Source organism: Fibrella aestuarina BUZ 2 (assembly GCF_000331105.1).
GTDB lineage: Bacteria > Bacteroidota > Bacteroidia > Cytophagales > Spirosomataceae > Fibrella > Fibrella aestuarina.
In genome coordinates, this window is sequence record NC_020054.1 from 3,327,372 (window position 1) to 3,385,042 (window position 57,671).

46 protein-coding genes (2 of these 46 cut by a window edge) are annotated in these 57,671 nt (G+C 56.4%); 26 read left to right on the top strand and 20 right to left on the bottom strand.

Annotated features, from left to right (window positions below; translation table 11 throughout):
* Positions 1-617, top strand: the 3' end of a protein-coding gene (locus tag FAES_RS13555; protein WP_015331790.1) for an SdrD B-like domain-containing protein. Its footprint begins 3,616 nt before the window's first position; the window shows 617 of its 4,233 coding nt (coding positions 3,617-4,233); its start codon lies beyond the left edge, outside the window; the stop codon is at positions 615-617.
* 13 nt (positions 618-630) lie between these two features.
* On the opposite strand, the gene FAES_RS13560 is transcribed toward FAES_RS13555, so the two are convergent.
* Positions 631-1,404, bottom strand: coding sequence for a 5'-methylthioadenosine/adenosylhomocysteine nucleosidase (locus tag FAES_RS13560; protein ID WP_015331791.1), 774 nt, complete (start codon positions 1,402-1,404; stop codon positions 631-633).
* Positions 1,405-1,487: 83 nt separating this feature from the next.
* Here FAES_RS13560 and FAES_RS13565 point away from each other — a divergent pair, with 83 nt between their 5' ends.
* Complete coding sequence (locus FAES_RS13565; protein ID WP_148289359.1) at positions 1,488-3,053, top strand: sensor histidine kinase; 1,566 nt, start codon at positions 1,488-1,490, stop codon at positions 3,051-3,053.
* Here FAES_RS13565 and FAES_RS13570 read toward each other — a convergent pair.
* The 3 genes from FAES_RS13570 to FAES_RS13580 form a co-directional block, all read right to left on the bottom strand.
* Entirely contained in the window at positions 3,050-3,775 is a 726-nt protein-coding gene (locus FAES_RS13570) for a glucosamine-6-phosphate deaminase (RefSeq protein WP_015331793.1), read from the bottom strand. The genes FAES_RS13565 and FAES_RS13570 overlap by 4 nt on opposite strands.
* Positions 3,776-3,926: 151 nt before the next feature.
* Complete coding sequence (locus tag FAES_RS13575; protein ID WP_015331794.1) at positions 3,927-6,191, bottom strand: aconitate hydratase; 2,265 nt, start codon at positions 6,189-6,191, stop codon at positions 3,927-3,929.
* 216 nt (positions 6,192-6,407) lie between these two features.
* Positions 6,408-7,727: an amidohydrolase gene (locus tag FAES_RS13580; RefSeq protein ID WP_015331795.1), complete on the bottom strand. Its 1,320-nt coding sequence runs from the start codon at positions 7,725-7,727 to the stop codon at positions 6,408-6,410.
* A gap of 383 nt (positions 7,728-8,110) precedes the next feature.
* On the opposite strand from FAES_RS13580, the gene FAES_RS13585 reads away from it, so the two are divergent.
* The 8 genes from FAES_RS13585 to FAES_RS13615 all read left to right on the top strand — a co-directional run bounded on the left by FAES_RS13585 (position 8,111) and on the right by FAES_RS13615 (position 23,822).
* Positions 8,111-11,212 carry a SusC/RagA family TonB-linked outer membrane protein gene (locus FAES_RS13585; protein ID WP_015331796.1) on the top strand — a complete coding sequence of 1,034 codons (3,102 nt, stop codon included), beginning with the start codon at positions 8,111-8,113 and terminating at the stop codon, positions 11,210-11,212.
* Positions 11,213-11,239: 27 nt separating this feature from the next.
* Entirely contained in the window at positions 11,240-12,715 is a 1,476-nt protein-coding gene (locus FAES_RS13590; protein ID WP_015331797.1) for a RagB/SusD family nutrient uptake outer membrane protein, read from the top strand.
* Between the two features lie 57 nt (positions 12,716-12,772).
* Positions 12,773-13,264, top strand: coding sequence for a hypothetical protein (locus tag FAES_RS30055; protein ID WP_148289360.1), 492 nt, complete (start codon positions 12,773-12,775; stop codon positions 13,262-13,264).
* Between the two features lie 213 nt (positions 13,265-13,477).
* Positions 13,478-16,642 carry a SusC/RagA family TonB-linked outer membrane protein gene (locus tag FAES_RS13595; RefSeq protein WP_015331798.1) on the top strand — a complete coding sequence of 1,055 codons (3,165 nt, stop codon included), beginning with the start codon at positions 13,478-13,480 and terminating at the stop codon, positions 16,640-16,642.
* A gap of 24 nt (positions 16,643-16,666) precedes the next feature.
* Positions 16,667-18,145, top strand: coding sequence for a SusD/RagB family nutrient-binding outer membrane lipoprotein (locus FAES_RS13600; protein WP_015331799.1), 1,479 nt, complete (start codon positions 16,667-16,669; stop codon positions 18,143-18,145).
* A 30-nt stretch (positions 18,146-18,175) separates the two neighbouring features.
* A complete protein-coding gene (locus FAES_RS13605) occupies positions 18,176-18,688 on the top strand; it encodes a hypothetical protein (RefSeq protein WP_041257862.1) in 513 nt (170 codons plus the stop codon).
* Positions 18,689-19,142: 454 nt separating this feature from the next.
* The gene (locus FAES_RS13610; RefSeq protein ID WP_015331801.1) at positions 19,143-22,328 is read left to right on the top strand and encodes a SusC/RagA family TonB-linked outer membrane protein; all 3,186 of its coding nucleotides are present in this window, start codon (positions 19,143-19,145) and stop codon (positions 22,326-22,328) included.
* A gap of 15 nt (positions 22,329-22,343) precedes the next feature.
* Positions 22,344-23,822, top strand: a complete 1,479-nt coding sequence (locus FAES_RS13615; RefSeq protein ID WP_015331802.1) for a RagB/SusD family nutrient uptake outer membrane protein — start codon at positions 22,344-22,346, stop codon at positions 23,820-23,822.
* Between the two features lie 101 nt (positions 23,823-23,923).
* Here the strand turns inward: FAES_RS13615 and ung are convergent, their stop codons facing one another.
* The gene (ung, locus tag FAES_RS13620; protein ID WP_015331803.1) at positions 23,924-24,589 is read right to left on the bottom strand and encodes a uracil-DNA glycosylase; all 666 of its coding nucleotides are present in this window, start codon (positions 24,587-24,589) and stop codon (positions 23,924-23,926) included.
* A 112-nt stretch (positions 24,590-24,701) separates the two neighbouring features.
* Here ung and apaG point away from each other — a divergent pair, with 112 nt between their 5' ends.
* The 5 genes from apaG (at position 24,702) to FAES_RS13645 (ending at position 29,860) form a co-directional block, all read left to right on the top strand.
* Entirely contained in the window at positions 24,702-25,088 is a 387-nt protein-coding gene (gene apaG, locus FAES_RS13625; protein WP_015331804.1) for a Co2+/Mg2+ efflux facilitator ApaG/CorD, read from the top strand.
* Between the two features lie 3 nt (positions 25,089-25,091).
* Positions 25,092-25,868, top strand: a complete 777-nt coding sequence (locus FAES_RS13630) for an O-methyltransferase (RefSeq protein ID WP_015331805.1) — start codon at positions 25,092-25,094, stop codon at positions 25,866-25,868.
* A gap of 42 nt (positions 25,869-25,910) precedes the next feature.
* Entirely contained in the window at positions 25,911-27,275 is a 1,365-nt protein-coding gene (locus FAES_RS13635; RefSeq protein ID WP_015331806.1) for a monooxygenase, read from the top strand.
* A 108-nt stretch (positions 27,276-27,383) separates the two neighbouring features.
* The gene (locus tag FAES_RS13640) at positions 27,384-28,313 is read left to right on the top strand and encodes a M23 family metallopeptidase (RefSeq protein ID WP_015331807.1); all 930 of its coding nucleotides are present in this window, start codon (positions 27,384-27,386) and stop codon (positions 28,311-28,313) included.
* A 35-nt stretch (positions 28,314-28,348) separates the two neighbouring features.
* Positions 28,349-29,860: a serine hydrolase domain-containing protein gene (locus FAES_RS13645; RefSeq protein WP_015331808.1), complete on the top strand. Its 1,512-nt coding sequence runs from the start codon at positions 28,349-28,351 to the stop codon at positions 29,858-29,860.
* Positions 29,861-29,960: 100 nt separating this feature from the next.
* Here the strand turns inward: FAES_RS13645 and FAES_RS13650 are convergent, their stop codons facing one another.
* From FAES_RS13650 to FAES_RS13660, 3 genes are all read right to left on the bottom strand, one after another.
* Positions 29,961-31,937: a DEAD/DEAH box helicase gene (locus tag FAES_RS13650; protein ID WP_015331809.1), complete on the bottom strand. Its 1,977-nt coding sequence runs from the start codon at positions 31,935-31,937 to the stop codon at positions 29,961-29,963.
* A gap of 625 nt (positions 31,938-32,562) precedes the next feature.
* On the bottom strand, positions 32,563-33,858 hold the full coding sequence (locus FAES_RS13655) for an anthranilate synthase component I family protein (protein ID WP_015331811.1): 1,296 nt from the start codon (positions 33,856-33,858) through the stop codon (positions 32,563-32,565).
* A gap of 51 nt (positions 33,859-33,909) precedes the next feature.
* Positions 33,910-34,944: an NYN domain-containing protein gene (locus FAES_RS13660; RefSeq protein ID WP_015331812.1), complete on the bottom strand. Its 1,035-nt coding sequence runs from the start codon at positions 34,942-34,944 to the stop codon at positions 33,910-33,912.
* Positions 34,945-35,401: 457 nt separating this feature from the next.
* Between FAES_RS13660 and hisB the strand changes: the two genes are divergently transcribed.
* A complete protein-coding gene (gene hisB, locus FAES_RS13665) occupies positions 35,402-36,562 on the top strand; it encodes a bifunctional histidinol-phosphatase/imidazoleglycerol-phosphate dehydratase HisB (protein WP_015331813.1) in 1,161 nt (386 codons plus the stop codon).
* A gap of 65 nt (positions 36,563-36,627) precedes the next feature.
* Here the strand turns inward: hisB and FAES_RS13670 are convergent, their stop codons facing one another.
* Positions 36,628-37,107, bottom strand: a complete 480-nt coding sequence (locus tag FAES_RS13670; protein WP_015331814.1) for a CHRD domain-containing protein — start codon at positions 37,105-37,107, stop codon at positions 36,628-36,630.
* 378 nt (positions 37,108-37,485) lie between these two features.
* Entirely contained in the window at positions 37,486-38,040 is a 555-nt protein-coding gene (locus FAES_RS13675; RefSeq protein ID WP_015331815.1) for an RNA polymerase sigma factor, read from the bottom strand.
* A gap of 452 nt (positions 38,041-38,492) precedes the next feature.
* Here FAES_RS13675 and coaE point away from each other — a divergent pair, with 452 nt between their 5' ends.
* On the top strand, positions 38,493-39,095 hold the full coding sequence (gene coaE / locus FAES_RS13680) for a dephospho-CoA kinase (protein ID WP_015331816.1): 603 nt from the start codon (positions 38,493-38,495) through the stop codon (positions 39,093-39,095).
* Positions 39,096-39,122: 27 nt separating this feature from the next.
* Here the strand turns inward: coaE and FAES_RS13685 are convergent, their stop codons facing one another.
* Both FAES_RS13685 and lgt read right to left on the bottom strand, forming a co-directional pair.
* Positions 39,123-39,746: a hypothetical protein gene (locus FAES_RS13685; protein ID WP_015331817.1), complete on the bottom strand. Its 624-nt coding sequence runs from the start codon at positions 39,744-39,746 to the stop codon at positions 39,123-39,125.
* A gap of 181 nt (positions 39,747-39,927) precedes the next feature.
* Positions 39,928-40,776 (bottom strand): prolipoprotein diacylglyceryl transferase, encoded by an 849-nt coding sequence (lgt, locus tag FAES_RS13690; RefSeq protein WP_015331818.1) that lies wholly within the window; start codon positions 40,774-40,776, stop codon positions 39,928-39,930.
* A gap of 179 nt (positions 40,777-40,955) precedes the next feature.
* On the opposite strand from lgt, the gene yidD reads away from it, so the two are divergent.
* Complete coding sequence (gene yidD / locus FAES_RS13695) at positions 40,956-41,165, top strand: membrane protein insertion efficiency factor YidD (RefSeq protein WP_041258943.1); 210 nt, start codon at positions 40,956-40,958, stop codon at positions 41,163-41,165.
* A 65-nt stretch (positions 41,166-41,230) separates the two neighbouring features.
* Here yidD and FAES_RS13700 read toward each other — a convergent pair whose 3' ends face one another.
* From FAES_RS13700 to FAES_RS13720, 5 genes are all read right to left on the bottom strand, one after another.
* Positions 41,231-42,055 (bottom strand): metallophosphoesterase family protein, encoded by an 825-nt coding sequence (locus tag FAES_RS13700; RefSeq protein WP_229364481.1) that lies wholly within the window; start codon positions 42,053-42,055, stop codon positions 41,231-41,233.
* A 105-nt stretch (positions 42,056-42,160) separates the two neighbouring features.
* Complete coding sequence (locus tag FAES_RS13705; RefSeq protein ID WP_148289362.1) at positions 42,161-42,958, bottom strand: hypothetical protein; 798 nt, start codon at positions 42,956-42,958, stop codon at positions 42,161-42,163.
* Position 42,959: 1 nt separating this feature from the next.
* Entirely contained in the window at positions 42,960-44,252 is a 1,293-nt protein-coding gene (locus FAES_RS13710) for a glycerophosphodiester phosphodiesterase (protein ID WP_015331822.1), read from the bottom strand.
* Between the two features lie 74 nt (positions 44,253-44,326).
* Positions 44,327-45,127: a hypothetical protein gene (locus FAES_RS13715; RefSeq protein ID WP_051054139.1), complete on the bottom strand. Its 801-nt coding sequence runs from the start codon at positions 45,125-45,127 to the stop codon at positions 44,327-44,329.
* A 191-nt stretch (positions 45,128-45,318) separates the two neighbouring features.
* Positions 45,319-46,806, bottom strand: coding sequence for a sodium:solute symporter (locus FAES_RS13720; RefSeq protein WP_015331824.1), 1,488 nt, complete (start codon positions 46,804-46,806; stop codon positions 45,319-45,321).
* 105 nt (positions 46,807-46,911) lie between these two features.
* On the opposite strand from FAES_RS13720, the gene FAES_RS13725 reads away from it, so the two are divergent.
* From FAES_RS13725 to FAES_RS13750, 6 genes are all read left to right on the top strand, one after another.
* Positions 46,912-47,190: an ATP-dependent Clp protease adaptor ClpS gene (locus tag FAES_RS13725; protein ID WP_015331825.1), complete on the top strand. Its 279-nt coding sequence runs from the start codon at positions 46,912-46,914 to the stop codon at positions 47,188-47,190.
* A 112-nt stretch (positions 47,191-47,302) separates the two neighbouring features.
* Positions 47,303-47,920, top strand: a complete 618-nt coding sequence (recR, locus tag FAES_RS13730) for a recombination mediator RecR (RefSeq protein ID WP_015331826.1) — start codon at positions 47,303-47,305, stop codon at positions 47,918-47,920.
* A gap of 157 nt (positions 47,921-48,077) precedes the next feature.
* The gene (locus FAES_RS13735) at positions 48,078-49,757 is read left to right on the top strand and encodes a ribulokinase (protein WP_015331827.1); all 1,680 of its coding nucleotides are present in this window, start codon (positions 48,078-48,080) and stop codon (positions 49,755-49,757) included.
* A 113-nt stretch (positions 49,758-49,870) separates the two neighbouring features.
* A complete protein-coding gene (locus FAES_RS13740) occupies positions 49,871-50,563 on the top strand; it encodes an L-ribulose-5-phosphate 4-epimerase (protein WP_041257863.1) in 693 nt (230 codons plus the stop codon).
* A 92-nt stretch (positions 50,564-50,655) separates the two neighbouring features.
* Positions 50,656-52,134 (top strand): L-arabinose isomerase, encoded by a 1,479-nt coding sequence (gene araA / locus FAES_RS13745; RefSeq protein ID WP_015331829.1) that lies wholly within the window; start codon positions 50,656-50,658, stop codon positions 52,132-52,134.
* Between the two features lie 29 nt (positions 52,135-52,163).
* Positions 52,164-53,372 carry an alpha/beta hydrolase family protein gene (locus FAES_RS13750; protein WP_015331830.1) on the top strand — a complete coding sequence of 403 codons (1,209 nt, stop codon included), beginning with the start codon at positions 52,164-52,166 and terminating at the stop codon, positions 53,370-53,372.
* Positions 53,373-53,433: 61 nt separating this feature from the next.
* Here FAES_RS13750 and FAES_RS13755 read toward each other — a convergent pair whose 3' ends face one another.
* The 3 genes from FAES_RS13755 to FAES_RS13765 form a co-directional block, all read right to left on the bottom strand.
* Positions 53,434-54,741 carry an acetylxylan esterase gene (locus tag FAES_RS13755; RefSeq protein ID WP_015331831.1) on the bottom strand — a complete coding sequence of 436 codons (1,308 nt, stop codon included), beginning with the start codon at positions 54,739-54,741 and terminating at the stop codon, positions 53,434-53,436.
* Between the two features lie 66 nt (positions 54,742-54,807).
* Positions 54,808-56,034, bottom strand: a complete 1,227-nt coding sequence (locus FAES_RS13760; protein ID WP_015331832.1) for an acyl-CoA dehydrogenase family protein — start codon at positions 56,032-56,034, stop codon at positions 54,808-54,810.
* Positions 56,035-56,133: 99 nt separating this feature from the next.
* Positions 56,134-56,490: a winged helix-turn-helix transcriptional regulator gene (locus FAES_RS13765; protein ID WP_015331833.1), complete on the bottom strand. Its 357-nt coding sequence runs from the start codon at positions 56,488-56,490 to the stop codon at positions 56,134-56,136.
* Positions 56,491-56,624: 134 nt separating this feature from the next.
* Between FAES_RS13765 and FAES_RS13770 the strand changes: the two genes are divergently transcribed.
* Both FAES_RS13770 and FAES_RS13775 read left to right on the top strand, forming a co-directional pair.
* Positions 56,625-57,395 carry a type 1 glutamine amidotransferase domain-containing protein gene (locus tag FAES_RS13770; RefSeq protein ID WP_015331834.1) on the top strand — a complete coding sequence of 257 codons (771 nt, stop codon included), beginning with the start codon at positions 56,625-56,627 and terminating at the stop codon, positions 57,393-57,395.
* Positions 57,396-57,413: 18 nt separating this feature from the next.
* A protein-coding gene (locus tag FAES_RS13775; protein WP_015331835.1) for a DUF481 domain-containing protein crosses the window boundary here: on the top strand, positions 57,414-57,671 show its beginning. Its footprint extends 522 nt past the window's final position; only the first 258 of its 780 coding nucleotides appear in the window; its start codon is at positions 57,414-57,416; its stop codon lies beyond the right edge, outside the window.

Consider the following 57,671-nt stretch of genomic DNA (forward strand, 5'->3'; position numbering starts at 1 on the left):
GAGGTAGCCTGACGGTTACGAATCCCGGTGGCGCCACGGTGATCATTACCGACACGGATGGCATGCGTAGCGTCAGTCTGGTGGTCATTCCTACCCAGGCGACAACGCCCTATGCGCTGACGGGATTGATCAGTAACGGGGTGTCGCACACCGTCACGGCCACGTACGGCCCCGCCTATTGTGTGCCTACCAGCCAGACCTACGTGGCGCCCGTGTCGTGCTCCTGCGTGGTGTCGGCGGCAATCACGTCGGCTGCCTGCCAGCCGAACGGCACCTACACCAACCTGACGGACGATTACATTCAGCCCGTTGTGCTGGCCAATAGCACACAGCCGGGGGCTGCGGGGCGCTTTGCGGTAATCCTCAATGCCAATGCTGACGGAACGGGCGGCACCGTGCTAAACGTGGGCGGCACGCCCTACGGACAGGCTGTTTCTGTGGGCACCCCCGGTCAATTTCCAGCCGATAACGTGTCGATGTATCGATTGACCATTCGGGATGTGTCGACCCCTGCCTGCCTGACTACGGTGCTGACGCCCACGGTACCCGCCTGTTCAAGCTGTGCGCCGCCCGCCTGCGTGGTGCCTAAACTGGAGCGCCAGGCGGTTCGGCCGTGAGTTAATCAATGAGTCAGAGTGCTTCGACTACCGCCCGCACGACCTTCGCCGAGTTGCTGGCGGCGGTGCTCAGAAAAGCCAGCAGATCGATAACTGCGTGGCTGTCGGCCCGGTCGCTGAGGCTACGAATCACTAGACAGGGAATGCCCTGCTGATAGCAGACCTGCGCCACGGCGGCGCCTTCCATCTCGATGGCGTCGGCCTCGTATTCGGCCCGAATGGCTTCCGCCCGTGGGGCTGAGTGAATGAATTCGTCGCCGGTCAGAATGCGCCCCACGATGGCTTTGGGTGGTCGTTCACTGCCGGGGATCATGGCCAGGTCGAGCGATTGAGTGGCCTGCTCGGCCAGGCTGAGTAGGGTAGGGTCGGCGGGGAAGTAGAGTGGGTTCAGCGTAAACGATACCGGGTGCATGCTCTGCCGCGTCGGCTCCATCGTCAGCGTGACCGACCGAACGTCGTGGTAGCCCACCTCGCCGCCAATCACAATATCGCCGGGTTGCAGATCGTGCCGAACGCCACCCGCGATGCCCGTGAAAATGACCTGCCTGGGTTGAAAGTGCGCCATCACCAGCGCCGTTGTCAGGGCAGCGTTGGTCTTGCCAATGCCCGTCAGGGTGACCACCACGCGCTGTTGCCCCAACTGCCCCGTTACAAACCGATGTCCGTTCAGTGTTTGTGCGGTCGCCCCGTCGAGCGAGGCTTCGATGAGTTTAACTTCCTCGCCAAAGGCCCCTAATAAGGCAATATAAGGCTGTAGCGATGATTGTGGTAGAGTCTGTGCTTGCATGGCGCGAAGTTACGTTGGCAACTTTTAGCTACCTTGCAAAAGGCGCATGCCTACCTTCCTCAGTGTAACCGAACAACATTTTTGTGCCTTCTTCACCGTCAACCAATCCCCTAAAAACACCGTCAACCGCCGCTCCCCTTCCTCCTGATGCCGCCCCACCCTGGTTGCCAGACCTGATTCGGCTCGTTCCGATGGGTGTGGTCGTCACCACAAGCGTGCGTAATGAGTCGGGAGAAATCGTCGATTTTGAAGTGATCTGGTTCAACCAGAAAGCGGTCGAGATCGGCACGTCCAACAGCCCGGTCTATCAGTTGGGGGCTCGGATCATGACCCTGGTGCCTGCCTTGCGGCAGTCGCACCTGCCCCGCCTTCGTGCCTTGGTGGAGAACCAAGAGGCATTTACGGAAGCCTACGAATCAACGGCACATCGCCACTTCCGGAATACCTATGTGCCCTTCAACGATGGGTATGTCCTGTATTTCGACGAAAACACCGCCCTGACGACGGCCACCCTGCTCCAGCGTATCCTGGATAGCACCCCGGCCGCCATCATGTTTTTCAAAGCCATCCGGGAGGGCGGCACCATCGTCGATTTTGAGTGGATAACCGTCAACCGCCGGGCCGTGGAGATAACCGGTCTGTCGGCCGATCAACTGTTGCATCGCCGGCTGCTGGACGTACATCCGCACAACCGGGCATTGGGCTTATTCGACGCCTACGTGACGGTGGTCGAAACGGGCGAACCCTACCAGACCGAAACGAACTACGCACGGGATGGGGTGAATGGCTGGTTTACCGTAGCGGCGATCCGCCACGACGACGGCATCATCCTGCACACGCTCGATATCACCACCCGTAAGCAGTCGGAACTGGCCGTTGAGGAGCAATCAAAAAGGCTCCAGCAGATGAACCGCGAATTGCGGCAGATGAACGAAAACCTGCAGCAGTTTGCCTATTCGTCGAGCCACGATTTGCAGGAGCCGCTGCGCAAGATCCAGACCTTTGCCGATCTGTTGCGGACCAACTACGCCCCGCAGTTAGGCGAGGGCGCCGATCTCGTCAACCGCATGCATAGCTCCGCCGAGCGGATATCGGTACTGATTCGGGATTTGCTGATGTTTTCGCGGCTGGGGGTGTTGTCCAACGATTTCAGAGCCGTCGATCTGAATACGACTGTGCAGGAGGTGATCAGCCTTCGGCAGCAGCAGATCGATCAGGCCGGGGCCATTCTCTGCGTCGCGCCGCTGCCGACCATCCACGGCAACAAGGTACAACTAGTGCAGTTGATCGATTGCTTGCTGTCCAATGCGCTCAAATACCAGCCCGAAGGGCAGCGCCCGCAGATCGACATTACGTCGCAACCGGCTGGGTACATAAGCCCGGCGATAGACGATTCGCCCGCACCCCGGCGGGCCTACTGCCAGCTCACGGTAACCGACAACGGCATCGGTTTCGACCCCAAACATACCGAGCGCATCTTCCAGATGTTTCAGCGCCTGCACAGCCGCAACAGCCCGTACGGTGGCACGGGTATCGGGCTGGCCGTAGCGCGTCGGATCGTGGAAAATCATGGCGGCTTCATCACGGCTCAGGTCCGGACCGATGCGCCGGGTTCCGTCTTTACTGTCTACCTGCCCGTGGTTGATTAAGCCGCCGGTTTGGCTGCTGCCTCATCGAGCCATACCCGCGCGTTGGGGTGCGTCTGTATGATGCTGGCAGGCACCTGCTCGGTAACGGGGCCGTGGAGTGCTGCCTGCATGATCGTAGCCTTGCGCGGTCCGCTGGCCATCAGCATCACTTCGCGAGCGTCGGTGAGGTGTCGCAGGCCGAGCGTAATGCCCTGCGTGAGTGGCGTTGCCTGCGTAAAGTATTTCTGCCCCACGCTGATCGTGCTTTCGGCCAGTTGGGAGACATGGCAGCGGAGCGTAAACGACGTACCTGGCTCGTTGAGGGCAATATGCCCGTTGACGCCAATCCCCACCAGCAGGAAATCGAGCCCCCCCGCGTCGGCAATGATACGGTCGATCCGGTGGCACTCGGCCTGCAAATCGTCGGCTTTGGCATCGAAATAGGCAATCTGTTCGGGCCGAATCCGGGCGGGCGTAAACAAGTCTTTGTAGAGGTAATAGGCACAACTGCCCACGTCGGCGGGACCAAAACCAACCCATTCGTCGAGCCCGACAAACAGGCAGTGGTTCAGATCGAGCTCGCCAGCCTGTGCCATCGCGTTCAACTGCTGAAAGGTGCCAATCGGCGTGTCGCCGGAGGCCAGGCAAAGCACGGCATTGGGTTTCTGCCGGATGAGGTGGGCAATGTGGTGGGCAGCCTGTTGCGACAGCGCTGCATAATCGGGGAAAACGCGTACGTCCATACGTACCCAAAGCAATCGCTACTTACTTTTTCCTGATGGACCTAAACGCAACGTACCCAGTAACCGATGACGACCGTCATCGGTTACTGGGTACGTTGCGTGGTAATAGACCTTATAGGTTTCAAAAACCTATAAGGTCTAAAATGGACGATTACTGAACCTGTTGTTTGATCAGGTTCAGGGCCGAGCCGGCTTTGAACCACTCGATTTGCCCCTGGTTGTAGGTATGGTTCACGGGGAACTCATCGCTCGTACCATCGGCATGGTGCAACACCACCGTCAGCGGCTGGCCGGGCGCGAAGGTCGTCAGCCCCTTGATGTCGATGCTGTCGTCTTCCTGCACTTTCTCGTAATCGGCCGGATTCACAAACGTCAGCGCCAGCATACCCTGCTTCTTGAGGTTCGTTTCGTGGATACGGGCAAATGACCGCACCAGAATCGCCCGAACGCCCAGGAAACGGGGCTCCATCGCCGCGTGTTCGCGGGATGAGCCTTCACCGTAGTTTTCGTCGCCAACCACTACCGAACCGATGCCGGCGGCTTTGTAGGCGCGCTGTACCGCCGGTACTTCGCCATATTCACCGGTGAGTTGGTTCTTCACCGAGTTGGTTTTCTCGTTGTAGAAGTTCACCGCCCCAATGAGCATGTTGTTCGAAATGTTGTCGAGGTGACCACGGTATTTCAGCCACGGCCCCGCCATCGAAATGTGGTCGGTCGTACACTTGCCTTTCGCTTTGATCAGCAGTTTCAGACCGCTCAGGTCGGTGCCTTCCCAGGCCGGGAACGACTCCAGCAGTTGCAGCCGATCCGAGGTGGGCGATACCAATACCTGAACTCCCGACCCGTCGGCGGCAGGCGCCTGATAACCCGCGTCTTCAACGGCATAGCCCTTGATGGGTTGCTCGATGCCTTCCGGCTCGTCGAGTTTTACCTGCTCACCGGCTTCGTTGGTCAGCGTGTCGGTCATGGGGTTGAACGTCAGGCTACCGGCAATGGCGAAGGCCGTCACGATTTCGGGCGAGGCCACGAAGGCGTGCGTGCTGGCGTTGCCGTCGTTCCGCTTCGCGAAGTTCCGGTTAAACGACGTGATGATTGAGTTCTGACGGGTGGGGTCGTCCATGTGCCGCGCCCACTGCCCGATGCAGGGACCGCAGGCGTTGGCCAGTACCACGCCGCCCATGTTTTCGAACGTACCCAGCAGGCCATCGCGCTCGGCCGTGTACCGCACCAGTTCCGAACCGGGCGTTACGGTGAATTCCGACTGCACTTTCAGGTTTTTGCTAACCGCCTGCTCGGCTATCGACGCTGAGCGGGTAAGGTCTTCGTAGCTTGAGTTGGTGCACGAGCCGATCAGACCCACGTCGAGCTTCTCGGGCCAGTTGTTTTCCTTCACCGCTTTGGCGAAGTTCGACAGCGGCCAGGCCAGATCGGGCGTAAACGGACCGTTGATGTGTGGTTCCAGCGTGTCCAGGTCGATCTCGATCAGTTGATCGTAATACGTAGCCGGGTCGGCGTACACCTCGTCATCAGAGCGCAGGTCTTGCTTCACGGCTTCGGCCGCGTCGGCAATATCGGCGCGGTTGGTGGCGCGGAGGTAGTTGGCCATCTTCTCATCATAGGCGAAAATCGACGTGGTCGCGCCAATTTCTGCCCCCATGTTGCAGATCGTGCCTTTGCCTGTTGCCGAGAGGCTTTCGGCGCCGTCGCCAAAATACTCAACGATGCAGCCCGTACCGCCTTTAACGGTCAGGATGCCCGCCACGCGCAGAATTACGTCTTTGGCCGATGCCCAGCCGCTCAGTTTGCCCGTCAGCTTCACGCCGATCAGTTTGGGCATTTTCAGCTCCCAGGGCAGGCCTGCCATCACGTCGCAGGCGTCGGCACCACCCACCCCGATGGCGATCATGCCAAGGCCACCCGCGTTGGGCGTGTGTGAGTCAGTCCCGATCATCATGCCGCCGGGGAAGGCGTAGTTTTCGATCACCACCTGGTGGATGATCCCGGCACCCGGCTTCCAGAAACCGATGCCATATTTATTGGAGATCGACGCCAGAAAGTCGTAGACCTCTTTGTTTTTGTCGTTGGCGGTAGCCAAATCCTGATCGGCCCCAACTTTAGCCTGGATAAGGTGATCGCAGTGTACGGTTGAGGGTACGGCTACCTGCGGGCGACCCGCCTGCATGAATTGCAGCAGGGCCATCTGAGCGGTAGCATCCTGCATGGCTACCCGGTCGGGGGCGAAATCGACATAGGCCTTGCCCCGCTCAAACGCCTGTGACGCAGCGCCGGCAGAAAGGTGGGCATATAAAATTTTCTCCGACAATGTCAGCGGGCGACCAACGACCTGCCGGGCGGCCTCAACGCGCTCGCCCAAGCCGGCATATACGCGCTGAATCATGTCTACATCAAAAGCCATAAAGAGCAAAAGATAAACGGGTGAATGAAAGAGACTCTGTTATAAAAACAACCGCCGAGTAGCGGGGCTGGTTCACGGGCGTAAAATTAGGGGAAATAAGGAGACGGTAGAAAATACGAAAGGAGGCGGAGGCAAGGAGATCGGAATTTCGCGGGCAACGTACCTGCGCCAAGTTCCTGATTCCTGGCTTCCGCCTCCTGTTCTGCCGGTCTGCCGTTACTTCTTCTTTTCCATATAATCGACCGTGAGGTAGCAGAGCGAACGTACCCCAAGGTTAAAACAGCTTTCGTCGATCTGGAAATCAGGGGTGTGGTGCGGGGCGGCGTCTTCCACCCGCTTGCCTTTGGTCATGCCGCCCAGGAAATAAAAGAAGCCGGGCACTTTCTGCTGGTAAAACGAGAAATCTTCGGCACCGGTCTGAGCAGGGGTCAGTTTGATGTTGTCTTTCCCCGCCAGTCCTTCCAGCGTCGGCACCATCCGGTCGGTGAGGGCCGGGTCGTTGTAGGTGACCGGGTACATAATATCGATCTTCACGTCGGCTTTGGCTCCGGCACTCTCGGCAATGTTGGTTGCTATTTCGTTGATGCGGCGGTGAACCAGCTGCTGCGCCTCGGGGCTAAACGTGCGGATGGTGCCGATCATGCTGGCGTCTTCGGGGATGATGTTCTGCCGAATACCGCCGTGCAGCGCGCCCACCGTCACGACGGCGGCGTTGTCGGTCAGCACCACGTTCCGGCTGACGATCGTTTGCAGCCCCATTACCACCTGCGCAGCTGTCACGATCGGGTCCACACCCGACCAGGGGGCGGCGCCGTGCGTCTGTTTACCCCGAATCTTGATGGCGTACTGATCAACGGCGGCCATCGTGGCGCCGGGCCGGTACTTGATCGTACCCACTTCGGTCTGCGAGTTGATGTGCAACCCGAAAATGGCGTCGACCTTGGGGTTTTCCAGCACGCCTTCTTTGACCATGAGCTGAGCACCGCCCTCTTCACCAACGGGCGCCCCTTCTTCGGCAGGCTGGAAGATGAACTTCACTGTGCCTTTCAACTCACTTTTCATCCCGGCGAGTACTTCGGCCGCGCCCATCAGCATGGCTACGTGTGTATCGTGCCCACAGGCATGCATCACGCCCGTTTGCTGGCTATTAAATTCGGTCTTAACCGTCGACTTGAAGGGCAGATCGACGCGCTCGGTCACGGGCAGACCGTCCATGTCGGCGCGTAGGGCCACCACCGGTCCGGGTTTGCCGCCGCGAAGGATGCCCACCACGCCGGTTTTGGCAACGCCGGTTTGCACTTCGATGCCCAAGGCGTGGAGGTGAGCGGCAATTTTACCCGCCGTGCGGTTTTCACGGTTGCCTAGTTCGGGATTTTGGTGGAAATCGCGCCGCCACGTAACCACTTTCGCCTCAACGGCTGTGCTGGCTTTGTCGATTTGGGCTTTCAGCGCGGCGGGCGCTTGACCGATGGCCGATGAGCCGGTCAACAGACCAAGACCCAAGGTGCTAAGTAGTGCGTACTGGTTGTAGTTCATAAGAAGTCGATCATCATGTACGGAGAGGAAGTGGCCAAGTTAAGGGTTAATCGGCAACATACAGAACAGGCACTTTTATAGAAATAAGTTTATGGTTTAGTGACATAGGTATTTATGTGCAGGTTGTTAAGTAAAATTCCAGCAATACTATAAAAGGTGGACAGTGCTGAAATGCCAAATATAAATTGGGTAATGATGGATTGTGCATACTATTATAATGATTACACCTGTATATAAGAAATATTGCACTGAAACAGGTCGGAGTAAGACATTAAAAAGAAATAAAAATAGTTGGGTTAGTATCGCTACTACTTTTGTAAGTGCAGTTTATCTTCGTTGTCATAATTACTCACTTTATTAATCAATACTAGTTTCAGTTCATCATGAGAAAACTTCTATTAGGAAGTTGGTTACTACTGCTGCTCTTTTGCCTGCCTGCGCTGGCCCAAGACGTAGCCGTGAGTGGCCGGGTCACTTCATCAGACGACGGCTCTTCCCTGCCTGGGGTGAGCGTACAAGTAAAAGGTACTACCCGCGGAACCGTGACAGACGCTTCGGGGAATTATCGCATCAGCGTGCCGGCCAACGGTCGGCTGGTATTCAGCTTTATTGGCTACATCCGGCAGGAAGTAGCGGTTGCCCGTCAAACGGCAATCAACGTGACGTTGCAGTCTGATGCCACTAACCTGAGCGAGGTGGTAGTCACGGGTTATGGCGGAACAGTCAACCGCCGGGAGTTTACAGGGGCTAGTTCGAAAGTAAGCGGCAAAGACATCAGCAACCTCCCGGTTGGTAGCTTCGATAAGGCGCTGGCCGGCCGGGCAGCAGGTGTGCAGGTGACGTCGGCCAATGGGGTGCCGGGTGGTGCTATTCAGGTACGTATCCGGGGCATCGGTTCAATCTCGGCCGGTAACGACCCGCTATATGTTGTCGACGGTGTGCAATTGAACTCAACAAACAACTCGTCATTTACGAGCAGCAACCCGCTAGCGTTCCTGAACCCGAACGACATTGAAAGTATCGAGATTTTGAAAGACGCTGCGGCGGCTTCAATCTATGGTTCACAGGCGGCTAATGGGGTCGTGCTCGTGACGACCAAACGTGGGAAGGCTGGGAAGACCCAGATTTCGCTGAACTATTATAAAGGTATCTCAGACCCCATCAAGAAACTTGACGTCCTGAATACGCAGGAATGGATCAAGTTACGGACTGAAAACCTAGTCAATGCTGGTACAGCGGCCGATGCAGCCCGGTCATCGGTACTTTCGACCCTGCGCCTGCCCACTACGCTGACTGACGCTGAGATTGCGGCGCTGCCTACCTACGACTGGCAGGATGCTGTTTACAAGCGTGGTAATACCGATAACTACGAACTGAGCCTGAACGGCGGCAACGAGAAGACTCGTTTTTTCGTGTCGGGGTCATATTATTCGCAGGCGGCTAATATCATTAACATCGACTTCCTGCGGGGTACGTTGAACACAACCCTTTCGCATCAGATCAATAACAAGGTGTCGATTGAGCAAACCCTTAAGTTGAGCACGATCTCGTCGCGCGGACAGTTTGGTTCGCCAAACGGTGGTTCGTTCCTAGGTGCTGCTGCGTTCTCGTCGCCGCTGATTCTGCCCAGTGTCCCTATTTACAATGCTGATAATTCGTATTACGGTACACCGGCCTTGGGTGGGATCCCGGGCATCCTGAACCAGAACATCGTACAGGTCAGTGAACTGAACGACATTCGGGCCAACATCAACCAGTTTGTAGGTAGCCTTGCGCTGAACTATAAGGTAACGGATGACCTGGTAATTCGCCCGTTTCTGAGTCTGGACTACCGCTCAATTCGCGGTCGTAGCTTCAGCGACCCGCGCACTGCCGACGGTTTCAACGTGCGTGGCCGGATTCAGGATCAGTTGAACGAGAATAAAAACTTCCTGACCAACGTAACGGCCAACTACAACAAAACGTTTGCCGCCAAACATACGGTAGGTGTGTTGTTAGGGGCTGAGTATCGGTCAGATATCAACGAGAACCTCTCGACCAACGCTACGAACGTACCCACGCCTGATTTCAAATACGCCAGCGCAGCAGCGTTGCCGCAAACGATTGGCGGGTCATGGAGCGGTTACCGCAAAGGGTCTGTATTCGGAAACATCAAATACAACTTCAACAAGAAGTATGACTTGAGTCTGATTGGCCGGCTTGATGGCTCTAGCCGATTCGGCACTAACAATCGCTTTGGCTTCTTCCCGTCGGTATCGGCGGCATGGCTGGTGACGGAAGAAGACTTCCTGAAAGGCAACCGGTACGTAAGCGACCTGAAACTGCGGGCATCATTCGGTACGACGGGTAATGACCAATTGGGTTCGTTGTTCGGGGCTGCCAACTTCCCGGGTCTGGGTCTGGTTAGCCCTGGTTTCGACTATAACGGAGCAGCCGGGTTTGCCCCAACCCAGTTGTCGAATCCTGATTTGAAGTGGGAAACCAACCAGACAATCAACCTGGGTTTGGACTTTGGCTTTGTGAATAACCGTATTACGGGTTCAGTCGACGTATTCCAGCGTACCAGTAAAGATCTGCTACTGCCCTTCAACCTGCCGTTTACCAGTGGGTATAGCACGATCGCGCGGAACGCTGGTGAAGTACAGAACCGGGGTATCGAGTTGGAAATCAACACGGTCAACATAAAAGCGGGGTCGTTCCAGTGGCGGTCGGCTTTCAACATCACCTCGATTCAGAACAAGGTGACGAAGCTGTATCCGGGTATCGTGCCGTTGAATAACCCCGACAGCGCCGTTGTCCTGAGTTACACGGACTTCTACGGGGTTGGCCGCACAGCCATTCTGAATCGTCCGCTGCTCCCCAACTACACGACGGATTATGCTGGCGTAAACCCGGCTACTGGCCGTGCCATGTGGTATGACTACGCAGGTAACCTGACGTACCGCCCTATCACACCGCGCGATCAGAAATACTTCGGTTCGGAGCAGCCTAAATTCTACGGCGGCTTCAACAATACGTTTACGTATGGTGGCTTGTCGCTCGACCTGCTGTTCCAGTACGATTATGGTCGGCGGTCGTTTAACTCGCAAACGTCGTTCCTGGCCGAAAACGCAGGTCGTAACTTCAACGCCTTGCAATATACATATGACCGCCGCTGGCAGAATCCCGGCGACATCACCGACGTACCCCGTGCTTTTAACGCCAATGCTGAAGCAAACAGTATCAGTAACCTGAGCGGAACCCGTACGTTGGAAGATGCCTCGTACCTGCGCCTGAAGCAAGTGACGCTGAATTACGAAATTCCGGCTGCGATCAGCCGCAAAATCGGTGCGTCAAAAGCACGAGTATACGTGCAGGGTGCCAACCTGATTACCTGGACCAACTGGTCGAGCTATGACCCCGAGTTCCTGAACTTCGGTAACGGTAACAGTGGGCTGGTTCCTAACTCGAAAACGTATCAGGCGGGTATCAACTTAACGTTCTAATTTTTAGACTTTCAGCTTTCAAACGCTATGCGTACATATAAATTCATCCTGTCGACGAGTCTGCTGGCAGCAAGTGTACTGGCTGTTACGGCTTGTAAAGACAGCGCGCTTCTTGACGTGAAGCCCCGGTCGGCTGCTGATTTGGCAACGGCGCTGACTACACCAGAGGGTCTTGATGCTGCCGTTAATGGTATTTATGAACGGCTCCAATCGACGATTCTGTATGGCCGTGATTTTCTGGCTGTTTCAGAAGCGTTGAGCGACAATGCTCAATTTACGAATAAATCGGGTCGTTTAGTCAACGAAAACCGGAACGTAGCGGGCGCGACGTTTGGCAACTGGGCCACTTCATATTTTGCTATCAACCAGGCCAACCTGATTCTTGATAACATCAGCACGCTGACGTTTGCCGCCGCCGACACGGCGCGGAGAAACAGTTCACAAGGACAGGCCTATTTCCTGCGGGCGTTGTTATACCATGACTTAATGCGGGCTTACGCATACGAGCCGGGTGTAGAGGTGCCTGCACAAAATCGGGGTGGCGTACCGTTGCTGCTCACTGGTGTTGCCGATCAGAGTAAAATCACGCTGCCTGAACGCCCGGCTATTGCCGACGTATACAAGCAGATATATACCGATCTGCAAAGTGCGATCAGCACATTCGCTAAAACAAACGCCTCAGCCCCAGCCTATGGCAACCGTCAGGCGGCGCAGGCGCTATTCTCGCGGGTTGCCTTGTACAACAAGGATTACACTACGGCGGTGAAATATGCAACAGATGCCATCGCCGGCTCAATTAAGCTGTCTGACAATTCATCGTACGTTAGTGGCTGGCGTGCACCGCGCCACCCTGAATCCCTATTTGAGATTCAGTATACCACTCCTGAGAACATTGGTGTGAATACGTCGCTGCAAACGACATACACCACGCTGGTGCGGCTAGGCGATCGTGGAACAACGGGCGGCTTCGGTGACTTGGTGCCGACAACCGCGTTCATTGCTGACCTTGAAGCCGAGAAAAGCGCAACGGGCGCCGTACTCGATATTCGTCGTCAACTGTATGAACTGGGAACGACTGGCCGGGGGACTGCCTTTATCGAAACAACCAAGTTTCTGGGCAAGAATGGCACGATTAATCTCGATAACGTACCGGTGATTCGGATCTCGGAAGTGTACTTGAACCGGGCCGAAGCCAACTACTTCCTGGGTAATACAGCCGACGCGCTTGCAGACCTGAACGTGATTCGGGTACGTTCAGGGTTACCGGCTTTCCCGGCTACTATAACGGGAGCACCGTTACTGGCTGAGATCTACCGGCAGGCCCGTCTCGAATTTGGTTTCGAAGGTCATCGCTGGTTTGACTTGAAGCGTACAGGCCAAAATGTGGTGAAAGCAGCTGCTCAAGGTAGCGGTCTAGCTTACACTGACTTCCGCATACTGGCTCCCATTCCGGTCAACGAACTGTCGACGAACAAGAACATCCGGCAGAACTTCGGCTACTAAGACTTGATAACCACCGCTGTTAACGGATGGCGGTGGTTACCCAAACTCATATCATCAATGAAAAGAATCATCAGTTTCGCGTTGAGCGCCGTAGCCCTTCTAGGCGTCTACGCCTGCAACAACGATCTCAACAAAGTTTTTGACCCCCAAACACCACTGGTTGAGTTTCAGCCTGCTGTGGTCAACGCGGCTAGTGCCGGCCGGACGTACCCATTGCTTTCAGTGACCAATAGCGTGACAGCCGGTAACTCAGTTACCGTACAAGTTAACCTGCTGGGTCGTAAACCCGGTAGCGATGTGCCCGTTCGAGTATTGGTGGATCCGTCTACGACAGCCGCCGCATCGAGCTACACACTGTCAAATGGTGGGGTGGCCACTTTTTCGACAAGTGCGCCCAATTCAAATACCGCTGGTGTGACACTTACCGTAGCGAGAGCTACGAGTTCAACTGCACCCGTCGGTAACCTGATTTTGGTCATCGACAGTACCAGTACGAATTTTAAGCCGAGTCGTAACTACATGCGGGTCGGGTACTCCTTCCGGCAATAGTTGGTAAAGGATTCATTTATCATAACTGAGTATTTATAAACACCCGCCATGGCGGGTGTTTGTGTTTTTATCCTTAACAGAAATTCTAAGTACATGCGTTTTGTTATTTTATTAACTTAATTGTTGGGCGGAGCAGCTATAATCCATACCATTGACCCTATTTTTGCCCTCCCTTTTCGGGGAAAAAGTATATAATCTAATCTCAGCGCAACAATGCACAGAATTTTATCAAAATGCTGGCTGCTGCTGATGTTCCTGGCCGGGCCGTTATTGGCACAGGACATCACCATTCGGGGCCAGGTCACTTCATCAGACGACAACTCACCGCTTCCGGGCGTGAGTGTGCAGGTACGCGGAACGACACGTGGTTCATCAACCGATGCCGATGGTCGGTATCAACTTAGCGTGCCAACCGGTAGCCGACTCATTTTCAGCTTTATTGGTTACGGCAACCAAGAAGTTACCGTTGGCAACCAGACAACCATCAACGTTGTGCTAACGGCCGGTTCGCAAAACCTCGATGAGGTTGTTGTTACGGCACAGGGTATCGAGCGCGACAAGCGATCATTGGGCTATTCTACCCAGGAAGTAGGCGCCGCCCAGATCACGCAGAAGTCTGAGCCGAGCCTGTTGAATACGTTGCAGGGTAAGCTAGCCGGTGTCCAAATCAACACGCAATCGGGGGCACCAGGTGCTTCGACGAACATCAACATCCGGGGGGTGACGTCGTTCAACGGCAACAACCAGCCACTGGTGGTCGTCGATGGAATTATCTTCTCGAACGACGTAAACGTGACGGGTAACACGCTGTTTCAGGCACAATCATCGAACCGCCTGGCCGATATCAACCCGGAGAACATCGAGTCGCTCAACGTATTGAAAGGGCCAGCGGCTGCTGCTCTGTATGGATCACGGGCGTCGGCGGGTGCTATCATCATCACCACGAAGACGGGCCGGAATCAGAACAATAAAACGGAAGTAACGCTCACGTCGTCATACAACACGCAGAACGTATACGGTCTGCCCCGTTTCCAGAATGAGTACGGACAGGGTAGCAACAACCTGTTTATCAACAACTCAACCAACTCATGGGGGCCGTCGTTTGCGGCCGGTGCCATCTCAGGCGGATCGTCTTACACCAACACGCAGGGGCAGCAACGTACCTATCAGGCGTATCCGAACAACGTACGCGACTTCTTCCAGCAGGGCAGCATCTTCCAGAACACCGCCAGTATTGCCGGGGGCGATGCAACCCGCAACTTCCTGCTGTCGTTCGGTAACGCTTCACAAAGCGGGATTATCCCGACGTCGAAGTTCAACCGGACGAACGTGCAGATCAACGGTGAGACGAAGCTCAACAACGGGGTACGTATCCAGGCCAATGCCAACTATGTGCGGTCGACGCAAACAGGTACAGCCCTGGGTAACGGTGGTAGCGCCTTCGGGCAGCTGACGCGTATTCCGCGGAGCTACGATCTTGAAAATGAGCCGTTTATCGATCCGAATACGGGCCGGAGCGTTTATTTCAACACGACGATCATTAACCCGAACTGGTCGCTCAACAACGTAACGCTCGATAGCCAGCTTGACCGTTTCTTCGGAAACTTCACGGTGGGCTACGACATCAAAAGCTGGTTGAATGTCTCGTACCGGGTAACGGGCGATACCTACACAGATCGCCGCAAAGACGTGTCGAACATCGGGTCGTCGCGGGCACCGCAGGGGTCGGTTACCAACGATCAGTTCTTCCGCTCTGAGCTGAACGGCGACCTTATTCTGCGGGCCAACACAAATCGGTTTTTTGTGGAAGGGCTGGGCGTAACGGCGCTGTTGGGTCATAACATCAACCAGCGTACTACCCAGAATACGTTTGTCGTTGGCGAGCAATTGACGATTCCAGGCTTCCTGAACCCCAGCAACGCGTCGGTATTCACCAGTTCAGGTGAGAACACCACCCTGCGTCGGTTGGTTGGGTACTATGCCCAGGCTTCGTTCAACTACCGCGATTACCTGTTCCTCGAACTGACGGGCCGTGCTGACCAGTCGTCGACGCTGCCGGTAGCCAACAACACGTATTTCTATCCGTCGGCGTCGGTAAGCTTCGTGCCAACTGATGCGTTCAAAATTCAGTCAGACATTCTGTCGTATGTGAAAGTCCGTGCTGCTTTAGCGCGGGTAGGCCGCGATGCCGATCCGTACCTGCTGAATTCAGTGTATGCGAAGTCGGGCTATGGCAACAACGTGGCCAGCATCACCTTCCCGATCACGGTTGGTGGCTCAAGCGTGCCTGGTTTTGGCATTAGCAGCCGGATTGGTAATGCCAACCTGACGCCCGAATTCGTGACGTCATCGGAAGTAGGCCTGAACCTGGGTTTCTTCAAAAACCGCCTCAGCTTCGACGCTACGTACTTCTTTACGCGGTCGACAAACCAGATCTTCAACGCCGCCATTTCCAACTCGACCGGTTTCGACACCCGTACTACCAACGTAGGGGATATGCAGAACCAGGGTCTGGAACTCGTGGTGTCGGCAACACCCGTACGGACGCAGGGTTTCAAATGGGATATCTCGGGTAACTACACCATGATCCGCAACCGGGTTAACTCGATTGCCCCGGGTGTAACGCAGTCAGGGATCACGGGTAACGGGTTTATCGGTATCACGCCGTCGATCGTAGAAGGTCAGCCTTACGGGGTGATTGTGAGCACGGGTAACCCACGCGTGCAGAGCACCAATCCGAGTGGTCAGTATTACGATGCATCGGGTCAGTATGCCGGGCAATATGTGATCAACGCAACGTCTGGCGCCTTCGCTCCGGGTTTGCCGAACCAGATCATCGCCAGCCCGCAGCCACTTTACTTGTTGGGCGTGACCAACACGTTCTCGTTCAAAGGGCTGGTGCTGTCGGCACTGGTCGACATCCGGCAGGGTGGCCAGTTGTTCTCGTTCTCGGCGGCCGATTACCGTACGGCTGGTTCGCTGTACGTAACGGGTATCGATCGCGATCAGCCCCGGATTCTGCCCGGTGTGATTCAGAACGCCGATGGTACCTTCCGGCCTAACAACATTCAGATTCCGGCACAGACGTACTGGAATGGTTTAGGTGGCCTGGCTTCAGAAGGGGCCGTCTTTGATGCTACGGTATACCGTCTCCGCGAGGTGTCACTCAGCTACTCGCTGCCCAAAGGCCTGCTGAGCAAGTTGCCATTTGGCACGGTGTCGTTGGGCGTAAGCGCGCGTAATCTGTTCTACTACGCACCGGGTTATTTTGCTGATCCTGAGGTGAATACGCAAGGGGCAGGTAACATCCAGGGTCTGGACCTGAACGGTCCGCCACCAACACGCAACATCGGCGTGAACCTGCGGCTGACCCTGTAATCAACACTTTATCGTTTCGTATCCATGAATTCAGTCATAAAAAAATCATTGCTGTTGCTGCCGTTGGCCGTTGGGCTGGGTAGTTGCAACAAGTTCTTAGACGTCAACGTCACGCCCAATAACCCCACGGCGGTGCCGCCATCGGTACTGCTATCGTCATCGCTGATCGGCTCGGCGTTTTCTAATGCCAATGAGCTGAACCGCTTCGCCTCCGTGGTGACGCAGCAGCTCACGGGCGCAGCCGGTAGCCCGGCCAACTACGACACGTATAATGTCACGGCGGCTGATTTCGGTAACCAATGGCGGTTTGAAATTTTTGGTGGTGCGCTGGTCAACTACCAGCAAATCATCAATACCGCACCGAATGCACGGGCTTACACGGGTATCGCCAAAATTATGAAGGCGTATACCTTCTCGCTGGCAACCGATACCTGGGGCGACATCCCTTACTCGCAGGCGTTGCTGGGCGAAACCAACCTGACGCCGCGTCTCGACAAGCAGGAAGATATCTACCAGGGCAATCAGTCGCTGGGGATTCAGAGCCTGTTTGACCTGGTGCGCGAAGGGCTGGCTGATCTGAACAGCAACAACGGTAGTCCAACTGGCTTGGTGCCAGGTACGTTGGATGATGTGGTGTATAAAGGTACGTTGGCTAACTGGCGACGCGCCGGGGGTACGTTGCTCCTGAAACTGGCGTCGACGATCAGTGTGAAAAACCCAACGCTGGCAACCACGGTGATCAACGAAGTGCTGCAAAGCGGGAACTACATCAATTCGAACACGCAGGATCTGAACGTGGCGTTTGGTGGTGCCGTGGGTAGCCGCGATCCCCGTTATGAATACACGTATGTGAGCTTGTTCCGTGATGACCTCATCCTGAGCACGCGCTACCTGAACTTGCTGCAAAGTCTGAACGACCCCCGGTTGCCGATTTTCTTTACGCGCAACGCCGCGGGTAACTACGGTACGGCCGATAACGGACAGCGGGGTGGTTACCCAACGCCGGTCAACTATTCGCGCTATGGCTCGGCAATCGTTGGGGCAAACGGCGAAGGTCCGGTGCGGCTGCTGACGAACTTCCAGCGGGCGTTCATTCTGGCTGAAGCGGCCTTGCGGCTGGGTACACCCGGCGACCCGCAGGCGCTGTATACGGAAGGTATCCGGGCGTCGATGACACTGGCTGGCCTGACGGCCGCGCAGATCGATGCGTACCTGGCGGCTAACCCCAAGGTGGCTACGCTGACGGGTACCAACGAAGAGAAAATTGCCCAGATCATCACGCAGAAGTACATCGCCTTCACGGGCAATGGCATCGAGCTCTGGAACGACTACCGCCGCACAGGTTATCCGGCGTCGATCAACACGCGCTCACAAAACGCGACGGGTGTTGACGGCACGATCCCGGTTCGGGCGGTATACGTTCAGGAAGAAATTCAGCGGAACCCGAATTTCCCACAAGCTCCCCCGCAGTCAAATGTGAAGGTGTGGTGGGATGCTAACTAACGGATGTTCACGGCAAAATCATTGAGACACATGACTAAGACAATCATAAAAAGCTTGCTGCTGGTGGCGTTGGTTACGGCCAACTTCGCCTGCAAAGACGATCTACAATATGGCCCGCTGGTGCGTGACAACCGCCCGGCTGTGCCGGTAACGTTTACCGGAGCCACAACCTTTGGCGGTAACCCGTATATCGAGGTGTCGGCGGCAGGGGCGGGTACGATTCGCTATACGCTGTCGATTCCGCAGTCGAGCGGGCGCACGATCAAGGAAATCACGCGCGTAGCGGGTGGCGGTACGGCCGTAAATGCGGCTTCGTTGAACACGGCCTCGGCCATCATCAACACGGCCCCCATTGCCGGCAACGGCACGACTGCCGTGTTTGAAACAACGCTGGCTGCTTTCAAGGCAAAGTTTACGGGAGTTAGTACCACCCCTTCGGCTAATCCGTATACTCCGAGCGAGATTGCATTTATCTTCCTGGTAACCCTCGATGATAATACGCAGATCGTCACGCAGCAGGTACGTGCCAGGCTGATTCCTTAAGCGTCGAGGCACAAAAAAAACGCCGCTGATCGGATCAGCGGCGTTTTTTTTGTGCCTCATCAATATGTGACTACTCCTCTCTTATGATGGATAGTATAAAAGGTTGTTTTGGACATAAGTCAGTAGAATCGTTGGCCTATCACAGATGACGAAATATGATTTTTTGAATAAATAGGTAAGTATATATTTATGAGTAATAATACTATTTTATGGCCATTATCCGGTTAATTTACCGGATATGTACTATATTTTAAATGAAAAATTAATGTTGGCTAATACGGGGCAATTATACTTTTCTCAGAATATTAATTGGTCATTACGTAGAGCGTCCTTATCATTGCATTGCGAATTGAGAATAGGCCGAACAATACGGGTAATTGGTCAAAAACGAAGATTACTCAGATGGGTGTTGACCTGTTATCAATCGCTCAACTAACTTAACTTGTGTACATCTATGAGTAAACTATTTACGGGATGCTGGCTTCTGTTCGCGCTGTTCTCGTTGCCACTGCTGGCACAGGACATGACCGTGCGGGGTCGGGTCACTTCATCAGACGACGGCGCTGCCCTGCCTGGGGTGAGCGTGCAGGTAAAAGGGACAACGCGTGGCACCAACACCGATGGTGAGGGGCGTTTCCAATTAAGCGCACCTCGTAATGCGCGGCTGGTATTCAGCTTTATCGGGTATAGCTCGCAGGAAATTGCGCTGAACGGCCAATCGGAGGTAACCATCGCCCTGAAAGGCGACTCGCAACAATTAAGCGAGGTGGTGGTAACGGGTTATGGCACCCAAACTCGCCAAGAGACTACAGGGAACATTGCCTCAGTAAAGGGATCGGCTATTGCTACCCAACCCATCCAAAGCTTTGAATCGGGGCTGGCTGGGCGTGCGGCCGGGGTGCAGATCACGGTGCCAAACGGCGTGGTGAACAACCCGCCGGTATTTCGTATCCGGGGTACCAACTCCATCTCGCTTAGTTCGTATCCGCTGGTTGTCGTGGATGGTATCCCCACCTATACGGGTGATCAAGGCTCCACTAACGCCCCGGCTAACCCGCTGGCGAGCATCAACCCCAACGACATCGAGACGATGGACATCGCCAAAGATGCCGCCGCTACAGCTATTTATGGTTCGCGAGCAGCCAACGGGGTCGTATTTATTACGACCAAGCGTGGTAAGGCCGGCAAGGTGAAAGTCAACTACGACGGCTGGGTGGGCTTCTCGAACGCCTACCGTCTACCGAAGTTGCTGAATGCCAGCGAATACATTGCGTTTAAAACGCAGGCTGTGGCCAACAACCCGTCACAGTCGGCGGTGAAGTTCGCGCAGACCAACGATGCCAACGGCAACCCTATCGAGACCCGCTGGTACGATCAAATTTACCGGCAGGGCGTGTCGAACAACCATACCGTGAACGTATCGGGTGGTAACGACAACACCAACTACTACTTCTCGACGGGCTACACTAACCAACAGGGTATTATCCGCCGCAACGACTTCCAGCGCATCAACACGCTGTTCAACGTCGATAGCAAACTGGGTAAGGCTGTAACGGTAGGGGGTAAGGCTTCTTATTCAAATGAGCAGAACCTGTCGGCCGGTACGTCGGGCTCGCTGAGCGGCGAAGCCTTTAACACCAGCGGTCTGGGCCGGGTAGGTCTGGTATTGCCTCCGATCCTGCCGGTTTACAACGCCGACGGGTCGTACAACATCAATGGGCCAGCCATCGGAACGGGAACAAACGTAGTGGGTACAGCGATTTCGTACCCCAACCCGCAACCAATGCTTGATCTGAACCGCTCGAACAGCGAAAACAACCACGTTCAGGCTAGTGTCTATTTGCAAGTGAAGCCCCTGAGCTGGATAACGCTTCGTAGCGTATATGGTATCGACTACCTGTTTGTCGACAACGATATTTTCCAGGCGCCGCAGTCAAGCGATGGTAACGCGTCGCAGGGTAACGCATCGAGCATTTTTGCCCGGAACAAAACCTGGTTGTGGACCAACACCGCTCAGTTTGACAAGTCGTTCAACGAGGCGCACAACCTGAGCCTGCTCGTTGGTCAGGAACAACAGCGCCGCACGTTTGTATCGTACGGGATCAACCGGCAGACGCTATCAGACCCGGCCTACAATGTGATTCAGGCGGGTTGGGTAACCAACAACCCCACCGGCATGGGCTTCGGCGAAAACTACCTGCTCTCAGGCTTTGGCCGGTTGAACTACAACTTTAAAGAGAAATACTTCCTGAGCGGTAACGTCCGGCAGGATGAGTACTCGGCACTGGGCCAGAAGAAAGGGGTGTTCTATGGCGTTTCGACCGGTTGGGATCTGACTAAAGAGAATTTCTGGAGTGGCCTTGGCAACACGGTGAGCACGTTCCGTCTGCGCGGTAGCTACGGTAAAGTGGGTAACATCGGCGGTATCGGTGATTACTCGCCTTACTCGATCTACGGTTCTGGTCTGTATGGTGGCCTGGCTACGCTGGCGTTCCAGACGGTGGGCAACCCCGACCTGCGCTGGGAAACGAGCACCAAGACCGACTTTGGTTTTAACTTCGGCTTGTTCAGCGACCGCATCACAGGTGAGGTGGCGTATTATAACAACGATATCGATAACCTGATCCTGAACGTACCGCAGGCCCCGTCGACGGGTGTACCGGGCCCGAACGCCAACCCGGCTGTGGCTTTCCCGCCGCAAAACGTCGGCCGGATGTACAACCGAGGGCTTGAGGTTTCGCTCAACGCACGGGTGATCAACAAGCGCAACTTCACGTGGTCGTCGAGCTTCAACATCACCTTCAACAAAAACGAAGTAACGGCATTGGCGCCCGGTCTGGAGTCGATCCTGACAGGTACGTCGGGGCTGGAGACGGTCAACCGCACGCAGGTTGGCTATCCGCTGGGTACGTTGTGGGTGGTACCAACGGCGGGTGTCGATCCGGCAACGGGCAAGCGCATTTTCGTCAATGCGGCTGGCCAGAAGGTGTATTACCAATTCTACGCGCCAGCGTCAGCGGGGCAGTTCAACTACTCGACCACGCCTGACGGCCGGACCCGGTACGTTAGCTCAACGGGTGGTACGGCCATCACGCAGGCTGCCGACGCCGTTATGTACGCCAACGTATTGCCGAAAGTATACGGTGGTTGGGATAACACGTTCCGCGTCGGTCCGTTTGACATGAACGTGCTGTTGACCTACCAGACTGGCTTCTACGTCTACTACGGCACCAACGCCGGTCTGCACGACCAACGGTTCTGGAACAACGACCGCGATGTGCTGACCGACGCCTGGATGAAAGAAGGCGATACCGGCAAGAAGTACGCCAAGCCCGTATTCGGCGACAACACGTCGAACGGCTCAGCTATTCCGATGGACATCAACGTATTCAAGGGTGATTTCGTGAAGTTGCGGACGGTATCGCTGGGGTATAACCTGCCCGCGAGCCTGGCACAGCGCGTGCGCCTGAGCAACGTACGGTTGTACGTGCAGGGCCAGAACCTGGCTGTGCTGACGGCTTACCCCGGTCCTGATCCGGAGGTATCGTCAAATGGTAACAGCACGAGCTCACAAGGCGTGGACCGGAATACGGTTGGCAACGCCCGGACTATCACTATCGGCCTGCGGGCTGGTTTCTAATACCGACCATCAACCATGAAAAAAATACTAGTACAAGCGTCTCTGTTAGGCGCATTCCTCCTGGGTACGTCGGCTTGTAACCGTGACTTGCTGACCCCCATTCCACAAACGTCGGTATCCGATGCGTCGTCGTTCAGCACGACGAGCCGGGTGCAGCAGCAGTTGCTGTCACTGTACACGGCCTTGAAAGATGGTAACCTCTATGGCGGCCGCTACCTGATCTACGGCGACATTCGGGGCGAGAATTTCCTCAACGAGACGTCGAACCTCGTCACTGGTGCCGACGTGTGGAACCTCAACGCCACCAACAGCGCCACCGCGGTACAGACGCTCTGGTATGCCGCTTATCTGTGCATCAACAAGTGCAACATCTTTATCGACGGCATGGCGACAGTACCGGTTACGATCGTGCCGGCTGATGTCGCCGCCCGGTATATCGCCGAGGCTAAGCTGATTCGGGCGCTGTCGTATTACAGCCTGCTGCAATACTACGCCCGGCCTTATGCCGACGGCAATGGGAACAAGCCCGGCGTGCCCCTTCGTTTGAACGGGATCAAAGGCACGGGTCAGTCTGATCTGGCGCGTAGCACGGTGGCTGATGTGTACACGCAGGTGCTGAAAGACCTCAACGAAGCGGAAACGGGTTTACCCCAAACCTATTCGGGTACGGGCGAAAACACCACGCGTGCCCATAAGAACACGGCTATCGCGCTGAAAACGCGGGTATATCTGACCATGCAGCGCTATGCCGATGTGGTCACGGAGGCTAACAAGATTGTAAGCCCAGCAGCGCCTTTCAACGCGCCAACGGGGGTAAACCACCGCTTGCAGGCTGACATCGCCACGGTGTTCACGAACTTCACCACTACCGAGTCGATTTTCTCGATGCCGATGACGACCACGGCGGGCGACTTCCCCGGTACGCAAAACCAGCTGGCGTTCTACTACCAGCCTAACGCCAGCAATGGCGGTACGGGTGGGGCCGAGTACTCGTTGAATCCGAGTGGGATCATCGCCAACACCAACTGGTCGGCTACCGATCGCCGCCGGTCATTTGTTCGGCAAACGGGCACAGGTGCCACCACCAAGAACTGGCTGATCAAGTACAAAACGGTTAGCCCGTACACCGACTACGTTCCGGTGATTCGCTATTCGGAAGTGTTGTTGAACCTGGCTGAAGCGAGGGCGCGTACGACCAACTCCGTAGATGCACAGGCGGTAGCCCTGTTGAGTGCCGTTCGCAATCGGTCAGATGCGGCGATCACCTACACGACGACCAGCTTTGCCAACGCTACCGAGCTGACCAACGCTATTCTGCTGGAACGCAACATCGAGTTCCTGGGTGAAGGGCTGCGCAACAATGATCTGGTGCGGCTGCTGCAAACCATTCCCGCCAAAGGGTCGGTTGCGGCTAAAGCGGCTTCTGAGAATGGCTACATCTGGCCGATCTCTGCGCAGGAGCTAGCTCTCAATAAGCTGGCAACGGACAACTAGAATTACGTCCAAGGTTTAACGTCCAATGTCCAACGTTTACGGATAGCGCACTTAGCGTGTCCGCAAGCGTTGGACATTGGACGTTAAACCTTGGACGTAATTTACCACTCGATCGGTGGCAGGCCTTTGCTTTCCAGGTACGTGTTGGCCTGGCTGAAGTGCTTGTTGCCGAACCAGCCGCCCCACTGAGCGGCCATGGGCGAGGGGTGTTTCGCTTTTAAGATCAAGTGCTTGGAGTCGTCGATGACGGCTCCTTTTTTTTGTGCGTAGGCGCCCCACAGCATAAACACCACGTGCTCTTTTTGCTCGGAGAGGATCTTGATAACGGCATCGGTGAACGTTTCCCAGCCTTTGCCCTGATGCGACCCCGCCTGCCCGGCCCGGACGGTCAGGGTCGAATTGAGCAGCATCACCCCCTGCGAGGCCCAGCGCTCCAGATTCCCCGATTTAGGGATGGGTTTGCCGAGGTCGTCCTGAATCTCCTTGAAAATATTGATGAGCGACGGGGGCTTCGTGATACCATCGGCGACCGAAAACGCGAGCCCATTGGCCTGCCCTTCACCGTGATACGGATCCTGGCCCAAAATGACCACGCGGGCGTCGTCGAAACTACATTTGTCGAAGGCGTTGAAGATCAGGCGGCCGGGCGGATAAATCCGCTGGCTGGCGTATTCCTGTCGTAAAAATTCGGCTAACTTTGGGAAATACGGTTTGTCAAACTCAGGTTGCAGGTAGGGTTTCCAGGATTCGGCGATCGTAACGTTCATAGTAGGGGAGTAATGGAGTAAAGCCGGAAAAATAATTTCCGACAGGCCGATTGACCTGGCAAACTTATCAACTTATTTTACGTTCTAAGGTTGTCTAAAACGAGCTTTGTTTATGGTTTCTGCCGTAACGGAAGGCATTGAGGTAATTGTCAAAACAGAGTATCAGCACGGCTATTCGAGCCCATTGCAGGCACACTTTGTGTTTACCTACCGCATTGCCATTGAAAACCACAGTGAGCATACCATCCAGTTGTTGCGTCGCCATTGGCTTATCTACGACGCCACCGGCGAGGTGCGTGAAGTAGAGGGCGAAGGCGTTATTGGCCTGCAACCTGTGCTCGAACCCGGCGAGCGCCACGAATACGTGTCGGGCTGCAACCTGCACGCCAGCATGGGTAAGATGGTGGGGTCCTATCTGGTCGAGCGGATCATCGACGGCAAACAGTTTCGTATTCAGGTGCCCGAATTCACGATGGTGGTGCCGTTCCAGTTGAATTAATTCTTGATCAAGGCCTATCTCCGGCATTGGTGGCGGGCGGGCAACGCTCACGGTCTCCATTCGCCTTTTGTCTACGCCCTCTACACAGAGGTTATCAGCGCTCGGTCCGACACAACGCCATTCACGGCGATTGAGCAATTGCGGAAACAACTCCGCCAAAGTACCGAACTCATCAACGTAACCGACCTCGGTGCCGGCTCACGAACGGGGGCCGGTCAACAGCGGCAGTTGGGGCACATTGCCCGATCGGCCCAGAAACCAGTTCGGTACGCCCAGCTCCTCAATCGGCTGGTACACCGCTTTAAGCCCACGACAGTGCTGGAGCTGGGTACGTCGTTGGGGCTAACAACGGCTTATCTGGCCGATGCCGCCGCCCGCACAAACGGCCGTGTTGTCACCTTTGAAGGCTGCCCTGCCATTGCCGCCAAGGCTAAAAAGCACCTTGATGAATTGGGCTATCAGCATGTGGATGTGGTCGTTGGTGACCTAAGTAAAACTTTGGCGTCTGAACTAGCAAAATTACCCAGCTTAGACTTCGTGTTTTTCGACGCTAATCATCGGTATCAGCCTACTATTCAATATTTTACCAGTTGTCTGGAAAAGGCGCACAATGACTCCCTCTTTATCTTCGACGACATTCACTGGTCGGATGAGATGGAACAGGCCTGGGCCACCATCAAAGACCATCCGTCGGTTCAGGTGACGGTTGATCTGTTCGGTGTAGGGTTGGTGTTTTTTCGGCGTCAACAGCCACGACAGCATTTTGTGTTGACGTTTTAGGCAGGTAACCGTATCTCCAGTATCCGTATCACCGACCCTACTATGAAAAAGCCAGTAGCTCTTGTTCTTGCGTTTGCCGTTGCTGGTCTGATGGCCTCCTGTAGTAAACAACTGACCACCGATGTGCCGACGGCTACTGACCAAACCACCTTTGGCCTGATCCAGAATCGGATACTAACGCCTTCCTGCGCCACGGCGGGCTGCCACGCGTCGGAGAACGATGCGGCTTTCAAGCAGCACGGGCTGGTACTGGCGGCCGGCGAAGCCTACAAGAATCTGGTCGGGGTTGACCCAAAAAACGCACTGGCCCTTACCGACGGCCTGAAGCGCGTGAAAGCGTTTGAGTCGCAGAAAAGCCTCCTGTACCACAAGCTGAATGTCGACGCCGCGCACCATACCGGCAAAAACTACGGTAACCCGATGCCCCTGGGCAGTGATCCCCTCAGCGTTGGGCAGATTGAGTTTGTCCGGCGCTGGATCGATGGCGGCGCGTTGCCCGACGGTAACCTGATCGACCCTACGCTGCTCGATGACAAGACGCCCAGCACTGGGGCTAATGCGAGTTTTCAGGCCCCTAAGGCGCCCATTGCTGGCCAAGGTTACCAACTGCGAATCGATCCGTTCGACGTGGCGCCCAACTTTGAGCGGGAGCTATTTGTGCGCAAGAACGTGGGTAATACCGACGAGATCTACGTGAACCGGTTTACGGTGACGATGCGGCCCGGTAGTCATCATTTTATCGCCCACGATTTTGAGTCGGCCGCGCTGGCACCGCCACTCAACCAGGTACGTGATCTGCGCAATGCCGATGGCTCGCTGAATTTTGCGACGGTGCTGCAAATGAGCAACCACGTGTATCTGGCGGGTAGCCAGTCGCCCAATCTCGACTACTCGTTTCCGGAAGGGGCGGCACTGCTGATTCCGGCCAACGCCTCGGTCGACCTGAATGCGCACTACGTTAACAAGGGCAAGACTACGATGCAGGGCGAGGCGTACCTCAACTTTTATACCACGCCCAAAGCCGCCGTCACCAAGGTAGTTCGGACGCTGAACCTGGGTAACACAAGCCTATCCATCCCGGCGGGCCAGGAAATGACGTTCAAGAAGACGTTTCTGGTAACCGCTAAAACCCGGCAGGTGCTGACGCTGACCTCGCACATGCACAAACTGGGAACGAAGTTTGTCATACGCATCAAAGGCGGCGCCCGCGACGGTGAAGTCGTTTACAGCACTACGGATTGGGAACACCCCGACATTATCAATTTCAAGACGCCAATCACGCTGGCCAAAGGCGAAGGCCTGACTTCGGAGATTACATACAATAACACGACCAACAGGACCGTAAAATTCGGCCTGACCAGCGAGGACGAAATGGGAATCATTTTTGGGTACTATTACGAAGAGTAACGCGAGGGCAACCGCGCTGTTCCGCAAATTGTCGCGGGAAGATGCGGTATTTTGTATACTATGAGTTTCCTTAGCATAGGAATTCTACTTGCGTACCTACCACCCTGAATGAACCCACTGAACCGCCTGCATTGGTTTGTTTTAGTTTTATTTATTCCCGTCTGGACACGGGCTCAGGTTACCGACCGAAAAGTCGATGTTGTCTATAAGCTCTCCGAAGCAACGGGTGAATACCTGTTTAAGGCCTCGAATCCTAACCTCTGCGAGTATACCGTGCAGGTCGATGTCGTGGATGTGGTGGGGATGCGGAGTTCCGTCAAACTACCCTACGTTGGCAGTGTTAAGCCGGGTGAAACAACCTTGTTTTCGCTGAAACCAACTAAAATGGGGGAGGCGGCGTCGTTTCGTTACCTGTATACGGCTACCCGGGGTCGGTTATTTCAGGCGGAGCCGCCAACCTACCTGTACACACTGCCCGTAGCCCCCGGCCAACCGGTGCTGGTTCAGGAAACACAGGCGATGGGTAAGGTACTGGGGGTAAAAAACGTTCGGCTCACCAACTATACCTCGTTGGTTTTTCAGGTTAAGAACGGCGACACCGTTTTCGCCGCGCGCCGAGGTGTGGTCATAAACCGGCTCGATGGCTGGGCCGCTACGGCCCGTGATGACGTTCGGGAGAGCAATCTGGTTGAAATAAGCCACGCTGATGGCACGTTTGCCCAATATGCCCGCCTGAAAGCCGGTAGCCTGCTGGTGAAACTGGGTGAAACGGTGGAGGTGGGCCAACCGCTCGGTCTGGTCGGCGAGCTGCCCGGCCTGCCCCCTACCATCCATTTCTCGGTGCGTTACCTGCCGCCGGTCGAGGTGCAGCCTAGTAAAGAATACAAGTACATCCACCTGCGCCCCAAGTTTTCCGCCCTGACCATCGAGTCGGGCGATTACCTGATCTCGGGACGTACCTACGAGGCGACCCGGCCGGTGGAACTGATCACGCAGGAAATGTCGAAGCGGGAAATTAAGCGTTACCTAAAGCAATAGCGTTTCAGCAGCGGGGTAGCTTGTTACCTTGCAACATGAAACATCCGCTACTCTGTTTGTTCCTGGCGCTGCCGCTGAGCTCGTTTTGCCAGCCAGCTACCAACGTACCCACAGCCGACGACCGGTTACGCCGCATCGAAGCGGCCCTGCCTGTCGTCGAGAAAATTTACAGCGATTATGCGGCGCAGCGCCACGTACCTGGCATTGGGCTTGGGGTGGTGGTCGATGGTAAACTGATCTACGGAAAAGGCATCGGTGAGGCCGATCTGGCGACGAAACGGCCCGTTACGGCGCAGTCGCAGTTCCGCATCGCATCGATGACCAAAAGCCTCACGGCCATGGCCATTCTGAAACTGCGCGACGAAGGTAAGTTACGCCTCGACGACCCGGCGGCTGGGTACGTTCCCGAACTGACAAACCTGCGCCCGCTCACCACCGATGCGCCGCCCATCACGATCCGCCACCTGCTGACGCATGCCGCTGGTTTTCCTGAAGATAACCCCTGGGGTGACCGGCAACTGGCCGACTCTGAAGCCGAGTTAAGTCAGTTTTTGCGTGGCGGGCTCTCGGTAGCCAACGCGCCGGGCGTGGCCTATGAATACAGCAACCTGGGCTTTACGCTGTTGGGGCGGATCATCAGCAACGTCGCGAAGCAGCCCTATCAGCAGTATATCACCGACAATATCCTTCGCCCGTTGGGCATGACGAGCACGATCTGGGATTACCGCAAGGCTGACCCCAATCGGTACGTAAACGGCTACCGCTGGCAGGAGGGACAACACCTGGCCGAAACGCCCCTGCCCGACGGCTCCTGGGGGGCCATGGGGGGGCTGATTACGACGGTTGACGATTTTGCCCGCTACATGGCCCTGCATCTGAGCGCTTGGCCCGCCCGCGACGGTGCAGAAACCGGCCCGGTGCGGCGGAGTTCACTGCGGGAAATGCAGCAGCCCTGGAATTTTCGGGGCTTAAACGCGCAGTTCCGCTACCCATCGGGACGGCTTTGCCCAACCGCCCAAGCTTATGCCTATGGCCTGGTCTGGGCGCGCGATTGTGGGGGGCGCGTGAGTGTAGGCCATAGCGGTGGCCTGCCCGGTTTCGGCACCGAATGGCAGGTAATGCCCGATTATGGTATTGGTATTATCAGTTGTGCCAACCTCACCTACGCGGGGATGCGCACCCTGAACACGGCTGCGCTCGATACGCTCATTGCGTTGGCGGGCCTGAAACCACGAGTGCTGGCTCCGTCGGTTATTCTGGCCCAACGCAAAGCCGAGCTCGTGCGACTACTGCCCAATTTTGAGAAGGCTGAGGCGAGTGGCATTTTTGCCGAAAACTTCTTCCCTGATACGCCCATCGACCTGCGCCGCCGCAGTACGCAGGCACTGTTCGAGAAGATCGGCAAGGTGGTGCGGGTGGAGGAACTGATTCCCGAAAACAACCTGCGGGGTACGTTCCGGATCGTGGGTGAACGCGGCGCTGTCGACGTATTTTTCACCCTGACCCCCGAGGCCAACCCCCTGATTCAGCAATTAGATCTGAAGTAGGGGGCAATGCAAAACGTCCAACGTTCATTGTTGGCTGACGCGTCTTATTCGGACATCAGCCAACAATGAGCGTTGGACGTTTTATATTGAAACCCTATTTCTACCGGGCTACTTCAACGTTGACACGGCGGCCTTTGATGTTGTTGCCATCCATCGCCGTTACAACGCGGTTAGCCACATCGTTGGGTACGTCGACAAACGTGTGCTTATCGAAGATGTCGATGCTACCGATGCTGCTGCCGGGAATACCCGACTCGCCGGCAATGGCACCAACAATATCACCGGGGCGCACGTAGTCGCGACGGCCAATGCTCACGCTGAGGCGGGTCATATTGGCTTCACGCTCACGGGGTACGCGCTCGTTATCTTTGGTGAAATAACCTTTACGGCCATCGCCACCGTCACGCGGACCGAATGAACGGTCACCACCACGACGGTCTTCAAAGCGGCCACCACGCGAATCGCCGCGATCACCACCACGACGGTCTTCGAAGCGACCACCACGGTCACCACCGCGACGATCTTCGAAACGGCCACCACGGTCACCACCGCGACGATCTTCGAACCGATCGTTCTTGTCAAATTTTCCGTTCCGGCGATCTTCGGCGTTCAGGTCCTGATCCGAGAATTCGTTTTTCTCGATACCCATGCTGCGCTTCATCAGGGCCGACACGATGGTATCGGTCGAGAAGCCCTCGTGATGCAGTTGGGTCAGCATGTCTTCGTACAGGTGCAGGTCTTTGCTCGTGCGGATATCGTCGGCCAGTTGCTCGATAAACCGAGCTTTACGAATGCCTACGATGTCTTCAAACGACGGGATAACGCCCTTCTCTACCCGAACCTTGGTATAGTTCTGGATGTCGCGGAAGCGGTATTTCTCATCGCGGCTGACGAGCGAAAACGCCCGACCCGACTTGCCGGCGCGGCCCGTACGGCCAATCCGGTGTACATAATATTCTTCGTCGAGGGGGACGTCGTAGTTGATAACGGCGTCTACGTTATCCACGTCGATACCGCGGGCGGCTACGTCCGTAGCGACCAGGATCGTGGTTACGCCCGAGCGGAACTTGCTCATCACGTTATTGCGCTGCGCCTGACGCAGGTCACCGTGTAGCCCTTCGGCCTGGTAACCGCGCACCATCATTTCTTCCACGATCTCTTCTACTTTGCGCTTCGTGTTACAGAACACCAGCATCAGTTTCAGGTCGTACAGGTCGATCAGGCGGCACATTACCTCGGTTTTAGCGCGGGGTTTCACCTCGAAGAACACCTGCTCAATGTTGGTGTTGGTGAGTTCTTTCTTCACCACTTTCACCAGCACCGGGTTCTGCTGGAACCGCTGCGTAATCGACAGGATGGGTTTCGACATCGTGGCCGAGAACAGCACCGTCTGGCGCTCGGTCGGGAAATCTTCCAGGATGCTTTCGATGTCTTCGCGGAAGCCCATATCGAGCATCTCGTCGGCCTCATCAAGCACAATCATCTTGGCGTTGTCGAGCTTCAGGGTGTTGCGCTCCATGTGGTCCATCACACGGCCGGGCGTACCCACCACGATATGAACGCCTTTCTTGAGCGAGCGAATCTGCCGCTCAATCGAGTCGCCACCGTAGATGGCTTCGATGAACACACCGCGCTTAAACTGGCTCAGTTTCCGCATTTCTTCGGTTACCTGCAGGGCCAGTTCGCGGGTCGGGCACAGAATCAGCACCTGTACGCTGCGATCGCTGGGATCGACCAGCTCAAGCGCTGGGATCCCGAAGGCGGCGGTTTTACCCGTTCCCGTCTGGGCCTGACCAATCACGTCGCGGCCCGCCAGAATCGGAGGAATGGCTTCGGCCTGAATCGGAGAGGGCGTTGTAAAGCCCATTTCCGTAACAGCGGCCAGCATATCCGGTGAGAGGTTCAGATCGGCAAAGGTGCGCTGATTGGGCGCGTCGGGCTGAACCGTAATCGTGTCTTTAATTTGAGGTGCCTGTACAGCTTCCTGAATGGGTTGCTCTTCTTGTGCGGCCATTTCCTGCACGGGTTGTTGTTCGACGGTTTCGTCGAGATCAGACTGGATGTTTTCCAGAGTCATAAAAAAGAATAAAAAGTAATGAAGCCCGCATACGGCGGACGATTCGTCAAGCAAACAGTGACGTGTGCGGCAGACCAACTAAGCACCAACCCATACCCTTGCAGAAAAACCCTTCCCCTACCGAATACCCAATTGGATTTTTGAATCGCTTAGAACAGCGTTGTTGACCCTCGTCAGGAGGAACCATCACCCACAGCCTGTACTGTTTGTACATCCGGGCCTGGCTCTGTAAACCACCTTGTTATGAACGAGTGCGGCAAGAGATGCCGCTAAGAACAGAGAGAAGCCGACGGATGTCGCTTGAATTCAGCTACAAAAGTAAGACTTTTTTTAGTAAAAAGCAAGCCTGTATGTGAATAGTATTGTACTATTCGAAGGTATGTAGTTCGCTAAACCAAGACTAGGCTGCGGCAAGGCGCCCGAAGAGGATCAACCAGGCAACGACGCCCATAAACAGCCAATGGAGGGCTTTGTAAACAATCGGGTGAAACGAAGGGCGCATAAAGGAGCTTGTTGGACATCGTAAAACTAGAACCGGCGGATGACTCCCATATTACGCATTCATGAAGCAGGCGTTATGCTTTCGGGCTGCTCAAAAGCCTGGTATAATGCTGACGACACAGCGTCACGCACCACCCAGTATATCCCGCATTGCCTGTCCCTTTAGTAGGCACTCAGCGTATTCCTGCGCCGGGTCGGCATCGTAGGTGATGGCGCTGCCCACGCTATAACTGGCCAACTGGTTGGCGGCATTGTAGAAAATGCTACGGATCACCACGTTGAAATCGAAGTCACCCTCGGGCGTAACGTACCCAATGGCCCCCGAATACACGCCTCGTCGGCTGGCTTCGAGCTCATCGATGCGCTCCATCGCCCGCATTTTGGGGGCACCCGTCATGCTGCCCATCGGGAAAGCGTGCCGCAGAATGTCGGCCAGCGAGGCATCGGGGCGGGCCGTGGCCGATACCGTCGAAATCATCTGATGCACCTGCCGGAAGGTGTAAATGCCGAACAGTTCATCGACCTGCACCGTGCCGGTTTGCGCTGACCGGGCCAGATCGTTGCGGACCAGATCCACGATCATCAGGTTTTCGGCCTGTTCTTTCTCACTCGCCCGTAGCTGCTGTTTCAACGCCTCGTCTTCGGCGGACGTTTGGCCGCGGCGGATGGTGCCTTTGATGGGCTGCGAGAGTAACCGTTGCCCCGTCCGCTTCAGAAAACGCTCCGGCGAAGCACCCAGCACAAAGCGTTGCTGCTGTTTCAGGAAGGTTGAAAACGGCATCGGTGACCGAGCGCACAGCGTCCGATACGTACCCACGGGGTCAAGCGCCAGTTGTTCGGCGTAAAACTCGATGCAGTAATTCAGCTCGTATACGTCGCCCGCTTCGATCAGCGCCCGAATCTGCTGCACTACCGCCTCATAGTTGGCCTCGCTGACCCGCGCCTGTACTATCGTGCCCGTTTGGCCAGGGATCTTGGGGGCCGGTAGGAGGGTAGTGGGGTCGGTGAGCCAGTGGTGCCATGGGCCAGCACTGGGCTCGTTAGTCTGCACCTCAATGGCATCGGGGCTAAGCTCGACAACGTACCTGGGTTCAAAAAACCAAATTTCGGGAAACCCGAGCCGGTTTGGGTGGCGGCTATGCAGGGTTTCGATCTGATTCTTGACGTCATAACCGACGTACCCAGCCAGGTGGCAACGGTACCGGTCGTGGAAATCGGCCAGCGTCTGGAGGTCATCCTGGCCCGTAAACGGAACGACCCGCTTCGCGCCCGCGTAGAGGCGGGTCGGAAATGGGTCGTTGGGGTAGGCAATGCCGTTGTTGTTCAGATAAACAAGGGCATCAAACTCCGTTTCGGCGGTTGCCAGCAGTCGCCAGCGCCAGTCGGCGAGGTCGGGAGCGGCAAAGCGAAACACGTTCATTGATGCTGCATGGGTGCGGGTTGGCCAGGCTGGCCAACCCGTACCAACTAGTTAACCTTCGTGATATTCAACAACCTGCACGTCGATGGCAATGTCTTTGCCTTCGTTGTTTTTACCAATGCGGAACGACACCAGGTCATCGACCTGGAAGTCATTAAAGTCGCCCGCCGTAACGCTGGTATAATGGAAAAACAGGTTGTTGGGCGGCCAGTTGATAAACCCATAGCCTGTTTTCAGGCTGCGGATGGTGCTTTCAAAACGTTCGCCTTCGGTATCAAACCCGAGCCCGTTCTCTTCGGTGGGCTGGGCATCCGGGTCGGCTTCGTTGGCGGTATAATTGGTCGCGTTGCCGTTGGCGTAGTTCCCGTTTGTGTTGGCATAAGGCCGGGGCGACGGCTCAAACCGGGGGCCATCGGTGCGGGGTTGCTGCTTCACAAACAGGTTCTGGATCATCGAGTCGTTCTTGCGAACCCGATTGTCGATCTCCTGGTGCATGGCAACCGGATAGGAGACTTCTTCCAGCAGGTCCTGCGAGGTGCGGGTGACCATTTTTTCGCCTTCGTCATTGAGGTATTCGAAATCCCAGCTAAGCACCATTACGCGGGTACCAAGGGTATTTAACTTTCGAATCAACGGTACGTAGTCGCCGTCGGCCGTGATAAGCACCATCACATCAAACTGCTTGTAGGTAGCCAGTTCGTAGGCTTCCAGGGCGAGCCAGACATCAATACCTTTCTCCTGCCGATAGCCCTGATAGGTCTTCACGGGCAGGTAGTGCGTAACGACCCCTTCCGACATCAGGATATCGTCAAACAAACGGTCGTAGAAGAGCTGATTGCCCCGCTGACTGGCTTCGTGCGCGTTCAGACGCCCCCGGAAATAGTGGGCATCAACGATCTGGCACAGATGGATGTCGGTATCTTCAACGTCGGCTACTTGGCTGCGGATAAACGAGTGGAGACCCGATATACTGATGCGGCTGCGGCGTTCGTGCGAATAATTGTAATAGTTGCTTACATGAAGAAAATAATTACCATCATAGAACACCCCTATTCGGGTGAGCTTACTGCTTCGCTGGTTTTGCATTCTGTTTTTTGGACGCTATTGTAGGTAACTGACTGTTTGCAGGAATAGAAAATGGGTATGGATGGCTATTAAGTAGAGGCATTCGTGTATAAGCAAAGGATACGTACGTGGGCAATGTTGAAGAGATGTATACTACTATGTACAAAAAGAATGAATCACGATACCTTTATACAGACTCCCGACCCAGCAGCCTGGTCGGCTTCTTTTTTATTACGTTATCAATAACCGCTGTGGCGGTTAATTAATGGGTCAAATATAGCGAAAAAGCCACCTGGCGGCTTTTTTAGGCCGTTATAGGCCAAAAAAGTTTTGTCGTCTGTAAACAACTCAACCCACCCAACACCGGCGGCGAGCCATTACACTTGTTGATTAGACGGTAGGTCACGATGGCCGTCACCGCACTTTTCGGTCTGGTTTGGTGCGCAAAGACCCTGTCTGTTTGTGTAACTTCGCGGCCATGCAACCTGTATTGTTTATCGACCGTGACGGTACGCTCATCATCGAGCCACAAACGGATTTTCAGATCGATTCACTCGAAAAGCTCGACTTTATTCCAAACGTGTTATCGGCCCTGCGCCGCATCGCCGAGGAGACACCCTACGAACTCGTGATGGTGACGAATCAGGATGGGCTGGGGACGGATATTTTCCCGGAAAGCACGTTCTGGCCCGCTCACAACAAAATGCTGGGTACGTTCGCGGGCGAAAACATCCACTTCGCCGACCAACTGATCGACCGTACGTTCGCCGCCGATAACGCGCTGACCCGCAAGCCCAATACCGGCATGCTCACGGCTTATCTGGAGGGGGCCAAATCGGGCCGGTATGATCTGGCCAACAGCTATGTGATCGGCGACCGGCTCACCGACGTGCAGCTGGCCGTAAATCTGGGTGCCAAGGCCATTCTTTTTGTTCCACCCAATGCCAACCCGACCACGCAAAGCGCCGATACGGCTGGTATGACGGAGGCCATGCGGCAGGCTATTGCGCTGACCACCGACAACTGGAATGACATTTACACCTTCCTGCGGTTGCCTGCCCGCACGGCTTCCGTGGAGCGGAATACCAACGAAACGAAAATCAAGATTGAGTTGAACCTGGATGGAACCGGCCGCGCCGATATGCATACGGGCCTTGGTTTCTTCGACCACATGCTCGACCAACTGGCGAAGCACTCGGGGGCCGACTTAAGCATCCACGTCGATGGTGATCTGCACATCGACGAACACCACACCATCGAGGATACGGCGTTGGCGCTGGGTGAAGCCTATCGGCGGGCGCTGGGCGACAAACGGGGAATCAGCCGGTATGGCTTTTTATTGCCGATGGACGAAGCGCTGGCACAGGTGGCCATCGACTTCTCAGGTCGCCCGTGGCTGGTGTGGGACGCCGAGTTCAAGCGGGAGAAAATCGGCGAGATGCCAACGGAGATGTTCTTCCACTTCTTCAAATCCTTTGCCGACACCGCTCAGGCTAATGTGAACATCCGGGTTGAAGGCGACAACGAGCACCACAAAATCGAGGCGATTTTCAAGGCCTTCGCCAAAGCGATTAAAATGGCTGTCAAACGCGATATTAAAGCCCTCGACAGCCTGCCAAGCACGAAGGGGGTTCTTTAACGTACAAGGTCCAACATCGGCTGACACGTGCGTGTCAGCCGATGTTGGACCTCGACAACAAAACGTTATTTCACCCGGATATCGCCCCGGATTTCACCGGCGGGATAAGTCGGCGTATGCAGGTTGGCGTAGAACTGACCGGCTACCATGCTATCAACCTGCGATTGACGTAGCGAACTGGTGGTGCCGGTAATGGGCGAAGTCAGTGACGAGAACGGGACGGTTACCGGGCCGGTGCCATCGGCATTGGTGATCCGGTGCAGGTGGCCCGCCGTCGGGGTGATGCCGGTGAACGTTACCGTGTAGCTCAATACGCGCGAGGTGCGGTCAATGGTCCCGGCGAACGTACCTGAAGCGGTCGATGTGGTTGAGGTCGGCTTTTCCTGCGAACCGTTTAGCGTGGCCGTAAGCTGGATAGGTGCGGGTGGAATCGGAGCCGTGTTTGCGGCTGGCGTATTCTCGTAGCAACTGCTGAGTGTGGCTACTGAGCCGAGCAAAAGTGCAGAAGCCAGCAAACGCAGGGAAGATTTCCGTGTCATAGTCATGATAGTACGATTAGCTTGATCACGACTAAGTAAGCACAAACCCGTCAATATTGTTGCATCACCGGCCCGACTCTGTTGGAACGGTTACGGATTAGGGCAAAATCGTGCAGTTTGGGCGGGCCAACAAATGCACCCGGACAGGCTATCGATTACCCAACGAAGAGTGGGCCGGGTAGGTCCGTTAAGTAGCCAATTAGTGGACGTTGGCTTGTTAGCCACGTAAAGGGGGAAGTCGCAGGTGTGGTTTGCGAATGAGCGGGCCGCAGGAATGGTGGTGCGCCGAACAAGGCGGGGAGGCTGCTTCCGTCGGCGATTTGTGAAGGAGGCTTGTGCCGAGACCGACACACAACACAAATCACGTAGGAAAGGGCACTTCGTCTAGCCGTTCAGTCGATACGTGTAGTGATTCCGTATCTTATCGCGGGTACGCTTGAGGCGCATTTTTACGGCGCTATCCTTGAGGTTGAACTTCTCGGCGATCTCCTTGATGTCGAGATCTTCTTCGTATTTCAACTTCAGGAGCATTGCTTCATCGGAGGAGACCGTCTGGATGGCCATGTTGAGCGTCTGGATTTGCTCTTCACGGTGGTCATATTCTACCTCATCGGCAATGTAATGCTCCATCTCTTCGTCGATCATCACCATTGAAAGCCGCTGGCTTTGCCGGATCTGATCCATGCAATAGTTGTAGGAGATGGAATACAACCAGGTGGAAAAAGTAGATCGTTCTTTGAAGTTTCCCAGATTTGAGTGAACGCGGATGAAGATGTCGTGCATGTAATCTTCTGCTTTGGCCGAACATTTCGTTAGGGAGAAGCAGCGGCGGTATACCTTATTCGAATACCGCTGGTAAAGCGTTTCAAAGTACTGATTCTTACGTGTCGCCAGATACATCCGTATCAGCTCCTCGTCTTTCGTGGTTGAGGCTGTCATGAGTACATACTACTAATTGGGTTAACTGGTTAGAGTGATATGGGTTATCTGGGCGCATGCAAAATGTAACGGTTTGTTTACCAAACTTATGAATTTCCGGGTAAGTGAAAAAGTTCAAAGCGAACTTTAACTCACTATTTATAATGGCTTTAGTTTACCCGGCTAGTCAAAATGTATGGCTACATGAAGGGACAAACGGGTCGACTTAACCCCGGGAGGTTCGGTCAACGGCCGCGCTGCAATCATAACCTTTCAGACTTTACACCACTAACATATGTCACAAAGAATTTTTACTCAATATGACTTTTTCGGGGGAGACGGTTTTGTCGCCAACCGTAACGCTAAAACTAAGTAGAACACAGATGGCCCCTCGTTACTTCTGTAGGCACCCGGGAAGGCATCTGCGGCTATCGGGAAGGGGCTGATTGGTTCGCTCGCTCAACTGACGCTGTATGAAAAAAATAGGAATTACCGGTGGGATTGGCTCGGGTAAAAGCACCGTATGCCGCGTATTCAGTATACTCAACGTGCCGGTTTATGAGGCGGATGAGCGCGCCAAGTGGCTCACCAACCACGACCCCATCCTGAAGGCCGATATCGTCCGGCTGCTGGGCCCCAACGCGTATGACGCCGCCGGGCAATACAACCGGGCGTTTGTAGCCGCACAGGTCTTCACCAACCCCGATTTGCTCAAGCAACTCAATACGCTGATCCATCCGCGCGTGTTCGCTGACACGGCCCGTTGGGTCGACGAGCATGAGCAGTATCCGTATGTGCTCAAAGAGGCGGCTCTGATGAACGCTGCTGGTGATGGCAATGATCTTGATGCGGTGGTGGTGGTCACAGCGCCGGAACCGCTGCGCGTAGCCCGGATTCGGCAGCGCGACCCGCAACGGTCGACTACCGAAATACAGGCGATCATCGACCGGCAGATCAGCGAAGAGGCCCGCCTTAAGCTGGCCGACTTTGTGCTGGTCAACGACGAAGCGAACCTGCTCCTGCCGCAGATTCTCCGCCTGCACGAGCTGTTCCTGGGCAAAGCCACAGTCGTGTGATGCGGCGTGATTGGCGTTGTGGCCTGCTTAGTTTAGCGCACTCAGCTTATCGGTATCAATGGCTTCCAGCGCGCTTTTGAGCTTCTCCATCGAGACGCCATTCCCTTTGGCCGTCACGACGTACCGATTCTTGACAACCATCGCGATCTCGCCCGATTTGCTGCTGGTGGTGTACTTCTCGTAGCATTTGTTGTCGCCCATCTTGGTCGTTCGCTCGTAGCCATCTTCGGTTTCCTTATCGACGTCGACCATCGTCCAGGCGGCCAGCCCCATCAGGGCTCCTGAGCCACCCGCATCGACCAGGGCGAGTTCGATGTTTTCGCTGTTGTCGGCATTTTCGTAGCGGGCCGTTGCTGTTGAGATGGTAAAGCCTGCCATGCCGTTTTTCTCGCCCGATGCCGATTTGCGTGCCAGCCCATCGGCATCGGCTGGCAACAGGTCTTTCAGCTTTCGGAAGTCAATGGTTGCGACAGGGCCGTTTTTCTGGGATGCTTCGGCCTGCTTAGCCATTTCCTGCATGGCGTTTAGCGTACCACCCACCGACGCCGTTGCGCCATCGTCTTCTTGTTGTTCGTCGTTTTTGCGGCCGCAGCCTGCCAGCATCACCACCACACAGAACGTACCTATGATAGCCAGGAAACCCGTTTTCATACCAGAATAAGGAGGTTTAGTTACTCAGCCATATAGCTGATGACCTAAGGTAATTAGTGGCTGGGTACGTTGCTGACTGAATTGACTGAACGTATTGATTGTCAGTGTAAACGGAATAAAAAAAAGCGGATGAGGCTCTCCCCATCCGCTTCGCGATGCTAGTATATGTCAGGGCACGTACCTACGCCTTGGGTATCGCCGTCCGGCGGCTGTGCCAGACGAAATAAATACCGAAGAGCACCGCCGGGATACTCAGAATCTGGCCCATGTTGAGGGGAAGCGTGTTTTCAAACGCCACCTGATTTTCCTTCAGGTATTCGTAGAAGAAACGCAGCCCGAAACACCAGATCAGGAAGATGCCAAGGAGCAAACCGCGCGGCGTGTTTTCTTTCGATCGGTTCCAGATCGCCAGCAGTACCGCAAACAACGTCAGCATCGAGAGCGCCTCATAAAGCTGAGCCGGATGCCGGGGTACGCCCACCGGATACTCATTGTTGTATTTGAAGATGAACCCCCAGGGCAAGGTCGTGGGCAGGCCCACAATCTCGTGGTTCATCAGGTTGCCGAGCCGGATACAGGCCCCCGCCAGTGCCACCACGATGACGATGCGGTCGGTTGTCCAAAGAAATGTCTGGCCCGTAAGCTGACTCGATTTGCGGCGTGAATAGAGCCACAGGGCCGTCAGGATACCGATGGTGGCTCCGTGACTGGCCAGCCCCCGGTAGGGCGGTAGGATCACCTCGAGTGGATTGCGAAACAGCACTTCGGGCTCATAGAAGAGGTAATGACCAAAGCGGGCACCCAATACGGTGGAGAGCACCATGTAGATGAGCAGCGCGTCGAGATCTTCCTGCGGTTTTTTCTCTTTGCGGAAGATGTGGGTCATGATCTGCATGCCGATCAGGAAACCAGCGGCAAAGAGCAACCCATACCAACGTATTTCAAAGGGACCGAAATTGATGCCGAAAAGTGTAAAGGCGTTGACGGAGAAAAGAACCGGGTCCGCGTCCCAGGTGATGTAGGCAAGCATTCGTGCGATGAGGGTGAATCAAATAGAGATTTCCTTGTTATGGGCAAAGATATTGGTTTGTATCCACTGTTCACTGTTTACGGGTCGCTGTCTTTCGTCTACCGTTGCGTTGAGGGCGTTCACGTTCACCCAAACGGCGCAATCAGGCCCCAATCCAGCCACCTGTTGCCCATGCTATGATGCGTTACCTGCTGATTGCCTTCGTTCGTTTCTACCAGGGGGCGATTTCCCCCTTTTTTCCGAATGCCTGCCGGTATACGCCTACCTGCTCGCAATACATGGTCGAGGCTCTACAGAAACATGGCGCTTTCCGGGGGGGCTGGCTGGGCCTCAAACGCATAGCCCGCTGCCACCCCTGGGGCGGACACGGGTATGACCCCGTACCTTGAGCGTAGAGCACGGGGATCGGGTCACAGGGTGGCTGGTCAAGTGCCCCAAGCCCCTTACACCGCGCTCACACTACAAACCCGTAGCCGTCGATGAAACTGGTCTGGTCGTCGGTGAGGCGGTGCGAGCAGACGTGGAGTAACTCGCCTTCGGGTTCGACGGTCAGGTAATGAAACATGGGTTTGTAATCAGGCGCCCGATCTTCATGGCGGTCGGTATAGAGCGGCTGATGCAAGCCGCCCCCGCCCCCGATCACCAGAAAAACTTTACCGCCCGTTTCGAAGCGCTCGAAGGCATGGGCATGCCCCGTGATAAACAGCTTCGCTTTTTTGGAGGCCAGATAGGGCGGCACAAACCGCAGCTGCACCGGCTTGCTCGACCCAACCAGCCGACTGTTGGAGAACGGGGCGTGGTGGCAGGTGACAATAACCGATTGAATCGCCGGGTCGGCGTCGTAGGCCGTCAGGGTGGTTTCGTAGAAAGCCTGTTGTTCTTTCTGCTGCTCCAGCGTCAGGGTGCTGAAGTTGGAGTTGAGCAGAATCACACCTACCCCGTCGGTTACGTGGGCGTAGCCGGTCGGGACGTGGTCGGCAAAGCGCCGCTGGAAGTTCCGCTGGCCTTTTTTGGGGCGGCCCATCACGTCGTGGTTACCCAGAATCGCTTTTACGTCGATACCGACCTCATCGCAGTGTGCGAGAAACGTATCGACCATGGGCCAGGCGTTGTTTTTGTAGCCCAGCACAACCACGTCGCCCAGCCAATAGAGGGTTTCGGGGCGGCGTTGGAGCAATTCACGGAAAATAGCCTGCGTGGCCTTTACGTTGTTCCGCTTCTTTAAGAACAGGGCCTCAATCCACATTGGCGCCTGTGTATCGGCAAGAAAAGCTAGCAATGGAGTTTACTGTTTAATGTTCATGGTTCAGCGTTGCTCGCCGGGAAAGCAAGGTTACTCGTTAGTCCCGCAGCGGCAAACCGCTTACACCTTAAACGTAGGTTTCTACCAGGTTAACGCCCGCCAGACCAGCGTGGCCTGAAAAAGCATGCAGGCGTCGTTGGTTTGGGTGGCGTCGTACCATTTCAGTTCGGCGGCCAGCCCCAGGTTTTGCGTGATCGGTTGCGTGTACGTACCGGCCACCATCCAGCCAATACTAAAGGTATGCCCCCGGGTATTGCCATCGTAGCTCAGTTCCGAATTAACGATGTAGGGGCCCGTTCCGGCATAGAGTGCAAAGCGCCGCACCACCGACATCGAGAAGACGGCCAGCACCGGAATCGCCGAAACCCGCACGCGGGCCGGTTCGCCGTTGATCACCCCCCGGTAGCTATACATGTCGAGGTAGCCGGTTTCAACACCCAGCCGGAGCCGGTGGTCGGTTTGCCACATCACGCGGGCCGTCAGCGGCAGGCCCAGCCGAATTTTGCGTTCCTCGGCCAACGTACCTGGCGTGCCGATAGTGGGCATGTAGATAGAGCCGCCGAGGCTGGTGTAGACCAGCAGTCGGAACGGCCCCCGGTTGGGGTGAGTCGAGTCGGGCTTGGCATCCCACAATTGCTCGGGACTCAGCTTACGTACCTGTCCGCGTCGGTTGAGGCGGGGCGTATAAGCCGGTGGGAGGGGGCGTCGGGTACGTAGCCGCGTGCTTTTGGGCGTTTTACGCACGGGTCGGCGGCGGGTCGAATCGGCTTGTTGGGCCAGTGCGACCGTAGTCAGCCCCAGCCAGCCTACACAAAACAGCATCAATAAGCGACGAAGCACGCGCCCCGTTGATCTGCCGCGCTGGTAAACGTATAGCATCTTATTGCTTGACATAGTGGTAATAAGCCACAACGGGCGCGTAGTTGGTGAGGATACCGTCGAGGGTATTGTCATTAATGAACTGTTCAATGAAGCTGGGTACGTCGAGCGTCCAGATAAAGACGCGCCGCCCCTGCGCCTGCATGGCCTTGGTCTCGGCAATGGGGTTACCCAGGGTCCAGCGCGGTGCCCAGACCTTGGCGTTGATCCGTTTGGCCGTGGCCGTATCCAGCTCACAAAGCGAAACCGTCTGCTGATGGTTAGGCAGCTGCTCAAACTGCGTCACGGTTTCTTCGGAAGGCAAGCCAATGTAGATCGTCAGCCGTCGGCCCAGCGCATTGGCCCGTTGCTGATACGTTTGCTGAATCTGCCGCACCAGTTCCATATCGCGCACGTCTTTGGTGTCGAGCCAGACCGTTTCGAGGGGTGTATCGTAAACAACGGCCGTAAGCGCCTCCTCAAGCGTCGGGATTTTTTCCCCGTTGATCAGCCGGACAAACGACGACAGTTGCTTGTAGGTGTATTCTTCGATCGGCCCGATCAGCCCGTTTTTCTGGGTCAGGCGCAGGTTGAGCTGGTTGTCATGGTACAGGATCGGGACGCCGTCTTTGGTTTGCCGGATGTCGATCTCCACGCCGGTTGCGCCCAGGCGGGGTGCCAGCCGGATAATCTCCGCCGAGTTTTCGGAGGCAGGCAACAGGTCAGAGGTACGGCCGCCACCCCGGTGCGCCAGAATCTGGAAAGGCTTGGGATTCAGCGGCCGGTTTGACACGAACGACATTGGAAACCGCCGCGCCTCTTCGCCCAGACCATAAAAACCCCGAAAGACAACCTGCCCCGGCGGAATAGGCTGGCAACAGGCCGGATCGAGCAAGACGCTACCGCCATTGCCTTTCTGCACGATGAAACGAGCCGTGCCGGTTTCGGAGTTGACCAACCGCCGCCAGAACCCTTCAAAGACCAGCGAGTCGCCCACCTGCCGGCCTTCCAGAATAAAGAAAGCCGCCTGCGGTTCGCAGAAAAGCGTCAGGTAGTGGGTGGTATCGCCCGGTGCCTTGACCGTATACGACCATTTGGCGGCCAATTCGTCGCCAAAGGCGTCGGACCCATCGGCAATGGTATACACGCCTTCGCAGGCTTTGCGCGTCTGGGTGTAGAGCAGTTTGGCGCCTTCCGTATTGAGCCCCTCGCCCAACTGCTTGGGAAACGGCACAGTATTGTCGAGGCCCGGTCGGCAGCCGATCAGATAGCCCAACAGGCTGATTAGTATAAGTTGAAACGAAAGCGATCGCATAGGTAGTAATGTCGTTGGATAGGCGCGCTTGCGGATCGAGCGGGTGTCGAGCCGTAACGGACCAGTCTTATAGGTTATAAGAAGAAGCCGATAAAGGCCTCCGGGTAAAAGATGGCGCGGTCGAAAGTGGAATACAGCGACCAGAACTGCCAGTTGAAGTCGGTATACAGCGCCCGGAAACCCAGTGCCACGTGCCGCCGCCCAAAAAAGGCCTGTTCCAGGGTAATCGTGGCCCCGGCCCCATTGTAGAGTACCCGACCCCGTTCGCTGACGGTTTGCCCTACCCGCGACCGGTAAAAGAAGCTCATGTCAAGCTCGCCCCGCAGCGTAACCAGCAGGTCGCGCGACGAACGAAACCCGATCGCGGCCGTTGGTCGGCCCTGGATACCAAAACCCCGGTTGTTGAATTGGGCTAATTGGAGGGAGCCAAACCAGGCGCCCGCTTCGGCCCCGATCGACCCATAGAAGCGGCCCTTGATCGGGAAACTGTAGCGCAGCCCCGCCGAGGCGTTGTTCTGTAAGAACTGAAACGTAAACCGACCCGTCAGGGCCAGGTTGTCGGTCAGGCCGTGGAGCACGACCAGGTCGCCGGCGGGTACGCTCAACTGCACCTCTTCGGTAATGTCGCGGGGGGTTGTGGTGAACGTGACGCCCAGCGTGGCCCGGCTAATGCCCTTGGTGAGCGGAAACGGGAAGTGGACAAACGGGACCCGTGGCGAGGTGGAGTCGGTTGGGGGGAGCGTGAACTCTCCTTTCTGGTAAGCTCGTCGGTAGGGATTTTGCGGCCGCTTCGTGCGAGACGGGCGTTTCACCTGCCCCCAGGCCGGAGCCATCAGTAGCAGGGAGAAAAAGAGTAGTAGAATGGGGCGATACATGGTAAGGCCGGCGATCATTTAATCGACCGGCCTAATACAAACAGGCCCCGAACCCGAAAAGTTAAACCCGGCTACTGTAGACCGAAAGCCCACCCGGTCAGGATCGTGTCAGACCCGCCAATAGCTGCACAAATGGGCTACATACTGCCGCCGCTAAACGAACAAACCACACGCTAGCCTTGCTAACGTACCTACACCGTTACCGGTTGCGACGTTGATTTGCGCGACAGAAGCCACAGGCCCAGGTACGTGAACAGGCCGTTGAGCAGTAGCCGTTCGAAGCTGAAGGTGTAGCCGTTGAACCACTCCTTCGAATGCGCATTCACGTAGTAGGTCAGGAAAGGGGAGAGGATACACACGAGCGGCACCCACCCATCGCGGACGGGGCGTTTGTTGAACAGGCCGAAGGCATAAAGGCCCAGCAGGGGCCCGTAGGTATAGCCCGCCAGGTCGAACACGGCCGTGATCAGGTCACCGTTGTTGAACTGATTGAAGATGACGATCACCACCCAGAACAGCACCGAGAACCCAATGTGCACCCAGTGCTTAATGCGCGACCGCTCGGCTTCGGGGCGCCGTTCCACCTCCATAAAGTCGATGCAGAAAGACGTGGTGAGCGCCGTGAGGGCCGAGTCCGACGAGGCGTAGGTGGCGGCGGTGATGCCTAGCAGGAAGGTGATGCCTACCACCGGACCGAAGTGGTTCAGCGCGAGCATCGGGTACAGGTTGTCGGTTTTGGCGGGTACGTCGATGCCCTTGGTGTTGGCATAGATGTACAGCAACGCACCCAGGCACAGGAACATGAAGTTCACGATGGTGAGCGTGATGGTGAACCAGAACATGTTTTTCTGGGCTTCGCCAATGTTCTTGCAGGTCAGGTTTTTCTGCATCAGATCCTGATCCAGCCCCGTCATCACGATGGCAATGAAGGCGCCCGAAATAAACTGCTTCCAGAAGTTACGCGGGTCGTTGAAATTGTCGAAGAAGAATACCTGCGAGTAGGGGCTGCTTTTGATGGCCGCTGTCACTTCCGATGTATTCAGGTTCAGTTGCCGGGCAATCAGCACGATCGTCAGGGCTACTGCCGTTACCAGAAAGGTCGTTTGCAGCGTATCGGTGATGATGATCGTTTTGACCCCGCCCTTAAACGTGTAGAGCCAGATCAGCAGGATGGTGATGGCAACCGACGCTTCGAAGGGAATGCCCAGATCGTTGAAAATGGCCAGTTGCAGCACACCCGCCGCCACGTAGAGGCGCAGCGCCGAGCCGACCGTCCGGGCCAGCAGAAAAAAGCCCGCGCCAGTCTTGTATGACCAGAACCCGAAGCGTTTTTCGAGATACCCATAGATCGAAATCAGGTTCATGCGGTAGTACATCGGCATCAGCACCGTGGCGATGACGTAGTAGCCGATGATGTAGCCCAGCACCACCTGGAAGTAGAAGAAGCCCTTGTAGCCCTCGAACCCTTTGAAGACCCCGCCCACGGCGCCCGGCACCGAAATAAACGTGACGCCCGACAGCGACGTGCCGATCATGGCGAAGGCCACTAAGTACCAGGGCGACTGGCGGTTAGCCGTGAAAAACGTGTTGGTGTCGGCCCCACGCGAGGTGTAGTACGACACTCCGATCAGCATGGCAAAATAGGCAATCAGAATAATCAGCGCAGTAGTGGAATTCATCTCAGAGGGGCAACTTTTAACCGACTCGCGGGGTTAGTATAAAGGGGATTAACCGGCCAAATTTCCGTAAATTTGCCAACAATCAAACCAACAACTTGCCCAGTTATGATGCCGTTCTCAGAACCAGACGTTGAGGTATTGGACGAAGTCGTTGAGACAGAAGTCTACAACCTGGTAGTCTTCAACGACGACGTCAATACGTTTGAACACGTGATCGACACCCTGATCGACGTGGTGCACCACACGCCCGAACAGGCCGAACAATGCACTCTGCTGATCCACTACAAGGGCAAATGCACCGTCAAGAACGGTGGCTTTGAGGAGTTGGTCCCCATGCGAAATGAAATCTGCCGCCGGGGCATTTCTGCCGAGGTGCTTAACTGAATGCACAATGTACAATGCGGTACGATGTACAATGAGGTTCCTGTAAGGGAGCAACTGTCATGTGCGGCAATCCATTGTACATTGTACACTATTCATTGTACATTCTCTATACATGGAGTTTCCCTCGAAGCTTATTGAAGATGCGGTGACGGAGGTGTCGAAGCTGCCGGGCATTGGTAAAAAGACCGCCCTGCGGCTGGTGTTACACCTGCTGAAACGCGACGAAGACCAAACCCAGACGTTGGCGCAGGCGCTGGTGGCGGCCCGCACGAAAGTGCAATACTGCCGCAAATGCCACAACCTCTCCGACGACACGCTCTGCTCGATCTGCGCCAATCCACGCCGCGACGGCTCCACGATCTGCGTGGTGGAAGACACCCGCGACGTGCTGGCGATCGAAAATACGGCCCAATACAAAGGGCTCTACCACGTGCTGGGTGGCATCATCTCGCCCGTGGAAGGCGTTGGCCCCAGCGATCTGCACATCGACTCGCTGTTGCAGCGCCTGACCCAGCAAAACGAAGGCGACGAGCCCGTCAAAGAGATTATCCTGGCGCTCAGCCCCACGATGGAAGGCGACACCACGGCGTTCTATCTCCAGAAAAAACTACGGCCCTTCAGCCTGCGCGTATCGACCATTGCCCGGGGTATTCCCATCGGTGGTGACCTCGAATATGCCGACGAAATCACGCTTGGGCGCAGCATTGTGAGCCGCATAGCCTACGAATAGTCAATTTTAGCTTAGCTTTCGTAAAAGAACCTCCGGTAGAATGCCAGAGGTTCTTTTTTTATTTGTACCGCGCTAGCTGTCGTTGTCTGCCTGTTGGCAGGTAATAGCCCTATTGGCCAGTGGCAGCCTAGCCCAAGGACCCCCTACCTTCTCATTTATGATAGCCTACGTAATTGGCCTCGACTTCGGTACAGACTCCGTGCGGGCGGTGCTGGTCGATGCCAGCAACGGGCGCGAACTGGCCCAGTCGGTATTCACGTACCCACGCTGGCAGGCCGGTCTGCATTGCCACCCGGCCCGCAATCAGTTTCGGCAACACCCCCTCGACTACATCGAAGGGCTTGAAACGACCATCCGGGCCGTGCTCGCCGCCTCGCCCGAAGTCGACGCCGCCGACGTGCGCGGCATCGCTGTCGATACCACCGGTTCCACGCCGGTTGCCGTCAATGCCGACGGGGTGCCGCTGGGCCTCACGCCCGCCTTTGCCGATAACCCCAACGGCCATTTTGTGCTGTGGAAAGACCACACGGCCGTAGCCGAAGCCGACGAAATCAACCAAAAGGCACGTACCTGGGCCGAAACCCACCCCGACGAAGGGGATTACACCCGCTTTGAGGGGGGTATCTATTCGTCGGAATGGTTCTGGGCCAAAATCATGCACATTGTCCGCACCGACGAGGCGGTGGCTCAGGCTGCGCACTCGTGGATGGAGCATTGCGATTACATCCCGCTGCTGCTCACCGGTTCGTCGCTGGCCGACCTGAAACGGAGCCGATGCGCGGCGGGCCACAAGGCACTTTGGCACGAAGGCTGGAACGGCCTGCCCTCGGAAGCGTTCCTGACGTACCTGGACCCCAAACTGGCCGGCCTGCGCGACCGTCTGTTCAGCGATACGTATACCGCCGATCAATCGACGGGAACACTTTCGGCCGAGTGGGCCACGCGCCTTGGCCTCACTACCGACACGGTCGTGGCCGTGGGTACGTTCGACGCCCACGCGGGTGGCATCGGCGGGCAGATTGAGCCCTATTCGATGGTGAAAGTGATGGGTACGTCGACCTGCGACATGGTGGTGGCACCCACCGCCGACGTGGCCGACACACTCGTGCGGGGCATCTGCGGCCAGGTCGATGGCTCCATCGTGCCCGGTATGCTCGGCCTTGAAGCGGGGCAGTCGGCCTTTGGCGATTTGCTGGCCTGGTTCCGGCGGGTGCTCGAGTGGCCGCTGCGGCTGGTCGACTCGTCAGGTACGTTGTCGGATGAGCAGAAAACGGCCCTCCGGCAGGACATCGCCAGTCGGCTGATGGGTGAACTCTCAACCGCCGCCGAAGCTGTCGACCCCGAGCTGAGCAGCGTACTGGCCCTGGATTGGGTCAACGGCCGCCGCACACCCGACGCCAACCAGACGCTGAAGGGGGCCATCACGGGCCTCAACATGGGCACTGGCGCCCCCGAAATTTTCCGGGCGTTGGTCGAAGCCATCTGCTTCGGTTCGCGGACCATCGTAGAGCGGTTTGAAGGCGAGGGTATCCCCATCCGGCAGGTAATTGGGCTGGGTGGCGTGGCCAAAAAATCGGCTTTCGTGATGCAGACCCTCGCCGACGTGCTGAATCGCCCCATCAAAATTGCTACCTCAGAACAGGCCCCTGCGCTCGGCGCGGCCATGTACGCCGCCGTCGCCGCCGGTATACACCCTGACGTACCCACGGCCATGCAGGCCATGGGCAGCGGGTTTGATGCCACCTACACACCCATCCCGGCCAACGCCGACCGCTACGAACGCCTGTTCCAGCGGTATAAAGCGCTGGGCCAATTTGTCGAGCAAAACGGTAAATAATGAATAATGTATACTGAACGATGTACAATGCACACTGGCTCGCGGTAGCGCTACGCCATCTGACTCATTGTGCATTGTACATCATACATCGTGCATTATTCGCCACACTATCCATGTATAACGAATTAAAACAAGCCTGTTACGAGGCCAATATGCAGTTGCCGAAGCTGGGGCTGGTGATCTTTACCTTCGGGAATGCGAGCGTGGTCGATCGGGAGCGGGGCGTATTTGCCATCAAACCGAGCGGCGTTCCCTACGACACGCTCTCGCCCGACGACATCGTGATCGTTGATTTCGACGCCAACGTGGTGGAAGGCAGTAAGCGCCCCTCGTCGGATACGAAAACGCACGCGGTGCTGTACAAAAACTGGGCGGGCCTTGGCGGCATCGTGCATACGCACTCGACCTACGCGACGGCCTGGGCGCAGACCCAACTCGATATTCCGATCCTCGGCACCACCCACGCCGACCACCTGACGGTCGACGTACCCTGCGCCCCTCCGATGGACGCCACGATGATCGAAGGGGATTATGAACACGAAACGGGCAACCAGATTTTGCAGGAATTTGCCCGGCGCGGCCTGACCCCCGACGAGGTAGAAATGGTGCTGCTGGCCAACCACGCGCCCTTTACATGGGGTAAAACCATCGAAAAAGCAGTTTACAATGCAGGCGTGCTGGAAGCCATTGCCCAGATGGCTTACCTGAGCTGCACGCTGCGGCCCGACGTCAACCGCCTGCCCGCTTCCCTGATCAAAAAACACTACGAGCGCAAACACGGCGCCAATTCGTATTACGGACAATGAAATGCGTTCAAAGTCCAAGGTCTAATGGTCAACGTTGCTCTCTTACGAAGCGATCTTGAACATTGGACGTGGAACGTTGAACGAAAAATGGTATGCTCAAAACACTTGACCTTTGGTTTATTACGGGGAGTCAGCACCTATACGGCGAAGAAACGCTTCGGCAGGTAGCGGCCCATTCACAGCAGATTGTCGCGGAACTCGACAGTAAACTACCCGTGCGGGTGGTGTACAAGCCCGTGCTGACCACGCCCGACGAGATTTACAACCTGCTCAGCCAGGCCAACGTCGATCCAAACTGCATCGGATTGGTGGCCTGGATGCACACGTTTTCGCCCGCCAAAATGTGGATTCGGGGGCTGAAACAGCTACAGAAACCGCTCCTGCACCTGCACACGCAGTTTAACCGCGACATTCCCTGGGGCCAGATCGACATGGACTTTATGAACCTGAACCAGTCGGCCCACGGCGACCGGGAGTTTGGGTTTATGATGTCGCGGATGCGCCTGAACCGGAAGGTGGTGGTAGGCCACTGGCAGGACACGACCGTGCACGAGCAACTGAGCGCCTGGGCGCGGGTCGCGGCGGGCTGGCACGACTGGCAGGGTGCGAAATTCGTCCGCTTCGGCGATAACATGCGGCAGGTAGCCGTGACGGAAGGCGACAAGGTCGAGGCTGAACTGAAATTTGGCTATTCCGTCAACACGCACGGTGTGGGCGATCTGGTTTTCTACGTCAACAACGTACCTGACAGCGCCGTCAACGAACTCCTGGCCGATTACGAAACCCAGTACGCCTTGGCTGATAACCTGCGCAAAGGCGGCGCCATGCACGAGTCGCTGCGGACGGCCGCTAAAATCGAGGCGGGTATGCGGAAGTTTCTGGAAGACGGGAAGTTCAAAGGCTTTACCGATACGTTTGAAGACCTGCACGGTCTGGCGCAGCTGCCCGGTATCGCTACCCAGCGCCTGATGGCCGACGGGTACGGTTTCGGTGGCGAGGGCGACTGGAAAACGGCGGCGCTGGTGCGGGCTATGAAAGTGATGGGCACCGGCCTGCCCGGCGGCAACTCGTTCATGGAAGATTACACGTATCACTTCGCGCCGGGCAACAACCTTGTGCTGGGCGCGCACATGCTCGAAATCTGCCCCAGCATTGCCGAGGGCTCGGTTCGCGCTGAGGTACACCCATTGGGGATTGGTGGCAAGGCTGACCCCGTCCGGCTGGTATTCGACTGCCCGGCGGGTCCGGCGCTCAACGCGTCGATCATCGACATGGGCAACCGCTTCCGCCTGCTGGTCAATACGGTCGAAGCCGTCAAACCGGAGCACGAACTGCCCAATCTGCCGGTCGCGCGGGTGCTGTGGAAAGCCAATCCCGATCTGGCAACGGCCGCCGCCGCCTGGATCTACGCGGGTGGCGCGCACCATACCGGATTCAGCCAGAACCTGAGTGCCACCTACATGGAAGATTTTGCCGAAATGGCGGGTATCGAATACGTACTCATCGACGAACATACGCGCCTGCTCGATCTGAAGAATCAGCTTCGGTGGAGCGAGGCCTATTATCGGTAGAAGCACCGGAGCGTACTGCTTTGGCGTGTATGGCTCCGATATTACGTTTATTACTAGCGGGCTGCCTGGGCAGCCCGCTTTTTGTTCAGGCCCAGCCTAACGCGGTCCGACCTGACGCGGTCCGATCCGACCTCCGGCAGGGGGCTTACTTCACCGAAGCCGAGGCGGCGCAACGCCTCACCGACACGGCGCGAACGTACCCAACACGGACAGCCTGGGAAAAACGGGCAACATTGATTCGGCAGGGGATTCGAGCGGGGATGAACCTGCCCGACAAACCGGCCTTTGCCCCGCTGAAGCCTATTCGCCACAGCCTGCGCCAGTTGAACGGCTATACGGTCGAGAATGTGGCGTTCGAGAGTCTGCCTGGTTATTTCGTGACGGGAAATCTGTATCGCCCCGTCGGTTTTAAGGGCAAACGCCCCGTGGTGCTTTGTCCGCATGGGCACTCACAAACCTTGGAAGGCCGTTCGCTGGAGGCGGCCCAACAGCGGTGCGCAACGCTGGCGCGCATGGGGGCGGTGGTCTTTGCCATTGATATGGTGGGGTATGGCGAGGCCACGCAATGCGCCCACAAACTCCCCACGACGCAGCCCCTGCAAACGCTCAACAGCATTCGGGCGCTCGATTTCCTGCTCAGCCTGCCCGAGGCCGACGCTAAACGGGTGGGCGTAACGGGCGAGTCGGGCGGGGGCACGCAGACGTTCCTGCTAACGGCCCTTGACCCGCGCGTTACGGTATCGGTACCGACGGTGATGGTATCGGCCCACTTTTTCGGCGGCTGCACCTGCGAGAGCGGTATGCCCATTCATAAACGCCCGACGCATGAAACCAACAACGCCGAAATTGCCGCCCTCGCCGCCCCGCGTCCGCTGCTGCTGATCTCGGATGGGGGTGACTGGACGAAAAACACGCCTAGGGTAGAATATCCCTACGTGCAGGGTGTGTACCGGCTCTACGGGGCTGAAGACAAGGTTGCCAACGTCCACCTCGCCAATGAAGGGCATGATTACGGCCCCAACAAACGCGCCGCCGCCTACCGCTTTCTGGCTAAACACATGGAGCTCGAACTTAACCGAATCCTTAGCAATGGTAACCCCGATGAAACGCCGAATACCCTGTTGTCCAAAGACGACCTGCGCGTGTTCACTCCCGAACACCCTCGACCGTCACAGGCCGTGATGGGCGATGAGGCCGTGCAAGCCCTGGTACAGCGGCATCTGGTTGCGGGTAAGTAGCTGGTGTTTAGTTGCTGACGCGCGGCCGAAGAGTTTCGCGTCAGCAACTAATTGGGGCAGATCACTTCGACCCTTTTAGCCGTTCGACCAGCCAGTTGTTCATTTTTTCGGTTTGTTCCGGGTACGTCCAGTGCCCGGTATCGAGGAAGAGGCTGAGCAATTTGGGCGCGTTGATCACGTTATACGCCGCGTACATCGACGTGGGCGGGCAGGTTTCGTCGTTGTAGCCCCACGAATAGTAGCCGGGTACGTTTACCAGCCGGGCGAAGTTGACCACGTCGTAGTAGCCAACGGTGCTGACCTTTGGGGGCGTGTTGTTGATGGCCAGACTGGCACCCGTAAACAAGTGCGGCCAGCCACCGGCGCGGCCACTCAGGTAGCCCGTCATGTCGCTGAGCGCCGGGTAATAAGCCCCCAGCCATTTCACCCGCTTGTCGAGCCCCGCCGTCACAATCGACAGCGCTCCACCCTGACTGCCGCCCGTGACGGCCAGGTTTTGCCCGTCGTACTGCGGCAGGCTGGCGATAAAGTCGATGGCCCGCACGCAGCCCATATACACCCGCTTGTAGTAATAGCGGTCACGGTCATCAAGGTTGAACATCGGGTAATTGGCTAGCGCACCACCGGCCAGATTGGCATAGACAGCCGGGTCCATGTTGACGGGAATGCCATGAATACCAATTTCGAGTGTGATAATGCCCCGTTCGGCCATCGCTACATCCCCGGCATAGGGCCGGATGCCCGCGCCGGGTACTTTCAGCAGCGCCGGGTATTTGCCTTCCGCCTTCGGCACGCACAGAATGCCGTAGAGGCGGGCCTGTGTGCTGGTTTGGGTTGGCGGTACAAAGTTGTTGATGTTGACGTGGTACACATTGACCGTGCCGGTGCAGCGTTCGGGCAGGAGCGTCATCCGGGCGTCGAGGGGAATGGCGGCGAGGTCGGCTTTGGCTTTGTCCCAGAACGCCTGAAAGTCCGTCGGGTTGACGACGGTTGGTTTGATCGACAGGGGGTCGAAAGCGGCCGTCGCCATGCCGCGATATTCCCTGCCGTCCACCACCGCCGTGGCGGTGCAGCGCAGAAAGCCCGCCGTTTTCAGAGGAGTACCCGTCAGGTTGGCAGTGCCGTCGCGCAGGGTAAGCGTCTCTTTCTGAGTCGGGTCCATTTTTTCGGGTCCAATCTCATAGCGGACGTTGGCACCCCGAAGCGGAACGTTGTTCTGGTAAACGACCACGTTGAACCGGGGCGCTTCACCCAGCTTATAGTGCCAATCGGCATGATCGGGCGTAACCACGACTTTAACCAGCCGCTCAACGGGTTGAGCCAGCAGATTGGTAACGGTAACAAGGAGAAGGAATAGCGTTTTTTTCATGGGACTTAGTGTTGTAGAGACCAGTAGGCCGATTTCTACAACACTAAGACGCGGGGGAATGGGTCTCTACTTAAACGCCCCAATACCCGTAATGGCTTCGCCCAGAATCAGCAGGTGGATGTCGTGGGTGCCTTCGTAGGTGATCACCGATTCGAGGTTCATCATGTGGCGCATAATGGGGTAATCGCCCGTGATGCCCATGCCACCAAGCAATTGCCGACAGGTGCGGGCCACGCGCAGCGCCATGTCGACGTTATCGCGTTTGGCCATCGAAATCTGCGCTGTCGTGGCGGCGTCGTTGTTTTTCAACGTACCCAGCCGCCAGCAGACCAGTTGCGCTTTGGTGATGTCGGTGAGCATTTCGGCTAGTTTTTTCTGCACCAACTGAAACGACGCAATAGGCTTATCGAACTGAATGCGTTCGAGGGTGTAGCGGCGGGCCGTTTCGTAGCAGTCCATCGCTGCCCCCACAGCACCCCAGGCGATGCCGTAGCGCGCCTGATCGAGGCATTGCAGCGGTGCCTTCAGGCCAATGGCATCGGGCAGCATATTCGTCTTGGGCACTTTCACGTCTTGGAAAATCAACTCGCCCGTGCGGCTTGCCCGCAACGACCACTTGCGCTCGATGTCGTTGGTCGAGAACCCTTCCATACCGCGTTCGACAATCAGGCCCCGGATTTTGCCCTGTTCGTTCTTCGCCCACACGATGGCGATGTCGGCAATCGGGGCGTTGGTGATCCAGAGTTTTGAGCCATTGAGCAGGTAGTAATCGCTGCGTTCGATAAACGCCGACTCCATGCCGCCGGGGTTGGAGCCGTGGTTCGCTTCGGTAAGCCCGAAACAGCCCAGCAGTTCGCCTTTGGCCAGCCGGGGCAGGTAGTGAGCCTTCTGCTCATCGGAGCCAAACGCCCAGATCGGGTACATCACCAGCGAGCTTTGCACCGACACGGTCGAGCGCAGGGCCGAATCGCCGCGCTCGATCTCCTGCATCATCAGGCCGTAGCTGATCTGATCGAGGCCACCGCCGCCCACCTCAACGGGTAGGGTAGGACCAAACGCGCCGATCTGCCCGAACTTGGGCACGATGGTTTCGGGAAATTCGCCCCGCTGGGCACAGTCGTCGATGGTTGGCGTGATTTCACGTTTGACAAACGTCCGCATGGCCGAGCGAACCAGTTTCTGTTCGGGCGTCAGCAGGTCGTCGATCTGGTAAAAGTCAGGGGCCTCGAAGGCATCGGTGGCGCCGGTGCGTACGGTGGCAGCGCGCGGGCTGATAGGTTGCTGAGGTTGCATACGGCCAAAACAGGAAACCACCGGTATATGTTGGCGATTCGTGCCAATTTACTGCCCGGCGATTCAATCCGCCACCAACGTGGGCTTGGTTAGACAGCGTTACGGTCCGGTCCGTTCGACAATGCCCAACTCGTCCATCAGTTCGCGCCCAAACTGCCGGATCGTCTCGATGACCGGAATCACCCGGCGGCCTTTGTCGGTAATGCGGTATTCTACGTGCGGTGGCACTACCGGGAACACCGTACGCGTCACAAATCCGTGTGCTTCCAGTTCGCGCAACTGCGTGGTCAGCATTTTATGGCTGATGTGGGGCAGGTATTTCTTCAGCTCACTGTAGCGCATCACCTGTTTGTTGAGCCGCCACAGAATCGGCATTTTCCAGGTCCCGCCGATATGGCTCATCGCAAACTCGACGGGGTTGTAGTAGAGTTTGCCGTTATGTAGAAAGTCAGGCATGGGTATAACGAATTGGTTGTCAAGTGCTCTCTAAAAGGAGAGTATCACACTTCGGTGTACAAATACCCCTAAAGGTATAGGGGCAGGTCTACATTTGTTCAGCGCGCTAGTAAACACACAAACCAACTGACGACATGAGCCTGAAAGATCCCAACCGGGTCAATGCCAAACGACCCAAGCGCATCGCCATCGTGATAGCCAATCCGGCCCTTTCCACCACAACGGGCTGGCCCGTAGGCTTCTGGTGGAGCGAACTGACGAACCCGTACTACGAATTTACCGAGAAAGGCTACGCGATTGACCTCTTCAGCCCCAACGGTGGCCGCTGCGAGCCCGATGCCATGAGCGACCCCAACGATGCGAGCGGCTACTCCTCGACGGACCTCATCTCGCAGGGGTTTATGCATACCGAAAAACTGCGGGCGCTGATCGATACGACCAAACCCATCGCCGACCTGAACGTGGCCGATTTTGACGCGTTGGTGGTCGCCGGTGGGCAGGCACCGATGTTTACCTTCGAGCAGGCCACCGACCTGCACCAAACGTTTGTCGATTTTTATGAGTCGGGCAAGGTAACGGCGGCGCTGTGCCATGGGACGGCCATTCTGCGCTACGCCAAACTGAGCAACGGCGAGTACCTGGCCAAGGGCAAGACCGTGACGGGCTTTGCCAACGTCGAGGAAGATTTTGCCGACAAGGCCGTGTGGGACTATGGGCTCCTCGCACGCGACAAGCACGTGATGCCCTGGCGTATCGAAGACGAGCTGAAGAACCTCGGTGCCAACTTCGTGCAGGCCGGGCTGTGGCGGGGTTTCGCGATCCGCGATGGCAACCTGATTACGGGGCAGCAGAACTTCTCGGGCGCCGAAACGGCCCGTGCCATCATCGACGCCCTGGGTGAGTAACGTACCTGGCCAGAACGTATGCGCTACCGACTCGTTATACTTGGTTTGAGCCTGAGCAGCCTGCCTGCGCAGGCTCAACTGGCAGAAAGCGACACCGCCCGGCTACAGGTACGTATCTCGTTGGCTGGCAACGTGCAGCAGGGCAACGTAGCCGCAACGGCGGTACGTAGCAAGTTCGATCTGGTTGTGTCGCCAACGCGGTACTGGGCGTTCAAGTCGCAGAACGCGAGCCTGTATCAGGCTTTTTACGGACTCCGGGCCGACAACGATCTGTTT

Bases quoted from the DNA above. Each gene is read 5' to 3' on its own strand.
- FAES_RS13560 (WP_015331791.1), bottom strand. From the start codon at position 1,404: ATGCAAGCACAGACTCTACCACAATCATCGCTACAGCCTTATATTGCC.
- FAES_RS13570 (WP_015331793.1), bottom strand. From the start codon at position 3,775: ATGGACGTACGCGTTTTCCCCGATTATGCAGCGCTGTCGCAACAGGCT.
- FAES_RS13575 (WP_015331794.1), bottom strand. From the start codon at position 6,191: ATGGCTTTTGATGTAGACATGATTCAGCGCGTATATGCCGGCTTGGGC.
- FAES_RS13580 (WP_015331795.1), bottom strand. From the start codon at position 7,727: ATGAACTACAACCAGTACGCACTACTTAGCACCTTGGGTCTTGGTCTG.
- FAES_RS13585 (WP_015331796.1), top strand. From the start codon at position 8,111: ATGAGAAAACTTCTATTAGGAAGTTGGTTACTACTGCTGCTCTTTTGC.
- FAES_RS13590 (WP_015331797.1), top strand. From the start codon at position 11,240: ATGCGTACATATAAATTCATCCTGTCGACGAGTCTGCTGGCAGCAAGT.
- FAES_RS30055 (WP_148289360.1), top strand. From the start codon at position 12,773: ATGAAAAGAATCATCAGTTTCGCGTTGAGCGCCGTAGCCCTTCTAGGC.
- FAES_RS13595 (WP_015331798.1), top strand. From the start codon at position 13,478: ATGCACAGAATTTTATCAAAATGCTGGCTGCTGCTGATGTTCCTGGCC.
- FAES_RS13600 (WP_015331799.1), top strand. From the start codon at position 16,667: ATGAATTCAGTCATAAAAAAATCATTGCTGTTGCTGCCGTTGGCCGTT.
- FAES_RS13605 (WP_041257862.1), top strand. From the start codon at position 18,176: ATGACTAAGACAATCATAAAAAGCTTGCTGCTGGTGGCGTTGGTTACG.
- FAES_RS13610 (WP_015331801.1), top strand. From the start codon at position 19,143: ATGAGTAAACTATTTACGGGATGCTGGCTTCTGTTCGCGCTGTTCTCG.
- FAES_RS13615 (WP_015331802.1), top strand. From the start codon at position 22,344: ATGAAAAAAATACTAGTACAAGCGTCTCTGTTAGGCGCATTCCTCCTG.
- ung (WP_015331803.1), bottom strand. From the start codon at position 24,589: ATGAACGTTACGATCGCCGAATCCTGGAAACCCTACCTGCAACCTGAG.
- apaG (WP_015331804.1), top strand. From the start codon at position 24,702: ATGGTTTCTGCCGTAACGGAAGGCATTGAGGTAATTGTCAAAACAGAG.
- FAES_RS13635 (WP_015331806.1), top strand. From the start codon at position 25,911: ATGAAAAAGCCAGTAGCTCTTGTTCTTGCGTTTGCCGTTGCTGGTCTG.
- FAES_RS13640 (WP_015331807.1), top strand. From the start codon at position 27,384: ATGAACCCACTGAACCGCCTGCATTGGTTTGTTTTAGTTTTATTTATT.
- FAES_RS13645 (WP_015331808.1), top strand. From the start codon at position 28,349: ATGAAACATCCGCTACTCTGTTTGTTCCTGGCGCTGCCGCTGAGCTCG.
- FAES_RS13650 (WP_015331809.1), bottom strand. From the start codon at position 31,937: ATGACTCTGGAAAACATCCAGTCTGATCTCGACGAAACCGTCGAACAA.
- FAES_RS13655 (WP_015331811.1), bottom strand. From the start codon at position 33,858: ATGAACGTGTTTCGCTTTGCCGCTCCCGACCTCGCCGACTGGCGCTGG.
- FAES_RS13660 (WP_015331812.1), bottom strand. From the start codon at position 34,944: ATGCAAAACCAGCGAAGCAGTAAGCTCACCCGAATAGGGGTGTTCTAT.
- hisB (WP_015331813.1), top strand. From the start codon at position 35,402: ATGCAACCTGTATTGTTTATCGACCGTGACGGTACGCTCATCATCGAG.
- FAES_RS13670 (WP_015331814.1), bottom strand. From the start codon at position 37,107: ATGACTATGACACGGAAATCTTCCCTGCGTTTGCTGGCTTCTGCACTT.
- FAES_RS13675 (WP_015331815.1), bottom strand. From the start codon at position 38,040: ATGACAGCCTCAACCACGAAAGACGAGGAGCTGATACGGATGTATCTG.
- coaE (WP_015331816.1), top strand. From the start codon at position 38,493: ATGAAAAAAATAGGAATTACCGGTGGGATTGGCTCGGGTAAAAGCACC.
- FAES_RS13685 (WP_015331817.1), bottom strand. From the start codon at position 39,746: ATGAAAACGGGTTTCCTGGCTATCATAGGTACGTTCTGTGTGGTGGTG.
- lgt (WP_015331818.1), bottom strand. From the start codon at position 40,776: ATGCTTGCCTACATCACCTGGGACGCGGACCCGGTTCTTTTCTCCGTC.
- yidD (WP_041258943.1), top strand. From the start codon at position 40,956: ATGCGTTACCTGCTGATTGCCTTCGTTCGTTTCTACCAGGGGGCGATT.
- FAES_RS13705 (WP_148289362.1), bottom strand. From the start codon at position 42,958: ATGCTATACGTTTACCAGCGCGGCAGATCAACGGGGCGCGTGCTTCGT.
- FAES_RS13710 (WP_015331822.1), bottom strand. From the start codon at position 44,252: ATGCGATCGCTTTCGTTTCAACTTATACTAATCAGCCTGTTGGGCTAT.
- FAES_RS13715 (WP_051054139.1), bottom strand. From the start codon at position 45,127: ATGTATCGCCCCATTCTACTACTCTTTTTCTCCCTGCTACTGATGGCT.
- FAES_RS13720 (WP_015331824.1), bottom strand. From the start codon at position 46,806: ATGAATTCCACTACTGCGCTGATTATTCTGATTGCCTATTTTGCCATG.
- FAES_RS13725 (WP_015331825.1), top strand. From the start codon at position 46,912: ATGATGCCGTTCTCAGAACCAGACGTTGAGGTATTGGACGAAGTCGTT.
- recR (WP_015331826.1), top strand. From the start codon at position 47,303: ATGGAGTTTCCCTCGAAGCTTATTGAAGATGCGGTGACGGAGGTGTCG.
- FAES_RS13735 (WP_015331827.1), top strand. From the start codon at position 48,078: ATGATAGCCTACGTAATTGGCCTCGACTTCGGTACAGACTCCGTGCGG.
- FAES_RS13740 (WP_041257863.1), top strand. From the start codon at position 49,871: ATGTATAACGAATTAAAACAAGCCTGTTACGAGGCCAATATGCAGTTG.
- araA (WP_015331829.1), top strand. From the start codon at position 50,656: ATGCTCAAAACACTTGACCTTTGGTTTATTACGGGGAGTCAGCACCTA.
- FAES_RS13750 (WP_015331830.1), top strand. From the start codon at position 52,164: ATGGCTCCGATATTACGTTTATTACTAGCGGGCTGCCTGGGCAGCCCG.
- FAES_RS13755 (WP_015331831.1), bottom strand. From the start codon at position 54,741: ATGAAAAAAACGCTATTCCTTCTCCTTGTTACCGTTACCAATCTGCTG.
- FAES_RS13760 (WP_015331832.1), bottom strand. From the start codon at position 56,034: ATGCAACCTCAGCAACCTATCAGCCCGCGCGCTGCCACCGTACGCACC.
- FAES_RS13765 (WP_015331833.1), bottom strand. From the start codon at position 56,490: ATGCCTGACTTTCTACATAACGGCAAACTCTACTACAACCCCGTCGAG.
- FAES_RS13770 (WP_015331834.1), top strand. From the start codon at position 56,625: ATGAGCCTGAAAGATCCCAACCGGGTCAATGCCAAACGACCCAAGCGC.